This is a genomic window from Lysinibacillus sp. TE18511, assembly GCF_054062295.1.
Map to the genome: position 1 here is coordinate 1 of NZ_JBSSFD010000032.1, position 56,230 is coordinate 56,230.

General features: G+C 36.4%; 51 protein-coding genes. 41 read left to right on the top strand and 10 right to left on the bottom strand.

What is annotated here, in order from left to right; genetic code table 11:
• Positions 1-521: 521 nt before the first annotated feature.
• From ACVWXS_RS18945 to dnaA, 7 genes are all read right to left on the bottom strand, one after another.
• Positions 522-1,604, bottom strand: a complete 1,083-nt coding sequence (locus ACVWXS_RS18945; protein WP_368637191.1) for an HD-GYP domain-containing protein — start codon at positions 1,602-1,604, stop codon at positions 522-524.
• A 144-nt stretch (positions 1,605-1,748) separates the two neighbouring features.
• On the bottom strand, positions 1,749-4,226 hold the full coding sequence (gyrA, locus tag ACVWXS_RS18950; RefSeq protein WP_374964367.1) for a DNA gyrase subunit A: 2,478 nt from the start codon (positions 4,224-4,226) through the stop codon (positions 1,749-1,751).
• Positions 4,227-4,251: 25 nt separating this feature from the next.
• Positions 4,252-6,186, bottom strand: a complete 1,935-nt coding sequence (gene gyrB / locus ACVWXS_RS18955) for a DNA topoisomerase (ATP-hydrolyzing) subunit B (RefSeq protein ID WP_368637193.1) — start codon at positions 6,184-6,186, stop codon at positions 4,252-4,254.
• Between the two features lie 92 nt (positions 6,187-6,278).
• A complete protein-coding gene (gene recF, locus ACVWXS_RS18960; RefSeq protein WP_368637194.1) occupies positions 6,279-7,394 on the bottom strand; it encodes a DNA replication/repair protein RecF in 1,116 nt (371 codons plus the stop codon).
• Positions 7,395-7,397: 3 nt separating this feature from the next.
• A complete protein-coding gene (yaaA, locus tag ACVWXS_RS18965) occupies positions 7,398-7,622 on the bottom strand; it encodes a S4 domain-containing protein YaaA (protein ID WP_374964372.1) in 225 nt (74 codons plus the stop codon).
• Between the two features lie 167 nt (positions 7,623-7,789).
• Complete coding sequence (gene dnaN, locus ACVWXS_RS18970) at positions 7,790-8,926, bottom strand: DNA polymerase III subunit beta (RefSeq protein WP_223553674.1); 1,137 nt, start codon at positions 8,924-8,926, stop codon at positions 7,790-7,792.
• A 169-nt stretch (positions 8,927-9,095) separates the two neighbouring features.
• The gene (dnaA, locus tag ACVWXS_RS18975) at positions 9,096-10,445 is read right to left on the bottom strand and encodes a chromosomal replication initiator protein DnaA (protein ID WP_456959670.1); all 1,350 of its coding nucleotides are present in this window, start codon (positions 10,443-10,445) and stop codon (positions 9,096-9,098) included.
• Positions 10,446-11,128: 683 nt separating this feature from the next.
• On the opposite strand from dnaA, the gene rpmH reads away from it, so the two are divergent.
• The 11 genes from rpmH to ACVWXS_RS19030 all read left to right on the top strand — a co-directional run bounded on the left by rpmH (position 11,129) and on the right by ACVWXS_RS19030 (position 21,974).
• Entirely contained in the window at positions 11,129-11,263 is a 135-nt protein-coding gene (gene rpmH, locus ACVWXS_RS18980; protein WP_004233310.1) for a 50S ribosomal protein L34, read from the top strand.
• Positions 11,264-11,363: 100 nt separating this feature from the next.
• Positions 11,364-11,708 (top strand): ribonuclease P protein component, encoded by a 345-nt coding sequence (gene rnpA / locus ACVWXS_RS18985; RefSeq protein ID WP_368637197.1) that lies wholly within the window; start codon positions 11,364-11,366, stop codon positions 11,706-11,708.
• 281 nt (positions 11,709-11,989) lie between these two features.
• Positions 11,990-12,760, top strand: a complete 771-nt coding sequence (gene yidC / locus ACVWXS_RS18990; RefSeq protein WP_068985821.1) for a membrane protein insertase YidC — start codon at positions 11,990-11,992, stop codon at positions 12,758-12,760.
• The gene (gene jag / locus ACVWXS_RS18995; protein ID WP_423474816.1) at positions 12,757-13,566 is read left to right on the top strand and encodes an RNA-binding cell elongation regulator Jag/EloR; all 810 of its coding nucleotides are present in this window, start codon (positions 12,757-12,759) and stop codon (positions 13,564-13,566) included. Before yidC ends, jag begins: the two co-directional genes overlap by 4 nt.
• Before the next feature lie 475 nt (positions 13,567-14,041).
• The gene (mnmE, locus tag ACVWXS_RS19000; RefSeq protein WP_368637199.1) at positions 14,042-15,427 is read left to right on the top strand and encodes a tRNA uridine-5-carboxymethylaminomethyl(34) synthesis GTPase MnmE; all 1,386 of its coding nucleotides are present in this window, start codon (positions 14,042-14,044) and stop codon (positions 15,425-15,427) included.
• A 28-nt stretch (positions 15,428-15,455) separates the two neighbouring features.
• A complete protein-coding gene (gene mnmG / locus ACVWXS_RS19005) occupies positions 15,456-17,351 on the top strand; it encodes a tRNA uridine-5-carboxymethylaminomethyl(34) synthesis enzyme MnmG (protein ID WP_456959672.1) in 1,896 nt (631 codons plus the stop codon).
• A 161-nt stretch (positions 17,352-17,512) separates the two neighbouring features.
• The gene (rsmG, locus tag ACVWXS_RS19010) at positions 17,513-18,229 is read left to right on the top strand and encodes a 16S rRNA (guanine(527)-N(7))-methyltransferase RsmG (protein ID WP_456959673.1); all 717 of its coding nucleotides are present in this window, start codon (positions 17,513-17,515) and stop codon (positions 18,227-18,229) included.
• Between the two features lie 179 nt (positions 18,230-18,408).
• Positions 18,409-19,308, top strand: a complete 900-nt coding sequence (noc, locus tag ACVWXS_RS19015) for a nucleoid occlusion protein (RefSeq protein ID WP_374964385.1) — start codon at positions 18,409-18,411, stop codon at positions 19,306-19,308.
• A 268-nt stretch (positions 19,309-19,576) separates the two neighbouring features.
• Positions 19,577-20,338, top strand: a complete 762-nt coding sequence (locus tag ACVWXS_RS19020) for a ParA family protein (RefSeq protein ID WP_368637203.1) — start codon at positions 19,577-19,579, stop codon at positions 20,336-20,338.
• Positions 20,331-21,179: a ParB/RepB/Spo0J family partition protein gene (locus tag ACVWXS_RS19025; RefSeq protein WP_368637204.1), complete on the top strand. Its 849-nt coding sequence runs from the start codon at positions 20,331-20,333 to the stop codon at positions 21,177-21,179. The genes ACVWXS_RS19020 and ACVWXS_RS19025 overlap by 8 nt, the downstream gene beginning before the upstream one ends.
• 78 nt (positions 21,180-21,257) lie before the next feature.
• Positions 21,258-21,974 (top strand): DUF554 domain-containing protein, encoded by a 717-nt coding sequence (locus ACVWXS_RS19030; RefSeq protein ID WP_456959676.1) that lies wholly within the window; start codon positions 21,258-21,260, stop codon positions 21,972-21,974.
• Here the strand turns inward: ACVWXS_RS19030 and yyaC are convergent.
• A complete protein-coding gene (yyaC, locus tag ACVWXS_RS19035) occupies positions 21,891-22,523 on the bottom strand; it encodes a spore protease YyaC (RefSeq protein WP_368637206.1) in 633 nt (210 codons plus the stop codon). The genes ACVWXS_RS19030 and yyaC overlap by 84 nt on opposite strands.
• Before the next feature lie 93 nt (positions 22,524-22,616).
• Here yyaC and ACVWXS_RS19040 point away from each other — a divergent pair, with 93 nt between their 5' ends.
• The 5 genes from ACVWXS_RS19040 to ACVWXS_RS19060 all read left to right on the top strand — a co-directional run bounded on the left by ACVWXS_RS19040 (position 22,617) and on the right by ACVWXS_RS19060 (position 26,487).
• Positions 22,617-23,501 (top strand): mechanosensitive ion channel family protein, encoded by an 885-nt coding sequence (locus tag ACVWXS_RS19040; RefSeq protein ID WP_456959678.1) that lies wholly within the window; start codon positions 22,617-22,619, stop codon positions 23,499-23,501.
• Between the two features lies 1 nt (position 23,502).
• Positions 23,503-23,703, top strand: a complete 201-nt coding sequence (locus ACVWXS_RS19045; protein ID WP_368637332.1) for a DUF951 domain-containing protein — start codon at positions 23,503-23,505, stop codon at positions 23,701-23,703.
• Positions 23,704-23,788: 85 nt separating this feature from the next.
• Positions 23,789-24,130, top strand: coding sequence for a hypothetical protein (locus ACVWXS_RS19050; RefSeq protein ID WP_456959680.1), 342 nt, complete (start codon positions 23,789-23,791; stop codon positions 24,128-24,130).
• 128 nt (positions 24,131-24,258) lie between these two features.
• The gene (gene ychF, locus ACVWXS_RS19055) at positions 24,259-25,359 is read left to right on the top strand and encodes a redox-regulated ATPase YchF (RefSeq protein ID WP_068985809.1); all 1,101 of its coding nucleotides are present in this window, start codon (positions 24,259-24,261) and stop codon (positions 25,357-25,359) included.
• Positions 25,360-25,446: 87 nt separating this feature from the next.
• A complete protein-coding gene (locus tag ACVWXS_RS19060) occupies positions 25,447-26,487 on the top strand; it encodes an acyl-CoA dehydrogenase (RefSeq protein ID WP_456959682.1) in 1,041 nt (346 codons plus the stop codon).
• 81 nt (positions 26,488-26,568) lie between these two features.
• Here ACVWXS_RS19060 and ACVWXS_RS19065 read toward each other — a convergent pair whose 3' ends face one another.
• Complete coding sequence (locus ACVWXS_RS19065) at positions 26,569-27,129, bottom strand: DUF3267 domain-containing protein (protein ID WP_368637209.1); 561 nt, start codon at positions 27,127-27,129, stop codon at positions 26,569-26,571.
• 173 nt (positions 27,130-27,302) lie between these two features.
• On the opposite strand from ACVWXS_RS19065, the gene rpsF reads away from it, so the two are divergent.
• The 23 genes from rpsF to ACVWXS_RS19180 all read left to right on the top strand — a co-directional run bounded on the left by rpsF (position 27,303) and on the right by ACVWXS_RS19180 (position 52,566).
• Positions 27,303-27,590 carry a 30S ribosomal protein S6 gene (gene rpsF / locus ACVWXS_RS19070; protein ID WP_068985806.1) on the top strand — a complete coding sequence of 96 codons (288 nt, stop codon included), beginning with the start codon at positions 27,303-27,305 and terminating at the stop codon, positions 27,588-27,590.
• Positions 27,591-27,634: 44 nt separating this feature from the next.
• On the top strand, positions 27,635-28,204 hold the full coding sequence (ssb, locus tag ACVWXS_RS19075; protein WP_368637210.1) for a single-stranded DNA-binding protein: 570 nt from the start codon (positions 27,635-27,637) through the stop codon (positions 28,202-28,204).
• Between the two features lie 38 nt (positions 28,205-28,242).
• The gene (gene rpsR / locus ACVWXS_RS19080; RefSeq protein WP_049662616.1) at positions 28,243-28,479 is read left to right on the top strand and encodes a 30S ribosomal protein S18; all 237 of its coding nucleotides are present in this window, start codon (positions 28,243-28,245) and stop codon (positions 28,477-28,479) included.
• 843 nt (positions 28,480-29,322) lie between these two features.
• The gene (locus tag ACVWXS_RS19085) at positions 29,323-30,264 is read left to right on the top strand and encodes a YybS family protein (protein WP_368637211.1); all 942 of its coding nucleotides are present in this window, start codon (positions 29,323-29,325) and stop codon (positions 30,262-30,264) included.
• Between the two features lie 12 nt (positions 30,265-30,276).
• Positions 30,277-32,250, top strand: coding sequence for a DHH family phosphoesterase (locus tag ACVWXS_RS19090; protein WP_456959684.1), 1,974 nt, complete (start codon positions 30,277-30,279; stop codon positions 32,248-32,250).
• Positions 32,247-32,693, top strand: a complete 447-nt coding sequence (gene rplI / locus ACVWXS_RS19095) for a 50S ribosomal protein L9 (protein ID WP_374964400.1) — start codon at positions 32,247-32,249, stop codon at positions 32,691-32,693. Before ACVWXS_RS19090 ends, rplI begins: the two co-directional genes overlap by 4 nt.
• A 13-nt stretch (positions 32,694-32,706) precedes the next feature.
• Positions 32,707-34,068, top strand: coding sequence for a replicative DNA helicase (gene dnaB, locus ACVWXS_RS19100; protein WP_456959686.1), 1,362 nt, complete (start codon positions 32,707-32,709; stop codon positions 34,066-34,068).
• Between the two features lie 291 nt (positions 34,069-34,359).
• The gene (locus ACVWXS_RS19105; protein WP_368637215.1) at positions 34,360-35,649 is read left to right on the top strand and encodes an adenylosuccinate synthase; all 1,290 of its coding nucleotides are present in this window, start codon (positions 34,360-34,362) and stop codon (positions 35,647-35,649) included.
• Between the two features lie 320 nt (positions 35,650-35,969).
• Complete coding sequence (locus ACVWXS_RS19110) at positions 35,970-37,430, top strand: peptidoglycan DD-metalloendopeptidase family protein (protein ID WP_456959687.1); 1,461 nt, start codon at positions 35,970-35,972, stop codon at positions 37,428-37,430.
• 577 nt (positions 37,431-38,007) lie between these two features.
• Positions 38,008-38,721 carry a response regulator YycF gene (gene yycF, locus ACVWXS_RS19115; protein ID WP_456959688.1) on the top strand — a complete coding sequence of 238 codons (714 nt, stop codon included), beginning with the start codon at positions 38,008-38,010 and terminating at the stop codon, positions 38,719-38,721.
• A gap of 6 nt (positions 38,722-38,727) precedes the next feature.
• Positions 38,728-40,593 carry a cell wall metabolism sensor histidine kinase WalK gene (walK, locus tag ACVWXS_RS19120; RefSeq protein ID WP_456959690.1) on the top strand — a complete coding sequence of 622 codons (1,866 nt, stop codon included), beginning with the start codon at positions 38,728-38,730 and terminating at the stop codon, positions 40,591-40,593.
• Positions 40,590-41,912 (top strand): YycH family regulatory protein, encoded by a 1,323-nt coding sequence (locus ACVWXS_RS19125; protein WP_456959691.1) that lies wholly within the window; start codon positions 40,590-40,592, stop codon positions 41,910-41,912. The genes walK and ACVWXS_RS19125 overlap by 4 nt, the downstream gene beginning before the upstream one ends.
• Entirely contained in the window at positions 41,899-42,723 is an 825-nt protein-coding gene (locus ACVWXS_RS19130; RefSeq protein WP_368637221.1) for a two-component system regulatory protein YycI, read from the top strand. Before ACVWXS_RS19125 ends, ACVWXS_RS19130 begins: the two co-directional genes overlap by 14 nt.
• Positions 42,723-43,511 (top strand): MBL fold metallo-hydrolase, encoded by a 789-nt coding sequence (locus ACVWXS_RS19135; RefSeq protein WP_368637222.1) that lies wholly within the window; start codon positions 42,723-42,725, stop codon positions 43,509-43,511. The genes ACVWXS_RS19130 and ACVWXS_RS19135 overlap by 1 nt, the downstream gene beginning before the upstream one ends.
• A gap of 168 nt (positions 43,512-43,679) precedes the next feature.
• Positions 43,680-44,972: a S1C family serine protease gene (locus ACVWXS_RS19140; protein WP_368637223.1), complete on the top strand. Its 1,293-nt coding sequence runs from the start codon at positions 43,680-43,682 to the stop codon at positions 44,970-44,972.
• Positions 44,973-45,230: 258 nt separating this feature from the next.
• The gene (locus ACVWXS_RS19145; RefSeq protein WP_368637224.1) at positions 45,231-45,395 is read left to right on the top strand and encodes a CxxH/CxxC protein; all 165 of its coding nucleotides are present in this window, start codon (positions 45,231-45,233) and stop codon (positions 45,393-45,395) included.
• Positions 45,396-45,485: 90 nt separating this feature from the next.
• Complete coding sequence (gene rlmH, locus ACVWXS_RS19150; RefSeq protein WP_456959694.1) at positions 45,486-45,965, top strand: 23S rRNA (pseudouridine(1915)-N(3))-methyltransferase RlmH; 480 nt, start codon at positions 45,486-45,488, stop codon at positions 45,963-45,965.
• Between the two features lie 129 nt (positions 45,966-46,094).
• Entirely contained in the window at positions 46,095-48,113 is a 2,019-nt protein-coding gene (locus ACVWXS_RS19155) for a GAF domain-containing sensor histidine kinase (protein ID WP_456959695.1), read from the top strand.
• Positions 48,114-48,447: 334 nt separating this feature from the next.
• Positions 48,448-49,407 (top strand): GGDEF domain-containing protein, encoded by a 960-nt coding sequence (locus ACVWXS_RS19160; RefSeq protein ID WP_456959696.1) that lies wholly within the window; start codon positions 48,448-48,450, stop codon positions 49,405-49,407.
• 488 nt (positions 49,408-49,895) lie between these two features.
• A complete protein-coding gene (locus tag ACVWXS_RS19165) occupies positions 49,896-50,522 on the top strand; it encodes a hypothetical protein (protein ID WP_456959697.1) in 627 nt (208 codons plus the stop codon).
• Positions 50,523-50,547: 25 nt separating this feature from the next.
• Positions 50,548-50,802: a zinc ribbon domain-containing protein gene (locus ACVWXS_RS19170; RefSeq protein WP_456959699.1), complete on the top strand. Its 255-nt coding sequence runs from the start codon at positions 50,548-50,550 to the stop codon at positions 50,800-50,802.
• Positions 50,803-51,015: 213 nt separating this feature from the next.
• A complete protein-coding gene (gene dinD / locus ACVWXS_RS19175) occupies positions 51,016-51,795 on the top strand; it encodes a DNA damage-inducible protein D (protein WP_456959704.1) in 780 nt (259 codons plus the stop codon).
• 96 nt (positions 51,796-51,891) lie between these two features.
• Positions 51,892-52,566, top strand: a complete 675-nt coding sequence (locus tag ACVWXS_RS19180) for an SLATT domain-containing protein (RefSeq protein ID WP_456959701.1) — start codon at positions 51,892-51,894, stop codon at positions 52,564-52,566.
• Positions 52,567-52,670: 104 nt separating this feature from the next.
• Here the strand turns inward: ACVWXS_RS19180 and ACVWXS_RS19185 are convergent, their stop codons facing one another.
• Positions 52,671-54,137 (bottom strand): amidase, encoded by a 1,467-nt coding sequence (locus ACVWXS_RS19185; RefSeq protein ID WP_374964414.1) that lies wholly within the window; start codon positions 54,135-54,137, stop codon positions 52,671-52,673.
• Between the two features lie 132 nt (positions 54,138-54,269).
• Here ACVWXS_RS19185 and ACVWXS_RS19190 point away from each other — a divergent pair, with 132 nt between their 5' ends.
• Positions 54,270-55,001: a response regulator transcription factor gene (locus tag ACVWXS_RS19190; protein ID WP_456959702.1), complete on the top strand. Its 732-nt coding sequence runs from the start codon at positions 54,270-54,272 to the stop codon at positions 54,999-55,001.
• Between the two features lie 479 nt (positions 55,002-55,480).
• A complete protein-coding gene (locus ACVWXS_RS19195) occupies positions 55,481-56,095 on the top strand; it encodes a hypothetical protein (RefSeq protein ID WP_402986921.1) in 615 nt (204 codons plus the stop codon).
• Positions 56,096-56,230: the final 135 nt, after the last annotated feature.

Genomic DNA, 56,230 nt, shown 5'->3' on the forward strand with positions numbered 1-56,230 from the left:
TCGTCCTGAGCCAGGATCAAACTCTCCATAAAAAGAAATTTGATTAGCTCAAATTGTTTTGCTGGCATCATGTTTGATGTCCAAAATTTTGTTTCATTCACTAACTCAAGGTTAGCTACTAAAAACTTTATTGATTACGTTTTGCTTGTTCAGTTTTCAAGGTTCATTACTTTATTTTAAGCATCACCTCTTGGCGACTTACTTATAATATCAAGAATCTAAAACTATGTCAACACTTTCTCAATAAAATAATTCAATAGTTTATATATAGCTATTATTCTCCTATTACATCACTATGTTTAAAGGTTTTAAATAATATTGATTGATTGATTAATTAATTCTAAAGAGGTGTTTTTCTTTATTTGAATTGTTTTTTTGGATAAAAATTCTCTTGTATTCATCTCGTTATATTTCGAGATATTACTGATGCTTTTGTTTTCACCTCATAAACCTTACCTTTGTCGACAGAAATAAAAATAAAAAAAGGCAAACGCCATTGTTAATGGGTTGCCTTTCGTCTATTATAAGTTCGTTATAATACGTGAAATATAGAAGGTACGATTTTTACTTAAATCAAATATCTCCCCTGAAAGACTTAATTTGATAAGTGGTCGAGTTGGTGCAAATTTATTTACAAACATTACTTCGCCATGTTCAAGATTAGATAGTTCAACTATTGTACCTATTGGGAGATCAGCAACAATATCTATAAGTGCACGAACTACTTTAATATCAAACTTTCCAAATTCAGCTTCATTAATCATCTCTATAACTTTAAAAGAAGATTGCTTTGTTCTATAAACTCGCTCGCATGTCATTGCATGGAATACATCTGCAACAGCGATAATTTGTGCGAAAGTAGAGATATTAGCAATTTTTTCACCCTTCGGATAGCCACTACCGTTTAAACGCTCATGGTGCTGGAAAATAGCCTCTTTCATTGTATCCTTTAAGATTGTTAAATCTTTGACCATATGATAGCTATAAATCGGATGCTTATAAATTTCATCAAACTCCTGCTCTGTTAAGGTTGTTTTTTTATCACGGATACGTGGATGAACTTTTGCCATCCCACAATCAGCTAATAAACCTCCAATTGCAACTTGAATTGTAATTCCTCTGTCATAGCCTAATTTTTGTGCAATCACTGCAGAAATCAATGCTGTTGCTACACAATGATGGTACAAATAGTCTTTTGGATTTGAATACTCATTTAAATCAAAAATTATTGTACGATCTTCTAAAACCATTTCTAATAATGGCAAGATAATTTTACGTGCTTTCGCAATATCTACCTTTGCTCCAGCTTCCCAGTTTTTAAATTCCTTTTTGAATTGCTCAACAGAATTGTCATAGACCCTTTTAAAAGTTGGAATAACCTCTGGTGGAACAACTATTTCTGTTTCTATTGTCTCTGCTTGAACCTCTCTACCATCTTTATAAACAGGGACTCTTGAAATATTAAAAGCAAAAAAAACTTGTAAATGGTCATAGGAAATTATCGTATTTTTAAAAATTATTGGATATTGTGTATTAGCAAAAATATCTTCAGAAATCACTTTACCAACACGTAATTCTGGAATTGGAACATATATTGTTTCCACCCGATTAACACCTCTTCACTATTTCACTGCTTAAACATAAAGTTAATTTCATTTTATCACGAATTCAAAATAATTACTTATTTTTCATAATTTATGCTAAAAAAAACCGATGAACGGCACAATAGCTGTCGTCATCGGCTTTTATTATTCTTCTACTTGATCTTCTACTTCATCATTTTCTTCATTTGATTCTTCTTCTTTTTCAACCTTCGCTACAGTTGCAACAAGCTCATCATCGCCTAAACGGATTAAACGAACTCCCTGTGTACTACGTCCAATTAAAGAGATATCATCCACATCCATACGGATTAGCATGCCGTTAATTGTAATAAGCATTAAATCTTCTGAACCATCAACAGTTTTTACAGCTACCATTGGGCCATTTTTATCAGTGATTTGAATTGTTTTTAATCCTACACCACCACGGCTCTGTAAACGATATTCTTCTTCAGAAGTACGTTTACCGTAACCTTTTTCTGTAACAACTAAAATTTCCTGTCCTGGTTCAATGATTTCCATACCAACTACTTCGTCACCATCACGTAGTTTGATACCTCGTACACCACCCGCAGTACGTCCCATTGAACGAATATCATCCTCTTGGAAACGTACGAGCATGCCATCACGAGTACCGATAATCACTTGCTTTTCGCCATCTGTTAAACGAACAGAAATAAGATCATCATCTTCTCGTAAACTTATAGCTATTAAGCCGTTTGTACGGATATTAGCAAATTGAGAAACTGGAGTACGCTTTGTAATACCTGTTTTAGTAGTAAAGATGAAGTATGCATCTTCTTCAAATGAATCAACACGAATCATCGCTGTTACTTTCTCACCTTTTTCAATATTGAGTAAGTTAACAATCGGTAATCCTTTCGCTGTACGACCAAATTCCGGAATCTCGTAACCTTTTGCTCTAAATACTTTTCCTTTTGAAGTGAAAAATAAAATTGTATCGTGTGTGGATGTATTCATAAGGTGCTCTACGAAATCATCTTCATTAGTGCCCATACCTTGTACACCACGACCACCACGTTTTTGACTGCGATATGTATTCGCAGCTAAACGTTTGATATAACCATTGTGCGTTAAAGTTACAACCGAGTTTTCGACTGGGATTAAATCCTCGTCCTCAATCATTTCTAAACCGCCAGAAGTAATTTCAGTACGTCGTTTATCATTAAAGCGTTCTTTTAGTTCTAATATTTCAGTACGAATAATATCAACAATTTTAGCTTCATCTGCTAAAATCTCTTTTAATTCCGCAATTAGGACTTGAAGCTCTTGGTACTCTGCTTCAATTTTTTCACGCTCTAATCCACTTAAACGAACTAAACGCATATCTAAAATTGCTTGTGCTTGACGTTCAGATAAATTGAATCGCTCCATCAATTGTGGCTTCGCCTCATCACCACTACGAGAACCACGGATAATAGCAATAATTTCGTCGATATGATCGAGTGCAATACGTAAGCCCTCTAAAATATGTGCACGATCTTCCGCTTTTCTTAAGTCAAATTCCGTACGACGACGGATAATCACTTTTTGATGTTCTAAATAATGATGCAACATTTCTTTTAAGCCCATTACTTTAGGCTGACCATTTACTAATGACAGCATATTAATACCGAAGCTAGACTGCATTGCTGTTTGTTTATATAAGTTATTTAAAACTACATTAGCATTTGCATCTTTACGAACTTCAATGACTACTCGCATACCACGTCGGTCAGATTCATCACGCAAGTTTGTAATACCATCAATTTTTTTATCGCGTACAAGCTCTGCTATTTTTTCAATAAGCTTAGCTTTATTCACTTGGTATGGTAATTCATGGACAAGAATTGTTTCTTTACCATTTGATTTCTGTTCAATCTCTACTTTTGCGCGAATAATGATAGAGCCACGACCTGTTTCGTAGGCACGGCGGATACCGCTACGACCTAAAATTAATCCACCAGTTGGGAAATCAGGTCCTGGGATAATTTCCATCAATTCTTCCGTTGTAATAGCAGGGTTTTCAGAAAGTGCTATCACTGCATCTATCGTTTCTCCCAGTTGATGTGGCGGGATATTTGTCGCCATACCAACTGCAATCCCTGCCGCTCCATTTACTAATAAGTTTGGATAGCGACTTGGAAGGACAATAGGTTCCTTTTCTGAGCCATCATAGTTATTTGTATAGTCAATTGTGTCTTTATTGATATCACGAAGCATCTCCATTGCAATACGAGACATACGTGATTCTGTATAACGCATTGCTGCAGCTCCGTCGCCATCAACAGATCCAAAGTTACCATGACCATCGACAAGCATGTAACGATAGCTGAAATCTTGCGCCATACGTACCATTGCATCATAGATAGATGAGTCACCATGTGGATGGTATTTACCCATTACGTCCCCAACAATACGTGCTGATTTTTTATACGCTTTATCTGCTGTATTTCCTAGCTCTTGCATTCCATATAAAATACGACGATGTACAGGCTTTAACCCGTCTCGTACATCTGGTAATGCACGAGAAACGATTACACTCATCGCATAATCGAGGAAAGATGTTTCAATTTCTTCTGTTATATTAACTCCTTTAACACCGGAGCGTTCTTGTTCTGACAAAGTGTAGACCTCCTCTCAAGAGAAATTAAATATCTAAATTAGCGTATACAGCATTTTCTTCGATAAATTGACGACGAGGTTCAACTTCATCGCCCATTAAACGTTCAAATGCTTGATTTGCTTTAATTGCATCATCTAATTCTACTTGTAACAATGTGCGGTGCTCAGGGTCCATTGTAGTTTCCCAAAGCTGCTCTGCATTCATTTCTCCAAGACCTTTGTATCGTTGAACATTTGGTTTTGGCATTTTCGGTAGCCGTTCTAAAATTTCTTGAAGAGTAATATCATCATAGCAATACTCAACATGCTTACCTTGCTTTACTTGATAAAGAGGTGGCTGTGCAATATAAACATACCCTGCCTCTATGAGAGGTCGAAGGAAACGGAAGAAGAATGTTAACAGTAATGTTCGGATGTGCGCACCATCAACATCGGCGTCTGTCATAATAACGATTTTATGGTAACGAGCCTTTTCTAAAGTAAACTCTTCCCCAATACCTGTACCAAATGCTGTAATCATTGCACGAATTTCTGTATTGGATAAAATTTTATCTAAACGTGCTTTTTCAACGTTAAGGATTTTACCACGTAACGGTAAGATTGCTTGGAAGTGTCGGTCACGTCCAGATTTTGCTGACCCACCGGCAGAGTCACCCTCAACGATATAAATTTCACATTCTGATGGATTTGTTGATGAACAGTCAGCTAATTTCCCCGGTAAACTTGATACTTCAAGTGCATTTTTGCGGCGTGTAAATTCACGTGCTTTTTTAGCAGCGACACGTGCACGAGCAGCCATTAAACCTTTTTCTACAACCTTACGAGCAACAGTAGGATTTTCTAACATAAAACGTTCAAAACCATCTGAGAATAAGGAGTTAGTAATTTGGCTAACTTCAGAGTTACCAAGCTTTGTTTTTGTTTGTCCTTCAAATTGTGGATCAGGGTGCTTAACTGAAACAATAGCTGTTAACCCTTCACGAACATCCTCACCAGTAAGATTTGCATCTGACTCTTTTAATTGCCCATTTTTTCGCGCGTAATCATTAATAACACGTGTCAGAGCTGTTTTAAAACCAGACTCATGTGTACCACCTTCATACGTATTAATGTTATTAGCAAATGAAAAAATATTTGACGAGAATCCAGCATTATATTGCATAGCAATTTCAACTGAAATTCCATCCTTTTCTCCAAGAACGTCAATTGGTTCATGGATTGGCTCTTTAGATTGATTCAAATGCTCTACATACGAACGAATACCACCTTCATAGTGATACGTTGTAGAACGTTCTTCATCTTCGCGTTCATCAGCAATTGTAATCCTGATACCACGATTCAAATAAGCTAATTCACGAATACGATGTGCTAAAATATCGTATTCATAAACTGTAGTCTCTTTAAATATTTCAGGGTCAGCTTTAAAACGTGTAGTTGTTCCATTACGATCTGAGTCACCAATAATTGTTAGCTCTTGAACAGTTTTTCCACGTTCAAATTTAATCTCATGTATATGACCCTCACGATGAACTTGAACGATAGTCTCAATTGATAGAGCATTTACAACAGATGCCCCTACACCATGTAGACCACCAGATACTTTGTATCCTCCACCGCCGAACTTACCGCCAGCATGTAGCACTGTCATAATAACTTCAACAGCAGGCTTACCCATTTTTTCTTGAGTGCTTACTGGAATACCACGACCATTATCTTCTACACGAATCCAATTGTCTTTTTCTATCGTTACTGTTATATCTGTACAAAATCCGGCAAGTGCTTCATCAATACTATTATCAACAATTTCCCATACTAAATGGTGTAGCCCTTTAGAGCTTGTTGAACCGATATACATCCCCGGTCTTTTACGTACCGCTTCTAAACCTTCTAATACCTGTATCTGATCGGCTTCATAAGCTTGATTTTGTAAACCTTCGTTCTCTATAGCCACGGCTTTCATCTACTCCTTCATAACATCATTGTGTGTAAATGAATGAACAGTCAACCGAGCTGACTATTACCATTCTTTTGTAATCTAAAAAACTCCCCGGGCTAACTTTCTTCAATCGCTCCTTGTTTCACGTGAAACAGTTGTGCATGCTCCATCGTTTCATGATGAATTCCATCAACACTTGTAGTCGTTACAAAAGTTTGAACTTCACCTTGAATGGTATTTAATAAATGCGATTGACGATAATCGTCGAGTTCCGACAATACATCATCTAAAAGTAGTATGGGTGTTTCATTTGTTTCTTGTTTAATTAACTCGATTTCAGCAAGTTTTAATGAAAGAGCGGTTGTACGTTGCTGTCCTTGGGAACCGTATGTCTGAACATCATAGCCATTCACCAAAAACTGCAAATCGTCTCGATGTGGACCAACTAGTGTTACACCTCGGTCAAATTCACGCTCCTTAGCTTCTATAAGCTTTTTATGCAAGAAGCCTTCAATTTCACTAGAAGTATGTTCTTTATCAACACCAGCTACAGTGCGGTATTTAATAACCAATGTTTCCTTCCCTTGTGAAATTCCTGCGTGAATTGGCTCTGCCCACTCCTGCAATAAATCCATAAATTGAAATCTTTTTCGAATAATTTGGGTAGCTGCGTGAATATATTGTTCATTATAAACCTCGTACATCACGTCATCTGGCATTGCCTTACCTTGATTCATTTTTAAAAAATGATTACGTTGTTTTAAAATTTTTTGAAAGGTTAATAAATCATGTAAATAGACAGGCGAAATTTGCCCAATCTCCATATCAATAAAACGTCGTCGTATTTGCGGACTCCCTTTTACAACGTTTAAGTCCTCGGGTGCAAACATCACGACATTCATTTGGCCAATATAATGACTGAGGCGACTTTGTTCTATATGGTTTATCTTACCTTTTTTACCTTTTTTAGTAATCGTAAGCTCAATCGGTAAAATACCATGCCTTTTTTGAACGGCCCCTTCTATTTTACCATAGTCTGAATCCCAACGTATTAATTCTTTATCGTTCGTCGTGCGGTGGGATTTAGCCATCGCTAATACGTAAATAGATTCCATAACATTTGTTTTTCCTTGAGCATTTTCACCAATAAAAACATTTATTTTGGGAGAGAAGTTTAAAGCTAAGGCATCATAATTACGGTAATTTGTAAGTTTTAATTGCTCTATATGCATAATCTACTGTCCAGCGGTACCAACGATACGGAATCGACCACATCCGGGAATATTTACAATGTCACCGTCACGTAATTTACGACCGCGGCGATCATCCACTTCTCCATTTACATATACATCATTTTCGTGTAAAAACCATTTTGCCATGCCACCAGAGCTAATAGCATCGGTCATTTTTAAAAGCTGTCCTAAAGTGACAAACTCTACATCAATTTCAACGTCCTTCATAGCTGTGTTTCCCTCCAAATACAGATTGTCTATCTCTCTATCATACCTAAAAATTCGTCATAAGTAAAAAAAGATAGCCGCAATTAGCGACTATCCGAATGTTTTCCAAAGCAATTAAAACCTAAAAGCACGGAGTTTTATTTTCTCCAACGAAAATAGATTAAATATTAGTAAGTACGTACAGGTAAAATCAATTGTAAAATAGCATCATCATGAACAGAGCGTAAAATAAACGGTCTCATTGCACCTGTGAATTGAATGACCACATCTTGACCATCTATTGCTTTTAGTGCTTCCATCATGTATTTCGCACTGAAAGAAATCTTTAAGTTCTCCCCTTCTAATGACTCGACAGGAATTTCCTCTTGTACTTTACCTATTTCTGGAGAATTAGAAGAAACTTCAACAGCTTGATTATCTAAAATCTCGAAACGTACAACATTATTACGATCGCCACGAGCAACAAGAGATGCACGATCGATTGCTTGTAATAATGATTTACCATTTATCGTTAAATTTGTTTGATATTCTTCAGGAATCAAACGTGTTGTATCTGGGTAATTCCCTTCAAGTAAACGAGAGAAGAATAATACTTCTCCAGTTTTAAATAATACTTGCTGACTTGTTATAACAATTTGCACAAGATTCGTTGAATCCTCTAAAACTTTATTTAACTCATTTAAACTTTTACCAGGAATTACAACACTATGTTCAACTTCAGGTAAACTATCTAGTTGAACTTTACGTCTTGCCAAACGGTGGCTATCTGTTGCAACACAGATTAATGTTTCATTTTTTATTTGCCAGTTTACACCTGTCAACACTGGTCTACTTTCTGAAGTAGCAACAGCGAATACTGTTTCACGGATAATTGACTTTAATAGATCTGCAGGAATAGTAAATTTTTGATCCTCTGTTAATTCGGGTAATAAAGGATATTCAGCAGCATCTGAGCCAATTAAGTGGAATTCAGATTTACCTGAACGGATATGAGTTTGGAAACCTGGTGTTACTTGAATTTCAACCTCATTTGTTGGTAACTTACGTACAATCTCATTGAACATACGGGCTTGTACAACAATCGATCCTGTTTCAGTAATATGAATTATTTGTTGACCATCTTCTTCAACTGGAATAAATGTTTGAATTGTAATATCAGCATCACTACCTGTTAAGCGAATGCCCTCATTTGTTACATCGATTTTAATCCCCGTTAAAATTGGAATAGTTGTTTTAGAACTTACAGCTTTCATGACATCATTTAAACCCTCTAATAAACGGTCACGTAAAATATCAAATTTCATTCGTTTTCCCTCACATATTTATATTATTTATTTATATAAAATAAAAAAGATATAGTAATAGGTCCTGTGGATTTGTGGATAAGTGTATTTAAGTGAATAAAATCAGTCTATCCACATGTAGATAGACTGTGTATAAGTTTGTGATTAAACGATTGTGTTGTCCACAGAATTATTTCCCTAGCATGCTTCGAATTTGTTTAATATCTTGTTGCAGCTGAACGTCATTTTTCAACATAGAAGATATTTTTTCGTGAGCATGGATAACAGTAGTATGGTCACGTCCACCAAATTCTTCGCCAATTTTCGGCAGCGAAAAATCTGTTAATTCGCGGGATAAAAACATCGCGACTTGACGTGGAAAGGCAATTAACTTTGTACGTTTTTTCGCGGCAAAGTCCTCTAAACGAATACTAAAATGCTCTCCTACTGCATTTTGAATGTCTAATATAGTGACAGTTCGTGGCTTCGAATTAGGGATAATATCTTTTAATGCTTCAGCAGCCAAAGTTGCATTAATATCCTTGTTAACAAGTGATGAGTAGGCAACGACGCGAATAAGCGCACCTTCAAGCTCCCGAATATTGGAGTCAATCTGGTTCGCAATATAGAGCATAACTTCATTTGGCACTTCTAGACCATCAGCCTTTGCTTTTTTTCGAAGAATGGCGATACGAGTTTCCAAATCAGGTGGTGCAATATCTGTAATTAGTCCCCATTCGAATCGAGAGCGTAAACGATCTTCCAATGTCGGGATTTCCTTAGGAGGACGGTCACTGGAAATAACAATTTGTTTCGATTCTTCATGCAATGTATTAAAAGTGTGGAAAAATTCTTCCTGAGTTGATTCTTTCCCAGCTAGAAATTGAATATCATCAATTAGCAGTACATCTACATTGCGGTATTTATTGCGAAAATCAAGTGCCTTATTATCTCGAATTGAGTTAATAAATTCATTAGTAAATTTTTCAGATGATAAATATACAACTTTTGCATTTGGATTATGTTCTAAAACATAATGACCAATCGCGTGCATTAAGTGTGTTTTGCCAAGCCCTACTCCCCCATAGATAAAAAATGGGTTATAAGCCTTTGCAGGCGCTTCTGCGACAGCTAGCGATGCAGCGTGAGCAAAGCGGTTACCAGAGCCAATAACAAACGTATCAAAAGTATACTTCGGGTTTAACATCCCTGGTGAAATATCATGATGATCGTTATTTTTTGCTTGGATAATCGGCGCTGGCAGATCGAAATCGTCCGAATCCTGGTTTTTTTGAACAACAAACTTAATAAGCAAGTCTTCGCCTGTAAGCTCCGTTAATATACCTGTAATCAAATGAATATAATGATTTTCAAGCCAGTCTCGAGCAAACGAATTTGGCGCAGCAATGGTCACAGTAGAACCACTTCCATTGTAAGAAAGTAGTTTAGTAGACTTTAGCCACGTTTCGAAGCTTGGTTTAGAAATTTTTTGTTCAACTTGAGCCAGGACATTATTCCATAGTTCTTCTAAATGTTCCAAGCTGCTAATCTCCTTTACAGTTCAATACAAGTACAGCAATAAAAAAGCGCATTTATAGTAATGGTAAACACGTTCATTTTACAACTCGTCCACAAACTCACAAGTTGTGGATAAAAGTTAACCAAAGGCTGTGATAAAAATTATCCACAGCATATCAACAGTTGTGGATAAAATAAATGTTCATTTCAGTTTTCAACAAAGTGAAGCACAGATATCGTATCAGAAAAACAAAGTCATTTCAATAGTTTGTGAAACTTATCCACATACTTTTGATTTATACACTTTAGAGTTGTCCACAGTATCTGCTTATGTGAAAAAGCTGTAGATAAATGTTGTGGATAAAAAATAATGCAAAAAATACTATACACAACTCTGTGTAAAAAAAACAAGTACTCTGTGGATAATTAATTTAAGTAAAAAAGATAAATATTAAAGTCTGTTCTTAAATAAAAATTAGGTTCATACGAAAGTGCATAGAGAGAATGGATAGTGTTAGATCTGAGACCGTATAGGAATACCTGCGCTTAAGTACATATATTGGCGAAGAGCGGTAAAAGATATACATAGACTCGCTTAAAGAAAGAAATTTATGAAATTCATTGACAAAATAACTAGTTACTTTATATAATGTTCAGGTCTGTATGTTGAAAAACTCAACTTTCATTCAGGAGGTGTCTATATAAATGAAACGTACTTACCAACCAAAAAAACGTAAGCACAGTAAAGTTCACGGTTTCCGCGCACGTATGAGCACGAAAAACGGCCGTAAAGTTCTTGCTGCACGTCGTCGTAAAGGAAGAAAAGTATTATCAGCATAAAATAAGTCCACTGAGACACATCAGTGGTCTTTTTTTTCTTTATTTTTGGTAAACCTAGAAATGAGGATCAAAAGATAATTATTAGTAGCAGGTGAAAGAAATGAAAAAACGCCAACGAGTGAAAAAAAACGATGATTTTCAAAAGGTGTTTAAAAAGGGTAAATCTTTCGCTAATCGTCAGTTTGTCGTTTATTTATTTGAAAAAGAGGGACAAACAGAATTTCGTGTAGGTTTATCGGTTAGTAAAAAGCTTGGGAATGCGGTAACACGCAACCAGATCAAACGCTATATTAGGCAGAGCATTCATGAATTAAAGGATGAGCTAAAGCCAAATATGGACTATGTTATTATCGCCAGACAACCGGCGGCCACTATGGATTTTCATGAAGTGAAACAAAGCTTACAGCATGTTCTACGAATCGCGAAAGTATTGAAGAAAGCGTGATACGGAGGACAGCCAAAGTGGTGAGAAGCATTTATTTTAGAAGTATGTTTTAAAGTAGCAGAAAATACACATAGGGGTATTTTCTGCTACTGTTTCATAAGGATATATGTAAAATTAGTAACATCTCAAGTACATTGTTAGAATAATTAGTAGAGTGAAACGTTATATGCATGATAAAATAACTGATAACTTTATTCAGTGGCAGGAAACTTTCAATGAATAAAGAAGAAGAATGCATATAGTTTTAGAAAAAGTGAATAGTATTTGTAGGGGGAAGAAGGTTGAAGAAACAACTTTGGGTAATTTTGTCGCTAGCATCAGTAGCATTACTACTATCTGGTTGTACAGAATTTAGTGAACCAATCTCCAAAGACAGCACAGGCTTCTGGAATGAATTCATTGTTTGGCCTTTAGTATCAGTGATAAAATACTTCGCTGATTTGCTTGGTTCATACGCATGGGGGATCATTGTTGTAACGATTATCATTCGTTTAGCAATTCTGCCATTGATGATTAAACAAACAAAGAACGCTAAAAAAATGCAAGAAGTTCAGCCGAAATTGAAGGAATTGCAGAAGAAGTACGCTTCTAAGGATGCACAGACACAGCAACAGTATCAGCAAGAAATGATGAAGCTTATGAGTGAGTCAGGTGTTAACCCACTTGCTGGATGTTTACCTGTAATCATTCAAATGCCAATTTTAATTGGTTTCTATCATGCGATTAGTCGTATGAATGCTACATCTACTTTTGATTTAGGGAATTTCCTTATCTTCCCATTGGCAGATCCTGCACCGGCATTAGCAATTACTGCTGGTATCATGCAATTTATAGTTTTACGTACGGGTCCAGCGATGGATAACCCTCAAATGAAAATAATGATGTACATTATGCCAATTATGATTATTTCTTTTGGTATAGCATTACCAGCAGCATTATCACTATACTGGGTAATCGGAAACATTATCTCGATTATGCAAAACCTGTATATTTATAAACCTTGGGAAAAAGATAAAACACAACCTGCTCAAAATGGAGGGGCTAAAAAGTGAAACAACTTACGCAAATAGGCGCAACAACACAAGAAGCGATCTCATTGGCGTTACAGAAACTTGGCAAAACCCGTGAACAAGTAGATGTTGAAGTTTTACAAGAAGGTAAAAAAGGATTTTTAGGTTTTGGAGCACGATCTGCAGAAGTTCGTGTAACAGTAAAGGAAGTACATGTTCGACCAACGATTGAGGCAGAAAAAGCTGAACAGCAAAATATGGCTCAATTTGACGAACCAGCAGTAAAAGATGGTGTTGAAACAATAAGTTCACAAGTTTCTGAACAACCAAGTGATCTCGAAGCTGTTCAACAAGTCGTAGAGGATCAAAAAGAGGAAGAAGAAGCCTCAGTAAACCCGATTGAAGATGCAAAGGCTTATTTAGTAAATATTGCTGAACAATTGGGTATTCATGATCTTGAAATTGAAACGACACGTGAAGGGAAATATGTTATATTTCAACTGAAAAGCGAGAAAGCTGCACTGCTTATAGGGAAACGTGGTCAAACATTAAATTCCTTGCAGCAATTAACACAGCTTGTGTTAAATAAAAGTGCCAAGCAGTTCTTAATGGTGAAATTAGACGTAGAAAACTATCGTGAGCGTCGTCAAGTGGCTTTGGAGTTACTGGCAGACCGCATGGCGGATAAAGCACTGTGCTTAAATCAGCGTGTGACATTTGAACCTATGCAGTCGTACGAAAGAAAAATTATTCATAATCAATTGGCAAACCGCTTTGATATTGAAACATATTCAGAAGGAACGGAGCCTAATCGTTATTTAGTAATTGAACCTGTAAAGAACGATTAAACTTCGCTAAAAACATACAGACATAACTAAAGTCATTTTATCGTCATGATAAAATGACTTTTTTAAGTTGTTGAAAAACAAGATGGTCAAGGGAATCTTTGTGAATGTTGTGGTGCTTCAGATGAGGGTGATTTCCGTTCCAGTGTGGGCGAGCGTCGAGCCGCTTCCTCCGCTAAAGGAACGAAGGCTAAGTGCGTCACGTCCTGTGACAATGCCTTCGTGACCAATATCGTGTTGGCCTCAGGGTCCCACCCTTAATTACATTGGCAAAATAGTTTTTCTATGATCTAGAAAGAATGTTCAAGCATTTGCAATTCTTGTCGAAATACGTGCTATAATGTAGAGCTTTCTTATTATCCACAATTGGAAATTATCCTTACTTTAGATTTTGCAGAAAATATGTTAGTCTAAGGTGTTAGTAAGTGTTGGTCGGTTTTATTTATCCACATGTGGATAACGTTAAGGAGGTCATTAAATGGAGTTCGATACAATTGCTGCGATATCCACACCTATGGGTGAAGGAGCTATTGCTATTGTTCGTTTAAGTGGGGACGAAGCAGTAGCGATTGCAGATAAAATATTCAGATCGCCTGGTGGTAAAAGTTTAACAACGAAGGCTTCACATACAATTCATTATGGACATTTGGTCGATCCAAAAACAAATGAGGTTGTAGAGGAAGTAATGCTGTCATTAATGCGCGGACCTAAAACATTCACTCGTGAGGATGTAATAGAAATTAACTGTCACGGGGGACTAGTTTCGGTAAACCGTGTATTAAAGCTAGCATTAACAAATGGAGCAAGACTCGCAGAGCCAGGTGAATTTACAAAACGCGCATTCTTAAATGGACGTATCGATTTATCACAGGCTGAAGCAGTTATGGATTTAATAAGAGCAAAAACTGATAGAGCGATGAATGTAGCATTGGGACAAATGGATGGCAAATTATCACGTTTAATTGGTGACTTACGCCAAGCATTACTAGAGACATTAGCGCAAGTAGAGGTTAATATAGATTATCCGGAGTATGATGATGTAGAAGAGATGACGGTACCAGTATTAGTAGAAAAATGTACATGGGTACGAAATGAAATTATTAAACTTTTGCAAACATCATCTCAGGGGAAAATATTACGAGAGGGTCTATCAACTGTTATTTTAGGTCGCCCAAATGTCGGGAAATCTTCTCTTTTAAATAGTTTAGTACAGGAGAATAAGGCCATTGTGACAGATATTGCAGGTACAACTCGTGATATTATAGAAGAGTACGTGAATGTACGTGGTGTTCCGCTTCGTTTAGTCGATACAGCTGGTATTCGAGAGACAGAGGATATCGTCGAACGAATTGGTGTTGAACGTTCGCGTGAGGCTTTGCGTGGCGCAGATTTAATTTTATTTGTTTTAAACTACGCAGAAGAATTGACTGCTGAGGATGAGCGTCTATTCGAAACAATTGAGGCGATGGATTACATCGTTATTATTAATAAAACAGATCTACCGCAAAAAATTGATTTAGCACGTGTCAAAGAGCTAGCGGGTAACCATCGCATTGTGACAACATCTCTTTTACAAGAAGAGGGGATCACAGAGCTAGAGGAAGCGATTGCTGCGTTATTCTTTGAAGGACAAATTGAAGCGGGCGATTTAACATATGTTTCAAATGCAAGACATATTGCATTACTTCATCAAGCACAAGCAACGGTCGAGGATGCATTAGCTGGAGCACAAGCTGGTGTACCTGTTGATATGGTGCAAATAGATGTCACTAGAACTTGGGAAATACTTGGTGAAATTATCGGCGACACAGTACAAGAAAGCCTAATCAATCAGTTATTTTCACAGTTCTGCTTAGGAAAATAATTTTACTAAAGAAAGGAAGATACGAGCTATGCCAACAAATTATGAGGCAGGCACGTTTGATGTTATCGTAATTGGCGCAGGTCACGCAGGATCTGAAGCTGCACATGCTGCTGCCAAAATGGGTGCTAACACACTGATGTTAACAATCAATTTAGATATGATTGCATTTATGCCATGCAATCCTTCCATTGGTGGTCCTGCCAAAGGAATCGTAGTACGAGAACTGGACGCATTAGGTGGCGTCATGGGGAAAGTTATTGATAAAACGCATATTCAAATGCGTATGTTAAATACAGGGAAAGGTCCTGCTGTGCGTGCATTACGTGCACAAGCGGACAAAGTTTTATACCAACAAGAAATGAAACGCATCTTGGAGGAAACTGAAAACTTGACAATTCAGCAAGGAATGGTTGAAGAGCTAATAATTGTAGACGGGGAAGTAAAAGGTGTTATTACACAAATTGGTGCTATATACCGCGCTAAAACAGTTGTTATCACAACAGGTACATTCCTTCGTGGTGAAATCATTATTGGTGACGTAAAGTATTCAAGTGGGCCTAATAACCAACAACCGTCAATTCGTTTAGCTGATAACTTAAAAGAGCTTGGTTTTGACCTTGTGCGTTTTAAAACAGGTACTCCACCACGAGTGAATAATCGTACAATTGATTATGATAAAACAGAGATTCAACCAGGAGATGATGTTCCACGTGCATTCAGCTTTGAAACAACTGAATTCATTATGGATCAGCTACCTTGCTGGTTAACTTATACAAGCCTAGAAACGCATGAAATTATTGAGGCAAACCTACATCTTTCACCGATGTACTCAGGGATGATTAAAGGTACGGGTCCACGTTATTGCCCTTCTATTGAAGACAAGGTTGTGCGATTTAACGATAAACCGCGCCACCAAATTTTCTTAGAGCCAGAAGGTCGCAATACACGTGAAGTATATGTACAAGGTTTATCAACTAGCTTACCAGAGCATGTACAAACACGTTTACTAAAATCAATTCCTGGTTTAGAAAAAGCAGAAATGATGCGTGCTGGCTATGCAATTGAGTACGATGCAATCGTGCCAACACAATTGTGGCCAACTTTAGAAACAAAACGTATTAAAGGTTTATATACAGCTGGTCAAATCAACGGAACTTCTGGTTACGAGGAAGCGGCTGCTCAAGGCTTAATGGCTGGGATAAATGCTGCTGCTAATGTGCTTGGTAAACAAGAATTAATCTTAAGTCGTTCAGATGCTTATATTGGCGTATTAATTGATGATCTAGTAACAAAGGGAACAAATGAACCGTATCGCTTACTAACATCTCGTGCAGAATATCGTTTACTACTTCGTCATGATAACGCTGATTTACGTTTGGTAGAGCTAGGTTATAATGTGGGAATGATTTCTGAAGGAAGATATGCAACATTCAATGAGAAAAAAGAGCTGATTGAAAACGAAATTGCACGTCTCCGTGAAGTTATTATTAAACCAAATGAAGCAACACAAGCTGCTATTCGCTCTGTAGGTGGTAGTGAGCTAAAAGATGGTATCCGTGGAGTGGATTTATTAAAACGTACAGAAATGCATTATGAATTAGTTTCTTCGTTAATTCCAGCAGACATAGAGTTTTCGGATGAAGTGAAGGAACAAATTGAAATTCAGCTTAAATATGAAGGTTATATTGAAAAAGCATTGCAACAAGTTGAAAGGCTTCATAAAATGGAGAATAAAAAAATCCCAGAAAATATTGATTATGACGCTATTTCAGGTTTAGCAACAGAAGCTCGACAAAAATTAAAACAAGTTACACCACTTTCCATTGCCCAAGCATCGCGAATCTCTGGTGTAAATCCAGCAGATATTTCAATATTACTCGTTTATATGGAGCAAGGTAAAATCGCACGTGTCAGCGGTGAATAATAAAGATTCGTAAAGTGAATAAGGGGCGGGCATACCATTGTGCCCGCTTCCTATTTTTAAGGCTTTCCTATTTTACATAGTTGATTTGGAAATGTGAGTAGTTACATACTTACAAGTCAATAATAGAGATAGTAAAGCTATATAGATAAAGGAGACTTTACATGAATGAACAACAATTTTTTGAGGCGCTAAAGGAGAAGGGCATCGAACTTTCTGAAAAACAGATGGCTCAATTCAAAAAATACTTTGAGTTACTTGTTGAGTGGAATGAAAAGATGAACTTAACTGCTATTACCGATTTAGAAGGTGTTTATTTAAAACACTTTTATGATTCGATTAGTGCTTCTTTCTATTTTGATTTTTCCAAAGTAATAACAGTTTGTGATGTTGGAGCAGGAGCTGGTTTCCCAAGTATTCCAATTAAAATCTGCTTCCCGCATTTACACGTAACAATTGTTGATTCTTTAAATAAAAGAATTACATTTTTAAATCATTTAAGTGATGAGTTGCAATTAGAGAACATGCATTTTGTACATGCGCGAGCAGAGGAATTTGCTCAAAATGCGAAATATCGTGAGCAGTTTGACGTTGTAACAGCCCGTGCAGTAGCCCGTTTATCGGTTTTATCAGAGTTATGCGTACCATTAGCAAAACAAGGTGGCTATTTTGTTGCTTTAAAAGCAGCAGCAGGCGCAGAAGAATTAAAAGATGCAGAAAAGGCATTAGTTACATTAGGGGTTACACTAAAAGAAGAATTTTCTTTCCAGCTACCTGTTGAAGAAAGTGACCGTGTTTTATATATCTTTGATAAAATAAAAGGAACACCAAAAAAATATCCGCGTAAACCAGGTGTACCAAATAAATCACCGATTCAATAATTAGTGTTTCATGTGAAACTTCTCAAAGTAGAAAATAATTTTTCTATTTTGAGCATACATACTAGTTATGGATGGTTCACGCAAATGACATCTATGAACTATATACATTTTAGGAAATATAATAAATAATAATAGAATGACACAGAGCAAGATAGTTACTTAAAGGTGGTGCCACTTGGATGAAAAGTCCTTTTTCACGTTTTTTTGGAGGCGGAAATAAAACAGAGCCTATTGTGAAAAATGAAGTAGAACAAGCAGAGGCGGTTCATGCAGCAGAAGAAGTTATAAAGCTGCCTATTGATCAAATTGTGCCTAACCGTTTTCAGCCACGTACTATTTTTGATGATGAAAAAATCGAAGAATTATCAAGAACCATTCATACGCATGGTGTGATTCAGCCAATTGTTGTACGTAAAACAGCGGAAAATCAATATGAAATCATTGCTGGTGAGCGTCGTTATCGAGCAATGAAAAAGCTACAATGGACAGAAGTTCCGGCTATTATAAGAAATTTAACTGATAAGGAAACAGCTTCTATCGCGTTAATCGAGAACCTGCAGCGTGAAGAGTTAACTGCAATTGAAGAAGCTGTGGCCTACCAAAAATTATTAGAGCTTCATGAGCTAACACAAGAAGCACTAGCCCAACGACTTGGAAAAGGACAATCCACGGTAGCCAATAAATTACGTTTATTAAAGCTGCCTGAAGAAGTGCAGCGAGCTATTTTAACGCGTGAAATTTCTGAACGACATGCACGTGCATTAATTGCGATAAAAGATCAGCCATTACAGCTAGAAATTTTACAACAAACGATAGAAAATGATTGGAATGTTCGTCAGTTAGAAGAGCAAATTTATGCTTTATTACATCCTGTGGCGGCAGATCAAGAAGAAGCAACGCCGAAGAAAGCAAAGCCTAAACGTAAGGCGATTAGTAAAGATGTGCGTATTGCTTTGAATACTATTAAACAATCATTATCTATGGTAACGAAGAGTGGTATAACAGTTAAGACTGAAGAAGAAGATACAGAGGAATATTATCAAATTACAGTGAAGATACCTAAAAAGAAAAAATCTTGAGTACAAGAATTAAAGTTATTTTAGGAAAGTAATTTATTGAGTTTTTTAGAGACATCTCAGAAATATTTCTGAGATGTCTCCTTTTTTTGTATATATTCTTAATATTTTATACAACTCTTTTCTGTTTTTTTGATAGAATGAAAGTAAGATAGCGGTATTTAACTTCTTGCAGCGGGTGTCCAAACATCCGCCGGAGGCATAATTGATCAGTGATTTTACAATTGATTTGTCAAAGTGAACTTTGATAAATGAAAGCAGGTGCTTTTAAATGGGTAGAATTATAGCGATCGCCAATCAAAAGGGTGGCGTAGGAAAAACAACGACATCAGTCAATTTGAGCGCTTGTTTAGCGTTTTTAGGGAAGAAAGTGCTCTTAATCGATACTGATCCACAAGGAAATACAACAAGTGGACTTGGTGTTAATAAAGGAGAACTTAATGGCTGTATTTATGATGTGTTAATTGATGATGAAAACGTTGAAAATGTCATTAAAGAAACAAATGTCGAAAACTTATCGATTGTTCCAGCAACCATTTCACTAGCAGGAGCAGAAATTGAATTAGTTTCGACAATTTCAAGAGAAGTACGGTTAAAGCATGCACTTCAAGATGTAAAAGAAGACTATGATTATATTATTATTGATTGTCCACCTTCATTAGGGCTACTAACAATTAATGCTTTGACTGCATCAGATGCACTTATTATCCCTGTACAATGCGAATATTACGCATTAGAGGGACTAAGCCAGTTGTTATCAACCGTCCGTTTAGTGCAGAAGCATTTAAATCAGCAATTATATATTGATGGCGTATTATTGACGATGCTTGATGCACGAACAAACCTAGGCTTACAAGTTATTGATGAAGTAAAAAAATATTTCCAAGATAAAGTATACAAAACAATTATTCCTCGTAATGTACGATTAAGTGAGGCACCAAGTCATGGACAGCCAATTATCATTTATGACGCAAGATCGAGAGGTGCAGAAGTTTATTTAGAGATGGCGAGGGAAGTGATTAAAAATGGCTAAAGGTTTAGGAAGAGGCATAGGTGCATTATTTCCTGGAGAGTCTTTAGAGCAAAGTGGGCAAGTGGAAGAAATACAATTAGAGTTTATCGTCGCAAACCCATTCCAGCCTCGTAAAATTTTCGATGAAGAAACTTTACAAGAATTAGCTGACTCAATACAGGAACATGGTATTTTACAGCCAATTGCTGTACGTAAAAAAGGACGAAAATATGAAATCGTCGCTGGGGAACGCCGATATAGAGCAACTCAATTAGCAGGTTTAGAGGTTATTCCAGCTATTATAAAAGAGCTATCAGATACGCAAATGATGGAGTTAGCAATTTTAGAAAATCTACAGCGTGAAGATTTGACTGTTATCGAAGAGGCGGAGGCATATCAAAGCCTAATGGAAAACTTACATCTAACACAGGAAGAGCTATCCAAACGATTAGGGAAGAGTAGACCACATATTGCCAATCATGTTCGTTTACTAGCATTACCAGAGGATGTTCGTGCGTTCATGAACGATGGCGCACTATCGATGGGACAAGGACGAGCATTACTTGGATTAAAAAATAAAAGAAGAATATCAGAAGTAGCCAATAAAGTCATTAAACAAGGTTTAAATGTCCGTCAAGTTGAAATGTTGGTACAAAATTTAAATGAAGAAGTTTCACGTGAAACAAATCAATCGAAGAAAAAGGATATATTTGTTGCAGCAAAGGAAACACAATTACGCGATTATTTTGGAACAAATGTCCAAATTAAAAAAGCTAACAATAAAGGGAAGATTGAAATTGAATTTTACTCTGAAGATGATTTAGAACGTATTTTAGAAATACTAAATTTACAGGAAGAGTAAGAGAAATATCGATCACGTAATCAGAGCGCCGAGCTAAAAGGCGCTCTCTATTTTTCTAGAGAGGAGGAAGGATAGGCTATGGTATTACTAGGGACATTAATTAATGCTTTACTCATTATAGCGGGTGCATTAGTAGGGCGAATTTTCAAAAATATTCCTGAATCAATGAAATCTACTGTATTATCGATTATCGGTTTAGCAGTTGCACTTTTAGGGATTAAAATGGGCTTTGAAAGTGATAATTTTATTATTTTGGTGATAAGTTTAGTAGTAGGTACAGTAATTGGTGAATGGTTAGATTTAGATAAGCAAATGAATAGACTTGGACAATGGGTAGAATCTTTATTCAGCAAAAAGCGTACTGATAATAATCAAATTAATATTGCAGAGGGCTTTGTAACAGCCTCACTAATATTCGTAGTGGGCTCTATGGCTGTAATAGGTGCACTCGATAGTGGTCTGAGCAATGATCATAATGTGCTTATTACGAAAGGAATTATCGATGGATTTACATCGATAATTTTAGCATCTACATTAGGAATTGGCGTGTTGCTGTCCTCTATACCTGTATTTGTATATCAGGGATTGATTGCACTCTTTGCAGGTGCCATTAGCTCTTTTATACCAGATAGGGCATTACAAATGTTTATTACAGAAATGACTGCTGTAGGCGGTGTTATGATTTTTGCCATCGGTTTAAATATAGCGGGCTTAACTAAGATCAAGGCTGCTAACTTGTTGCCAGGTATCGTTGTTGTCGGTGTTATGGTTGCTATCCTCTATACTTTTCAGTGAGTACCGATGTACAGCGAGTAATAGAGCTCTTGAAAGCTTTTCAGCCATTGCATAGGAAATATGCAGTCTTGTATTTTGTAAAACAAGCATTTCCATAAAGCCTCCAATATTGACTATCCCCTTAACAGAAATGTCACCAATTGGGGGTAATTGTTTTTTTACAGCTTTTCCTGGAAAAATAGGTCCATTTTGCACAGAAATATGTCCTACATTTTGTTCACTTCCAAGACATGCATCAATCGCAATAATGAAAGGTTTTATAGTATGATTGTGTAGCTGTTGCATAGTAGTGTCTAAATTAAGAGCATGCAAAGGATCTTCTAAAGAACCTACTACTTCATATGGAAAGCTAACAGACTTTTTTAGGAAGCTTCCTGTTAATGGGCCGAGTGTATCACCTGTACAACGGTCACTTCCAATACAACAGAAAATAAGGCGTTCATGATGAAAGGGTATATGTTCTAAAAATAATGTACTTAACTGCCAAACGGCATTTTTACTTTCATGATGAAGAGTATAAGGGAGAAATAATTTTGGTATAGTATTCATAAAAAAACTCACTTTCCTTTTTATTTGTAAGAAGCGCTCGATTTTTATGCAGTATACGCAAATTTTTAGCAAGTTATTCAAGAGGTGGTATTAATGGATTGGTTTAACGAAAAGATATTGAAGAGATTTTGGGATACGGTGATGTCAGAGGAGTTTTGGGAAAATATAATAAATGCTTCAATTAAAATTACGCTTATTTTGATAGCATCGTGGCTAGCCGTACGATTAGGTAAAAAATTTATTAAAAAAGTGTTTTTAATACGAATGAGTTCACCGTTAAACCACTCAGAACGTCGACAAAAGACAATTGCCAGACTATTACAAAGTGTCATCTCCTATGCTGTTTATTTTTCAGCAATCATTGCTATTCTTTCTATCTTACATATTAAGGTAGCGGGGTTATTAGCTGGAGCAGGGATTGTCGGTTTAGCAGTCGGTTTTGGTGCACAAAGCTTAGTTAAGGATGTCATTACGGGGTTCTTTATTATTTTTGAAGATCAATTTGGTGTAGGTGATTATATAAAAATAAATGCAGCAGAAGGAACTGTTGTAGAAATCGGTTTACGAACAACAAAGATTAATGGTGCTACTGGAGAGCAGTTTATTATTCCAAATGGTGCGATTGGTGAGGTTATCAATTATTCTATAAATAATTCTAAAATTTTTATAGATTTACAAATGATGACGGATGCAGACTTTGAAAAAGCAGAAGCCATTATTAAAAAGTATTTAGCAACTCTACCAGATATTCACAAAGAGCTTGTATCAGTACCAGTCTTTTTAGGTGTACAAAGTGTTAAGGGTACAGAGGTAACTATTCGTATAGTCGCAGAAACATTGGCACAGCAACAATACGGAGTGGCGCGTGCAATTCGTCGTGATGTTACTAGACTCTTTGAAGAACATAATATTCCAATGGCTCATCCGAAAATGATGTTGTACGGTGTTAATGGGAAAGAAGAGGGGAGAAGTGAATAATATGGAAGATAAAAAGTTCAGTCTCAATGATATTGTTGAAATGAAAAAGCAACATCCATGTGGCACAAATAAGTGGAAAATTATTCGTATGGGGGCAGATGTACGTATTAAATGTGAAGGCTGTCAGCATAGTGTGATGATTCCACGCCGTGAATTTGAGAAAAAAATGAAAAAGATATTAAATTCCTCTAGTGAAGACTAACTTTCATCTTCATTCAGCAAATGTTTTGTAACGAAAGTGAAACATCAGTTACAGAAGATTCCCATCTCAGAAGGTGGTGAGATGAATGCACATGTGGTTCCTTTTCAGTGGGTGTTCAAACACCTGTACCTGTCGCTACGCTTTCGGACAAAAGACACTTGCTGAAATAGGGGAACTCAGTCTAAGAACGCCACGTCCTGTGGCAATTTATCTGTGCAAAAGCGAAGCGACAGCAACAAGGTTTTATCTGTGCGAAAGCGAAGCGACAGCAACAAGGTTTTATCTGTGCGAAAGCGAAGCGACAGCAACAAGGTTTTATCTGTGCGAAAGCAACAACACACGACTAAGTGACCAACATCACGTTGGCCCAAAGCCTCCGGACGCAATTACGCCAAGGCGAAATGGATGTGTATTAGACTTTTTATGAGTGAATCAATATAATAGATAGGGTTATACAGTGATTAATCAGTGGGGATTTTCTGCATCCTCATAGTATCCGTTAGTACGGGAGATAAGAGCAAATTTGAACCGATTATAGAAAGGTTGTGTCCATTTATGGCATTAACAGCTGGAATCGTTGGTTTACCTAACGTTGGAAAATCAACATTATTTAACGCAATTACAAAAGCGGGCGCATTAGCTGCAAACTATCCATTCGCAACAATCGATCCGAACGTAGGTATTGTTGAAGTACCAGATGCACGTTTAGATAAATTAACAGAATTAGTAACACCTAAAAAAACAGTACCAACAGCATTTGAGTTTACAGATATTGCTGGGATCGTAAAAGGCGCTTCAAAGGGTGAAGGGTTGGGGAACAAATTCCTTGCTCACATTCGTGAAGTAGATGCAATTTGCCAAGTTGTACGTTGTTTTGTTGATGAAAATATTACGCACGTATCAGGTGGAGTAGATCCAATTGACGATATTGAAGTCATTAATTTAGAGCTTGCACTTGCTGATTTAGAATCTGTTGATAAGCGATTACAACGTGTTGGCAAAATGGCAAAGCAAAAAGACAAAGAAGCAATGATTGAAGAACCAATTCTTGTAAAAGTTAAAGAACAATTAGAAAACGGTCGACCAGCGCGTGCTGCAGAGCTTTCAGAAGACGAGCTAAAGGTTATTAAAGGACTTCATCTTTTAACAATTAAACCTATGCTTTATGTGGCGAATGTTTCAGAAGATGAAGTTGCTGACGCAGATAATAACGAATATGTGCAAAAGGTACGTGAGTATGCAGCTGCTGAAGGAGCTCAAGTTATCACAATTTGTGCAAAAATTGAGGAAGAAATTTCTGAGCTTGATGATGAAGAAAAAGCAATGTTCTTAGAAGAACTAGGCATTAAAGAATCTGGTTTAGACCAATTAATCCGTACTTCATATGATTTACTAGGGCTAGCAACTTATTTCACTGCTGGGGTACAAGAAGTACGTGCATGGACGTTCCGTAAAGGCATGAAGGCACCACAATGTGCTGGAGTCATTCATACAGACTTTGAACGTGGATTTATTCGTGCAGAAACAGTTGCTTTCGATGATTTAGTTGAAGCTGGATCTCAACCTGCTGCTAAAGAAGCTGGTAAAGTACGTCTTGAAGGTAAAGAATATGTTGTTCAAGATGGCGATATTATGTTATTCCGTTTCAATGTATAAAAAATGTGCAGGGCAATCATAGGAAGATTGCCCTTTTTTTGTCTATATAGTTATCTGAATTTTCAATCCATAGGGGGTAGTTACAGTATGAACATAGTACAAATAAAAGAACGTGGTTTAGAAATTGAAGAGCTAGGTAGATTGCCAGAAGATGTGTTAGAGGTCATTTATGAGCACCAATTGTTTAAGTTATTCACAGCAAAGGAATTAGGGGGTAAGGATTTAGATTTACTAGAGGGTATGAAAGTATTTCAACAAATGTCTGCACTCGATGGGAATTTTGGCTGGCTTGTCACAATCGGTACAGGTGGTAATGCATTTATTCCAACATTAAACCAAGATGCTTGTGAAAAAATCTATTCACCAAGAAATGCAGTAATAGCAGGCAGTGGTTATCCTACAGGAACAGCAAAAAAAATGGATGGAGGCTATAGTGTTACAGGGCAGTGGAAATATTGTAGTGGCGCAGATTATGCTACAACTTTTACAATGAATTGCTTTGTCGAGCATGACGGTGTTAGGACGGATGAAATAATTAGTTGCTCAGTGGAGCGTGATCAGGTAGAGGTTCTTAACGATTGGCGGGCAATGGGCTTAAAAGCAACGGCTAGTCATACAATTCGTGTGCAAAATACTTGGGTACCACAAGAGGCGACATTTCAATTAGGCACAATTAAAAACAAGTATGAAAGTGCAGTACATAGTTTTCCATTTGGTGCATTTGCGGAAGCTTCTTTTTTAAGCGTTTGTCTTGGGATAACAGAAAATTTCTTAGAAGAGACGTCTATTTTAGTGAAGCAAAGAAATCATGATCCAAACCGTACTGAACGTATGGGTGCATTACAATTTTTATTGATGCAGCAACAGAAGCACTTTAGACAGCTTGAAGAGCAATTTTATTCAATATTGAATGGATACTGGCAAAAACATCAAGAAGGTCATAAGCTAGCTGAGGAAGAACTACAACAATTTTCACGACTGAGTAAAGATATTGCTGCAGCTTGTGTAGATATTGCCAATAACTTAATACGCAGACTTGGTATGGATGCAATTACGGAAACATCTTCGATCAATCGTATTTGGAGAAATTTATATACAGCTGCACAGCATGGTTTTTTAACCCCATAAATTTATGTAAAAAAATAGAATCTGCTAGGTCCCAAGCAGATTCTATATGGAAAACGTATTAAAAGTGTTCTCTAATCTAAGTTATTTCTTTTTCTCAGGCATATATACATAAAGCTTAGGAAATTGAGGGTCATCCTGTATTAACGCGTTTTTTGGATATTTGCGTAATTCTTTATACATGGCAAAATCACCGACTGCTCCAGCTATTAAAAAAGCACCCACTACTACTAAAACAGTACTGTTAAAGTAGAAACCGGCAATTGTCGGAAGGACGCCAGTTGTCCAGAATGGAAGTAATAAAGCTTTTTTCATTGTATGGTTTGGTAATGGTTGTTCAGTTGTTGCGTACGCTACGCCAAGCTCTAAATTAAGACCATATTTTAAAGATTTAAAGGGCACGCCTCCAAAGACCATAAAACCAATTAAATGAAAGGCTTCATGCAATATAATGAAAACAATATACAGGATGGCAAAAAGTATGACCCCACTAATCATACTCCAAAATGAAAAATCAAAATCTTTAAAGCAAATATATTGAATCGCTACAAATAATATGACAAGTCCACTTGTGACAACAATATTGTCCATCATCAGTTTTTTTATATCCAACTCTATTACGATTGGTTCTGTATCTAGTGGCATGAAGATTCTCCTTTTATAAATCAATTATTTATATTATATAGAATGAATTCTTTGTTTGCGACTTGAAAGAAAAGTGCCTATATGTTACAATTCATTGATGTGAGTAATAGTTATTACTTGCTCCTTGCTCCCTGTATACAGGAGAGCCTAAGTCCATAAGGAGGTGTAAACAGATGAGAAAATACGAATTAATGTACATCGTACGTCCGAACATTGAAGACGAAGCGAAGAAAGCTTTAGTTGAACGTTTCAACGAAATCTTAACTTCTAACGGTGCAGAAGTCATCGAATCAAAAGAGTGGGGCAAACGCCGCTTAGCTTATGAAATTCAAGACTTCCGCGAAGGTTTCTACCAAATCGTGAAAGTAAACGCTACTTCAGATGCAATTAACGAATATACACGTCTTGCTAACATTAGCGAAGATATCATTCGTCACATTGCGGTTCGCCAAGAAGCGTAATCATTTATTTTTAACAAAATGCTGAAAAGGAGGTTGCATTTCTGATGATAAACCGTGTCGTATTAGTTGGAAGACTAACAAAAGATCCTGAGCTGCGCTATACGCCTAATGGTGTTGCGTCTACAAGATTTACAGTTGCTGTGAATCGAACATTCTCAAACCAACAAGGTGATCGCGAAGCTGATTTCATTAGCTGTGTTGCTTGGCGCAAACAGGCTGAAAACCTTGCGAACTTCATGCGAAAAGGAAGTTTAATTGGAGTGGAAGGCCGCATTCAAACAGGCAGTTATGAAGGACAAGATGGTAAGCGAGTATACACAACAGATGTAGTGGCAGATAGCGTACAGTTTTTAGAACCTCGTAATGGTGGTGGTGCTCCTGCATCTCCTCAATACGGTGGACAGACTTACGGTAATAATCAACCGTCATATGGCGGTGGTCAACCACAACAACAGTTTGGTGGTGCTATGCCAGGGCAGGGTTCATTTGGCGGCGAAGCTTATCAGCAAAATCAACCACCTATGAATCAGCCGAATTATACACGTGTAGATGAGGATCCATTTGCTAATAGCAAAGGACCGATAGAAGTATCTGAGGATGATTTACCGTTCTAATACTTCTAAAATAAAAAATGATAAGGAGGAGACACACTATGGCACCACGTCGCGGAGGCCGCAAACGCCGTAAAGTTTGCTACTTCACTGCTAATAACATTACGAATATCGACTATAAAGATGTGGATTTATTAAAAAAATTCATCTCTGAGCGCGGTAAAATCTTACCACGTCGCGTAACTGGCACTAGCGCTAAGTACCAACGTAAATTAACTTCAGCTATCAAAGTATCTCGTATCATGGGATTACTTCCATTCGTTGCAGAAGATAAATAAGATAGATATAAAGCACAACAAAGGTTGATAAAATCTTGTTGTGCTTTTTTTATAGTAAAGTTCGTCTAGTTAGATTTGATACAATAATAACTTTTACCTGAGGGAAAGCGATATGTTAACCGTTTGGTCGGAGAATTTGGAATAACATAATCTCAATCGATATCAGGTGTATTGATTAGGAAAAAATAGGTTTATTATTGAGCGATAAAAGGATCTTTTTGTTGCTATTTTGCTAATATATTCCCATTTTCAACTGATTGTAGCGTAGGGCTACTCGACTCCCGCGGGAAAGCGAGACAGACGAGACCCTGCACGGAGCGAATGTTTTCTGTGCGAAAGTGCAACGATCGCAACAACAAAGCGGCTCGTCGCTCGCTCGCAGCGGAAATCAGAGCCTGTTAATTAATCAGAGTGGATAAAAATGGTTAATCAATACACCTGACTCTATATATTACCATTTGCCATTATCATAAGAATTGATTACACTTTTAAAGGCATGAAAAACGGAAGAATGAAATGTGAGATTGAAAAACAAAATACCATCCTATTACAGAAATGTATGGATGAAATAAACAATCGACTAAGTGAGTAGATTAAAAAATTTATTAACAAAACGGCTTATAATCATTTTGGTTAAAAGCCTTTTTTCATGTGATGAATTGTAATATTAAGTGTTCTTTCGGTAAAAAATCTCCTATATAGCTATGTTTTTTACACTTTAGCCAATGGTTTTACAAAATTAATGACAAAGCATACAGTTGTTGTTAGCGTTTTTTGTTCAATAACGTGAAAAAATGGTACAATAAAGGTCAGTAAGTTTGACTGAAAAAAGGAAGGTTTTCAATGCCGAATAATCAAACAAAGGCGCTTGTACAAGGCTCAATGATGGTCGCAATCTTTACGATTCTAATGCTTATTTCTGCATACGTACCAATCATTTTTATAGTAGGTCTAATATTTGCCCCACTACCGATTGCTTGGTATAGCGCAAATTACAAGCGTTCCTCATCAATACTCGTAGCAGTAGTAGGCTGTACCTTAACCACTTTAACGAGTGGTATAACTATGTTACCATTTGCCTTTATTTTGGCATTAATTGGTGTCGTAATAGGAAATGCAATTTATCTAAAGAAGAGCAAACTTTACCTATTCATGTCATCTGGGATTGCTTTTCTTCTATCAATGACAATAGTCTATGTAGCTTATGTACAATTTGCTGGTATCAACATAATTGACATGAGTTTAGAGATTTTACGCGAAAATTATGAGCAATCAAATGAACTTGCAAAAAATGTGACAGGTCAAGTAGTATTTCAGCCAGAGATAATTGAGGCAATGTTAAAAACTATCGAGCTGACAATGCCTGCAACAGTAACAATCTCTGCATTTTTCGCAGCATTTATTATCATAACGTTAAATTTACCTGTATTAAAACGTCTTGGTTTAGACGTACCGAAATTTGCACCGTTCCAAAATATGCGTCTACCACGATCTATACTCTGGTATTACATGATTGTGTTATGCATTAATTTATTTATGCGTCCAGAATTTGGGTCTACTTTAGATATTATTGTTTTAAATGTTTCTTATGTTTTATGGATGTTATTAATCCTGCAGGGAATTTCCTTTATACATTATTTCATTTCTAAAAAGGAAATGCCGAATGGTGTTAAATGGGTAGCTACTTTGTTAGCCTTACCATTAGCATCCTTTATGATATTGCTAGGTATTGTAGATTTAGGTTTCGATTTACGTTCACTTGTGAAGGGGAAAACTAAAGAATAAGGGGCTGATGTAATGGGGACTTTTAGAAAACGACCAATCCGCTATCCGCTTTTTGTTCTTTCCATTTTTGGCATTGTGACGTTCGTGCTTCTATGTATTTGGAATATCGGAGTAGGTATCGGTTATGGAGTAGGGTTTGTTCTATTAATGGCCTATACGTGGAAGGTAGAACAAATTACCTTTGAAGAAACGGAAAAGCATATTGAATCCATCTCCTTCCGCATGAAAAAAGTTGGGGAAGAGGCATTGCTGGAAATGCCAATTGGGATTTTACTTGTTAATGAGCAGTATGAAATAGAATGGTCGAATCCATATATGCAGAGTGTTTTAAATATGGAAAATTTAGTAGGTGAGGGAATCGTTAATATATCTGATGACATCTACGTGCTAATGAAGACCGAGGAGACCAACGAAGATACGATTACGCTTCGTGATCGTAAATATCGAGTTTATTATAAAAAAGAAGAGAATTTGCTATATTTCTTTGATATTACTGAGCAGATAGCTATTGAAAAACAATATTATGCAGATCGTACAGTCATTGCGATTTTATTTGTTGATAACTATGACGAAATTACACAAGCGATGGATGATCAGCCACGTAGTTTAACGAATACGATGGTGACATCAATTGTTAATGATTGGGCAGCTGAGCAAGGGATATTTGTGAAACGAATATCATCTGATCGTTTTTTAGCTGTATTAAACGAATCCATTTTAATGGAGCTTGAAAAGAAAAAATTTGCTATTTTAGATACCATTCGAGAAAAAACAGCACAAAAAAATACGTCATTAACATTAAGTATTGGTGTTGGCGCAGGATCTTCTTCATTAGTAGAACTTGGTGAATTAGCACAGTCAAGTCTAGATCTAGTTTTAGGCCGTGGTGGTGATCAGGTTGCCATCAAGCAACCTACTGGAAAGTTAAAATTCTATGGTGGGAAAACGAATCCCGTTGAGAAACGTACGCGCGTTAGAGCACGTGTTATTTCTCATGCACTACGTGATTTAATTCAAGATAGTGACCAAGTGTTTATCATGGGACATAAAAACCCTGATATGGACTCTATTGGTGCCTCTGTTGGTGTACGTAAGATGGCACAAATGAATGATGTAAAGGGCTATGTCATTATAAATTTTGATGAATTAAACGGCAGTGTAACGCGTTTAATGAATGAAATTGAGAATAAATCGGATTTCTATGAAAATTTCCTAACACCAGAGGAAGCTGCGACAAAAATGACAGAAAAGTCATTGCTCGTTATTGTCGATACACATAAACCGAATTTAGTCATCGATTCACACCTATTGAAGCTCGCTGAAAAAGTTGTAGTGATTGATCACCATCGTAGAAGTGAGGATTTTATAGAAAATCCAACGCTTGTTTATATGGAACCATACGCGTCGTCCACGGCTGAACTTGTGACAGAGTTACTCGAGTATCAACCAAAACGTGCAAAGATTAATATGCTAGAGGCTACTGCATTACTGGCGGGAATTATTGTAGATACGAAGAGTTTTACACTGCGTACAGGAGCTCGTACTTTTGAAGCAGCATCTTATTTACGGACAAATGGTGCAGATACAGTGTTAGTACAGCGATTACTAAAAGAAGATGTCGATACGTATATTGAACGTTCTAAAATAGTGCAGACTGTTAATTTCGTGAAGCCAGGTATTGCCATTGCTGTAGGTGAGGAAGCAAAAATATATGATTCTGTACTAATTGCGCAAACAGCAGACATTTTACTAACCATGAAGGATGTTGGTGCTTCCTTTGTCATAGCGCATCGTTCAGATGGCAAAATCGGCATAAGTGCAAGATCACTTGGCGAGGTAAACGTACAGCTTATTATGGAAAAGCTTGGTGGCGGTGGGCATTTAACGAATGCAGCTTGCCAAATCGAAGCAAATTCCATTGCTGGAGTAAAAAAATATTTAGAAGAGGCCATAAATGAGGTACTCGAAGGGAGTTCTGAATCATGAAAGTAGTATTTTTGAAAGATGTTAAAGGAAAAGGAAAAAAAGGAGAAGTTAAAAATGTAGCAGATGGCTATGCACAAAACTTCTTAATTAAAAATGGCTACGCTGCAGAAGCAAATGCTCAATCATTAAGTCAATTAGATGGTCAAAAGAAATTAGAGGCTAAAAACGCTGCTGCAGAATTAGCTGAAGCAAAAGCATTAAAAGAAAAATTAGAGGCGTTAACAGTAGAAGTAAAAGCAAAATCAGGTGAAGGTGGTCGCCTATTTGGTTCTGTATCTACAAAGCAAATTGCAGATGCGCTTCAAAAAACGCATGGCATTAAAATTGATAAACGTAAAATGACTTTAATTGATGGAATTCGTGCGCTAGGCTTTACAAATGTACCTGTAAAACTACATCATGAAGTATCAGCAACATTAAAAGTTCATGTAACGGAAGAATAAGGGGCGGCAATCCATGAACGAACCGATGATGGACCGCGTCCCACCGCATAACCGGGAAGCGGAGCAATCGGTTATCGGTGCAATTTTTCTTGATCCTCAAGCGTTAATCACTGCATCTGAAATTTTACTAGCAGATGATTTTTATCAGAATGCACATAAGAAAATTTTTGAAACGATGCTACGTTTAAGTGATCAAGGAAAAGCGATAGATGTTGTAACAGTTACTGAAGAATTATCAGCTAAAAAAGAAATTGAGGATGTTGGCGGGCTATCGTATTTACTAGAGCTCGCCAATGCTGTCCCTACAGCTGCTAACGTCGCACACTATGCGAAAATTGTCGAAGAAAAGGCCTTATTACGTCGTTTAATTCGTGTAGCTACTAAAATAGTAGAAGATGGCTATACTCGTGAAGATGAGGTAGAGGCATTACTTGGTGAAGCAGAGAAGAAAATGATGGAGGTAGCCAGTCGTAAAAATGCGGGTGACTTTAAGCATGTTAAAGACGTATTGGTGGAAACCTTTGATAACATTGAGCAGCTTCAATCACAAAAAGGTGATGTTACAGGTATTCCGACAGGCTTCCGTGACTTAGACCATATAACAGCTGGCTTCCAGCGTAACGATTTAATTATTGTTGCGGCACGTCCATCTGTAGGGAAAACAGCCTTTGCATTGAATGTCGCACAAAGTGTTGCCGTTCAAGCGCGGGAAAATGTTGCGATCTTCTCCTTAGAGATGGGTGCTGAGCAGCTAGTTATGCGTATGCTTTGTGCAGAGGGAAATATAGATGCACAAGTTTTACGTACTGGTGCTTTAACAACGGAAGATTGGGGTAAACTAACTATGGCAATGGGGAGTTTATCGAATTCCGGAATTTTTATTGATGATACACCGGGTGTACGTATCAATGAAATTCGCGCAAAATGTCGACGTTTAGCACAAGAGCATGGCCTCGGTATGATTTTGATTGACTATTTACAACTTATTCAAGGTAGTGGTAAAGCAGGGGAGAACCGTCAGCAAGAGGTATCTGAGATTTCACGTTCTTTAAAACATTTAGCGCGTGAATTAAAGGTTCCAGTCATTGCATTATCACAGCTATCTCGTGGCGTTGAGCAACGTCAAGATAAGCGACCAATGATGAGTGACTTACGTGAATCGGGAAGTATTGAGCAAGATGCTGATATTGTTGCCTTCTTATATCGTGATGATTATTACGATAAAGAGTCCGAGAGTAAAAATATGATTGAAATTATTATTGCTAAACAGCGTAACGGTCCAACAGGTACGGTTACACTTGCGTTTAAAAAAGAATTCAATAAATTCATTAATGTGGATTGGTCGCAAATGCCGCCACCACCTCCACGTGATTAAATAATTATTTGGCTCATCACCAATAGTTGGAGATGACATTTGTTAAAACGTATGCTATTTATCTCCATTCAAAGAGAAACTTAGCGTCAGCAATTATGCCAAGGCGGAATTAATCTGAATGTTAGATAATATTCATATCATTCTGTCATTAAACACGAACGTTGAATCATATCATTTGATTTTACGTTCGTGTTTTAACTATTTTTTTGTTGACTAGGCGTTTCTATCATTGTTACAATAATTAACGGCTTGAAAATTGTGATACAAACGTATCTAACGGAGGTGCTGATTATGACATCAGTTGTAGTTGTAGGAACACAGTGGGGAGACGAAGGGAAAGGTAAAATTACAGATTTCCTTTCACAAAAAGCCGAAGCAATCGCTCGTTTTGCAGGTGGCGATAATGCAGGACATACAATTAAATTTGATGGGGAGACTTATAAGCTACATTTAATTCCATCAGGTATTTTTTATAAAGAAAAAACTTCAGTAATCGGTAATGGATTGGTTGTTAATCCGAAGTCATTAGTAACTGAGCTTAGAGGCTTACAAGAGCGTGGTATTGATACGGATAATCTACGTATTTCTAACCGTGCACATGTTATTTTACCTTATCATATCAAACAAGATATTGCTGATGAGGAAAGCCGTGGCGATAAAAAAATTGGTACGACTTGTAAAGGGATTGGACCTTGCTATCAGGATAAAGTAGCACGTATCGGTATCCGTATGGCTGATTTATTAGACAAAGAAGTATTTGAAGAAAAATTACGTCATAATTTAGCAATTAAAAATAAATTATTCGAGAAATTCTATGAAGTTGAAGGTGTCACATTCGAAGAAATTTTCGAGGAATATTACGGCTATGGACAAGAAATCGCAAAATATGTAACAGACACATCTAAAATCTTAAATGATGTACTTGATGAGGGCGGCAAAGTGTTATTTGAAGGTGCACAAGGTATTTTACTTGATGTCGATCAAGGTACGTATCCATTTGTAACATCTTCGAATCCTGTTGCCGGAGGTGTAGCGATCGGTGCTGGCGTTGGTCCATCACGCGTTACAAGTGTTATTGGTGTATCTAAAGCCTATACATCTCGTGTTGGTGATGGTCCGTTCCCAACTGAATTATTTGATGAAGTGGGTCAACAAATTCGTGAAGTAGGTCGTGAATATGGTACGACAACAGGTCGCCCACGTCGCGTAGGATGGTTCGATACAGTAGTAGTACGTCATTCACGTCGCGTAAGTGGTATTACACATCTTGCACTTAATTCTATTGACGTTTTATCTGGTTTAGAGACAGTGAAAATCTGTACAGCGTATAAATATAAAGATGAAACAATTACGGAGTATCCTGCAAATCTTCATATTATTGAACAATGTGTGCCAATTTATGAAGAGCTTCCAGGCTGGTCAGAAGATGTTACAGGTTGCAAAACATTAGAAGAGCTACCTGAGAATGCACGACGCTATGTAGAACGTGTTAGTGAATTAACAGGTATTCAAATTGCTACTTTCTCTGTTGGTCCTGCACGTGAACAAACGAACGTTTTAGTAGACGTTTGGGAAGCATAATAAATGAAAAACACAAAAGGGTGTGCCGTATGCGGTACACCCTTTTATGTTTGTGAAAGAAACCATATTCTGTGATAGCGCCTACGTTTTACCCTGATTAGCGCAACCCACATAAGCCAATACTTATATGAAAATATGATTATTAAAAAAACTACAAAAAATAGGGATTATGTAACAATTAGTAGATAAATAATACATTTACATTACAAAAAGATGAAAATATTCAAACCGTATTTTCTTTATGATACAGTATAGTGGTGCAAAAAAGCCTTGTAGGTAATTAATCCTACAATAGGTTAAAGTTGGAAGGAGCTTTATTGATGAGTTCATCTTGGTTTAGAAAAGAAAAAAACAATAGATTCACTTACAATTTTTCTTCAATAAAAAAGGTATCCATTATTACAGTTTTAATGACAAGTTTAACGTTTAATGTAGGTTTTGCAAAAGAAAATCATCAAGAAGATTTACATAAAATTTATCACGTTTACGTGGGAAATAAATATATTGGTGCGGTCTCTAATGAGAAAGCGATCCAAGAAATCATTGCATCCAAGGAAAAAGAGGCAAAACAACAATACAAAGAGTTAACGATCGATGTTAACTCATCTGTTAAAATAATCCCAGAGCAAGTGTTTAGTAATGAAACAAAAGATGCGGAAACTTTGGCTAAGATTGAGCAATCTTTAGTAGCTCAGTCTCCAGCTTTTACATTATTTGTAGATAATAAGCCTGTTGTTTATTTAAAAGATGCAAAAGCCTATGAAGATACTATTCGTATGCTAAAGCTACAATATGTTTCACAGCAAGAGTTAAATAGTTTAGATACTAACCAGCAATCTACGAATATACCACCGTTACAAACTGGTGAAACACGCCTTTTAGATATTTCTTTTAAACAGGGAATTTCAGGTGCAGCACAAAAAGTAGCCCCGAATGCTATTGTAACACCTGAGGAAGCTGTGAAATATTTAATGACAGGCGCTCTTGAGCAAGAAACATATAAAATTCAATCAGGTGATGTTCTAGGCTCGGTTGCTAAAAAACATGATTTAACAACAGCTGAGCTAGTAGCGTTAAATCCTGGTATCACGGTTGATACAGTTTTACAAATCGGACAAGCATTAAACGTAACAGTCGCTAAACCATTTGTAACACTTGAAGTAAAACAGGAAAAGAAAGTTACTGATCAAATTCCATTTAAAAAAATAATCGAAGAAGATCCGACGATGTATAAAGGTGAGAAAGTAATTAAACAACAAGGTGTTAATGGAAAGAAAGAAACTACTTATTTGTTAACGTCTGAAAATGGGAATCGTACATCCAAAGTTGCGTCAGAAGAAAAAATCGTACAGCAACCTGTTGACCAAATTGAAGTTGTTGGTACGAAAGTAATTTCATCTCGTGGCACGGGTGAATTTTCTTGGCCTGCTGTAGGTGGCTCTATTTCAAGTCAGATGGGTGAACGTTGGGGAGATTTCCATCGTGGTATTGATATTGCCCGTCCAAGTAACTACAATATTTTAGCTTCTGATAATGGCGTTGTTGCCGCAGCTGGCGTATCAGGTACCTATGGTAATCGTATCGTGATTAATCATAATAATGGTTATACGACACTTTACGGACACTTATCTTCAATTAATGTTAAAGTCGGGCAGGTAGTAGAAAAAGGTTCTGTTATAGGTATTATGGGTTCTACTGGAAATTCAACAGGTACACATCTACACTTTGAAGTTGAAAAGAATGGTTCGTTAGTAAATCCATTATCATATGTAGGTCGTTAATCCATTCGGATAGAAGGCAGCCAAAAAGGGGCTGTCTTTTTGTATAGTTCTTTTATAATTCCAAGTTATTTCCCGAGAAATATTTGTCGAAATGTAGTTCAATACAATATCGTCTAATGTCTTTAGATTTAGAATAATGCATAGAAGTTAAAAGCATGGTAGAGTTAAGAGTAGTGACTTTAACTTCTTTCAGCAGATAATTTTTGTACCGAAAGCGTAGCGTCAGGTACAGATAATTTTTGTACCGAAAGCGTAGCGTCAGGTACAGAAGTCTCCCATCTCTATAGGTAGTGAGATGAATGCGGGTTAAAGTTATTTTTCAGTGGGTGTCCTAACATCCGTTGAAATAGAGGAACTCAGGTTAAGAACTTCACAGCCTGTGGAAACGCCTGAGTGACCAACATTGTGTTGTCGCTGTTGCTGCGCTTTCGCACAGACAAAACCATTTTGCTGTTGCTATGTTAGCACTGCACTTTCTCTGTTGGACTAAAGCATCCAGCGGATAAATACATTTTGTTTAAGAATAGATCATTACACTTCGTTTAAGAATAGATAAATAGCGAAAGGGAGAAAAAAGATGGACAAAACAATTTTAGTTGTTGACGATGAAAAACCAATCGCAGATATTTTACAGTTTAATTTAATTAAAGAAGGCTACAAAGTTATTTGTGCTTATGATGGAGATGAAGCACTAGCGAAGGTTGAAGAAGAACAACCAGATTTAATGCTTTTAGATATAATGTTACCAAAGCGTGATGGGATGGAAGTTTGTAGAGAAATACGAAAAAAATATGATTTTCCTATCATTATGCTAACAGCAAAAGGCTCTGAGATTGATAAAGTATTAGGATTAGAAATGGGCGCAGACGATTATGTGACAAAGCCATTTAGTACACGTGAGCTTATTGCACGTGTAAAGGCAAATATGCGTCGCTTACAAGTGGTAGCCCCTGCTGCCGAAGAGGTTGAAGAAGCGTCCAATGAAATTGTGGTAGGGTCGCTTGTTATTCAGCCTGATGCCTACTTAGTATTGAAACGTGATGAGTCAATTGAATTAACCCATAGGGAGTTTGAGTTATTACATTACTTAGGTAAGCATATTGGACAAGTAATGACGCGTGAGCATTTACTACAAACTGTGTGGGGCTATGACTATTTTGGCGATGTACGAACAGTTGATGTAACAATTCGTCGTTTACGTGAAAAAATAGAGGATAACCCAAGTCACCCAGCTTGGATTGTAACACGCCGTGGTGTAGGGTATTATTTACGAAATCCTGAACAGGAGTAAATAGGAATGCAGAAAGTAAGCTTCTTTAAATCCATTCATGTCAAGCTAGTACTAATTTATATTTTGTTAATCCTGCTAGCTTTGCAAATAATAGGTATTTATTTTGCGCGCGAATTAGAGGACAATTTAAAAACCAATTTCCGAGATTCCATTTTTCAACGTGTCGATTTGATGGAATATAGCATTCGCGAAGAAATCTTAAAAGAACGCGATGAAACTATGCCATCTCTTGAAGAAAGCTTGAAAACAATTGTAATGGAGTTTTCCGAGGGGTTGAAGGATGTTTCTAATGAAGACATTTTAGAAATCCGCGTTATCGATACTAGACAACGTATTCGCGCCACATCTGAGATAGACAATCAAAATTTGATTGGACAGCGCTCGAATAATGATCTCGTACGACGTGCCATCTCTGCAGAAACGTTATTTGAAAACATCAAACTTGATAGTAATACAGGAAACCGAGTGTGGGTGTTAGCTTCGCCAATTCGAGATGGTGCAGGTCCTGATGATGAAATCGTTGGGGTACTCTATATTGAAGCTAATATTGAATCTGTTTTCGAACAGGTGAATGACATTAACCGTATTTTCCTCGGTGGTACGGCCGTGTCCTTGGTGGTTACTATCTTTTTAGGAATTTTAGTGGCACGAACAATTACACAGCCAATTGCAGATATGCGTAAGCAGGCTCAGGCGATGGCAAAAGGAAACTATTCACGAAAAGTACGAGTTTATGGTACAGATGAGATAGGTCAACTTGCTATAACCTTTAATCATTTGACGAATCGCTTGCAGGAGGCGCAATCTACTACAGAGGCAGAACGGCGAAAGCTCGATTCGGTCCTTAGTAATATGACGGATGGTGTTATTGCAACCGATCGAAAAGGGCGCATCATTCTTATTAATGATCCCGCACTCGAGCTGCTGCATATTACAAGAGATATAACAGTAGGTCGTCCGATTGCATCTGTTTTAGGCATTGACCAAGAGTATAGTTTTGAAGATTTAATTCATATGAATGATGCGGTGAATTTAGATTTCAGTACAGCAGACGCGCCGTATATTTTACGTGCGAATTTCTCTGTTATTCAAAAAGAAACTGGTTTTATTAATGGTTTAATTACTGTACTGCACGATATTACAGAGCAGGAAAAGATAGAGATGGACCGCCGAGAATTTGTATCAAATGTGTCCCATGAATTACGGACACCATTAACGACGATGCGTAGTTATTTAGAGGCATTAGCAGACGGTGCATGGAAAGATGAAAACATTGCTCCAACATTTTTGAATGTCACACAAACAGAGACAGAGCGTATGATCCGCTTAGTGAATGACTTGTTGCAGTTATCACGAATGGACAGTACAGATTATGAGTTGAATAAAGACATTGTTCTATTCCATTCCTTCTTTAACCGAATTATCGATCGCTTTGAAATGTCTAAGTCAGACAAAGTGATGTTTGAACGGTTATTCCCAGAGGCATCTTATTATGTAGAAATTGATACGGATAAGGTGACACAGGTTATCGATAATATCATTTCTAATGCTATTAAATATTCACCAGATGGAGGCAATATTCGCTTTGGCTTTACTGTGCAAGGGAATATGTTAAAGGTCATGATTTCTGATGATGGTATGGGAATTCCTAAGGAAAATGTGGGACGTATTTTTGATCGTTTTTATCGTGTGGATCGTGCTCGTGCTCGTTCTATGGGCGGCACAGGTCTAGGGCTAGCTATTGCCAGGGAAATGATTGAAGCTCATGGTGGTAAAATATGGGCTGAAAGTGAAGAAGGGCAAGGAACAACGGTTTTCTTCACATTACCACTTGATTTAGATGATTTTGACGAGGCAGGTGAGTGGGAATGAAATATATAGAACCAGTTAAATCAGTTGTATTATTCCTACTCGTTATGTTAAGTGTGGTTTTAACCTTTTTGAATTGGACATACACGCCAGATTATAAAGTGATTGAAAAAACTGAGGAAAAAGAAATCCAAATTGGACCACAAAAAAAAATGGAAGATGTAATTCGTCCTTATAAGGCTATTTACCGTTTTGATAAGGAATTTACCGGAACTGTATCTAATGCTGCAATGGAAGATATTATGAAGTCATTTGTGGGCTGGAATATTGATCTAGTGCGCGATAACAATAACCTTACGGCCAGCTCTGTAAACGAGATGATTCGTTCTAATAATTGTATGTCTATCTTTTTTGCTGGCGAAATTCCTTACTCCGCCTTTAGCTCAATTTTTCAGTTTGCCGACAAGGAGCTACCTGAAACAACCTTTAATCGTATGGTTATAGATTGGAGTAATTATAATAACAAAGAATTACAAGTATTTTTCATAAGTAGCAATAATCAAACATTGATGCGTTCGCATGTCAGTCTACAAAATGCTAATCAATTTGTACGAAATGTTATTGAACCAGCGAAAACATACGACACTTTTAAAGAAGTGGAGCGTGATGGTTTTACTTCACTTTATATTGATAACGATAAAGTTGAATCAACAAAATATACGTATTTTATCAATGAGAAATCACCTGATGTTTTTAAAGATGTGTTATTTACAGAACCAAATGTTGTTCAGCGCACGGATGAAAGTCCACACTCTGTAAAATATCAAGATGGTACGTCACTGATGACGGTTGATAAGAATTTGAAATCATTGATTTTTGTTTATCCAACTGCAGAAAGTAGTATAAAAATAGAACCTTCTAAGCTCTTGACGGATAGCTTTGAATTTATCAATGAACATGGAGGTTTTACAGCTGATTATCGCTATGTATCAACAAGTACAAATAATAACCAATTAGATTATCAGCTATATTTACATGGATTACCAGTTTATAGTGATCAAGCTATAAATCGAATTACAACTATTTGGGGAGATAATCGTATTTTCCGCTACAAACGTCCGTACTATTCTTTAAGTACAGACATTCCATCCGAAAAGGAGATTAAAGAACTGCCATCAGGATCGGAAATCGTTGAAAAGATTCAAAAGCTTAATAACACTGTATTATCAGATATAGATGATATTGTTGTGGGTTACTATTTAACGCAAGATAAAAGTAAACAAAATATGACATTAGAACCGTGCTGGTTTGCGATAAGTAACGGTGTATGGACGAATCTGACGCCTGAAACATTAGGAGGTGTCAAAAATGGATTGGAATAGAACAAAATCTATTTTTATATTCGTTTTTTTAATCTTAAATATCTTTTTGTATTATTTTTATTTAAATCGCTATAATGAAGCGCAGAGCGTGGAGATACCTGGTGAAAAAACAATAGAAGCCCGTTTAAAAGAGGATAATATTACGTATGGATCACTTCCTAATAGTAATGAATTTGTTGTTTATATTACGGGCAAAGTGCATAAATTTACACTTACTGAATTTACTAAGAGCAATCAGCAAGCAAATATTATAGGTGAGGATGATACACTTGTACATGTTGATATTCTAAACCCTGTGAAATTACGAAATGATGATGAGACAAGTATTACAGAGTTTGTCCGTGCAAACGTAAAAGATGGGGATTCTTATGCATTATGGAAGGTAGATCGTGAGCAAAGAACCGCAATATTCTTCCAGAAAAAAGGTAATCGAATGTTCTATTACAATGAGAGTGCTTTATTAAAAGTACAATGGAATATGGACAACGAAGTTACAATGTATGAACAAACGATGCTTGATAATATTGAAGAAATGGAGAAACAGGAAACTGTCATACCACCACTTCAAATTATCCAGACACTTTATAATAAATCGCTACTAAAGCCAGATTCGCATATTACGCAAATGAAGTTAGGTTACTCGACAATGGGGTATTTAACGCAAAAGCAAGTGTTAGTACCGACATGGGAAGTACAAGTGAAATTAGATGGAGAAACAGAAGAATATTTTGTCAATGCTAGTGAAGGTAATGTTATTGAAATCCAAGAAAACAAGCAAGAGGGCGAAGAAGAAGACTGGGGAGTTGAATAATGCGGTTTAGTGTTTTAGCAAGTGGCAGTACAGGCAATTCGATTTATGTAGAGAATGAGGATCATGCATTTATTGTCGATGCCGGTCTCAGTGGTAAAAAGATGGAGCAACTATTTACAAAAATCGACCGCAATATGAAACAGCTAAGTGGCATTTTCGTTACACATGAGCACAGTGATCATATTAAAGGAATAGGTGTATTGGCTCGAAAATATAATGTACCCATTTATGCAAACGCCAAAACGTGGCAGGCGATGGACGGGCTTGTTGGTGATATTCCGTTAGAGCAACGTTTTGAATTTGAAATGGATACAGTCAAGCATTTCGGCTCATTAGCTATTGAATCCTTTGCCGTATCACATGATGCAGCAGATCCAATGTTCTATAGCTTTCATGAAAATGGGCGTAAGCTTGTAGTTATAACGGATACAGGTTATGTAAGCGACCGTATGAAAGGCATCATTCGAGGTGCTGATTCCTTTGTATTTGAGAGTAACCATGATGTCAATATGCTGCAAATGGGACGTTATCCGTGGTCTATAAAACGTCGTATTTTAAGTGATGTAGGGCACGTTTCAAATGAGGATGCAGCCATTGCAATGAGTGAGGTAGTATTTGAAAAACCAACGAATATTTATTTATCACATTTGAGTAAGGACAATAACATGAAAGAGCTTGCGCGCATGAGTGTTACACAAACATTGCAATCTTGCGGCATTATTGTCGGAGAGTATTTAAATTTATTTGATACAGAAGCAGAGGAACCGACGAAATTAGTCACGGTTTAAACAATAAAAAATGAATCTTTAATGAGGCTGTTCAATAGCATTTTATAGCAAATGCTTTGAACAGCTATTTTTATATCCATTTTATTTATTTTTCATCTGATTTTAATGTTTGAACCGTAATATAAGGGTAACAACTAACAAATACTAATAATTGAAAGGATGAGGAGAATGAGCAATTTTCAAGATGATGATAAAAACAGTGATTTTCTAAAAGACGATAAAATAGAGAAATCACCTCTTCAGGAGCGACTCGAACGAGAGGAGCGAGAGATGCAAGAAAAGCGTCATAAAAAGAAAAGCGGTGGCGGAGGTAAAGGTGGCTATTTATTTACCGGTTTTATCGGTGTCATCATAGGCGCTTTACTTGTTTGGCTCATGTTACCTGGACTTGTCAATCAAATGCCAGGTACAAGCGGCACAGGTAAAAATGAAACAAACATCAATCAAGTTGCAACGGAAGTAACAACCGATGTAACGAAAGCGGTAGATAAGACTTCAGCTGCTGTTGTAGGGATTACTAATATTCAAGAAGTGACAAGTGGTGGATTCTGGAACCCACCAACTACAACTAGCCAGCCTGCTGGAAGCGGTTCAGGTGTTATTTATAAAATACAAGGTAACACAGCCTTTATCGTGACAAATAACCATGTTATTGAAGGTGCAAAACAGTTAGAGGTAACAATGCCAGATGGATCGAAAGAAGAAGCACAATTAGTTGGACGCGATCCTTGGACAGATTTAGCTGTTATTTCAATCAGTTCTAAAAATGTTAAAACAGTTGCGAAATTCGGTAACTCAGATGTACTAAAACAAGGTGAAACAGTCATCGCAATTGGTAACCCACTTGGCTTAGAGTTCTATGGCTCTGTTACAACAGGTGTTGTTTCTGGTAAGGACCGTTCTGTACCAGTTGACATAAATGGTGATGGTACAGTGGATTGGCAACAAGAAGTATTACAAACAGACGCAGCAATCAACCCTGGTAATAGTGGTGGAGCACTTGTTAACCTTGCTGGTGATTTAGTCGGCATAAACTCCATGAAAATTGCTGAATCCTCTGTTGAGGGTCTAGGCTTCTCAATTCCAATTAACTCAGCAATTCCAATTATCGAGGAATTAGAGAAAAATGGTGAAATGAACCGTCCAACAATGGGTATTTCATTCGTAGACTTAACGGATGTTCCGTCATTCTACCAACAAGAAACTTTAAAATTGCCAAAAGACATCACAACAGGTGTTGTTATAACAGATGTTGTGAATGATTCACCAGCGTCAAAAGCAGGCGCGCAACAGTACGATGTTATTGTTGAAATGGATGGTAAAAAAATCGAAACAGCAATCGATTTACGCAAACATTTATATAACAACAAAAAAGTTGGTGATAAATTAACGATGAAAGTATATCGCCAAGGTAAATTGGTGGAGCTATCACTAACATTAACAAATAGCAATACATTATAAATGAACAATCAGTGGGGATTATAGAATTCCCACTGATTTTTTGATGTTGAAAAAATATTCGAAAGCAGTTGAATGAATGATTTAGAAAATATTGTGGATAACTAGAAAATTGTGAATAATAACATTACACCAGCGAATAGCGATAGAAAGCCTATTCTTCCATACTGGCTTGTCCTTTGTTACAATAGACTGTGGATAACACAGACTCAATTGTGAATAAGTTTGTGGAAATTTTGAAAAATAAGAAGAGGTGTAATAATGGAAAAATACAGCTGTGAAAACCATATAGATCACGCTTTAGACATGTTTGTGGCAGAACAAAAAGAGTTCCCAATTATGGATAAAGTCGAAGAGGATAAAAAGTTATCCACAAAATGTAGCTACTGTGAACAACCTGCAGAATATATTGTATCAAGTAAATAACTTTACACAATATATAGGAACGCTATGTGGATATGTTGATAACTTTTGTGGATAATTTGTTTGTAAATGAATTGTAAAGGTGGATAACGTGTGAATATAACGATTGTATCAGTCGGAAAACTAAAAGAAAAGTACTTAAAAATGGGCATAGACGAATACGTAAAACGTCTCGGTGGTTACGCAAAAATGGATCTAATCGAGGTACCAGATGAAAAAGCACCCGAGCAACTAAGCGATGCCGAAATGGAAATCGTTAAGAAAAAAGAGGGTGAACGTATTCTATCTAAAATCGGCCCAGATACATACGTTATCGCCCTAGCCATTAATGGCAAAATGAAAACCTCTGAACAAATGGCAGCAGATCTCGAATCTCTCATGACCTATGGCAAAAGCAAAATTGCCTTCGTCATCGGCGGCTCCCTTGGCTTACATGATGATGTGTTGGAGCGAGCAGATGAGCAGCAATCCTTTGGAAAGATGACCTTACCACATCAGCTGATGAAGCTTGTGTTGGTGGAGCAGATTTATAGGAGTTTTAGGATTATGAAAGGAGAACCGTACCATAAGTAGGTGCGGTTTTCTATGTAAAACAAGGGTAAGAAAAGAATACAGGAGAAAATCGAAAATGGCAGGTTGGTCTTGATTTTCACTGATATTATCATGTTTATTTTATTATGTCTATAATTGGAGGCTATGTGAATGTTAAGTGATCAGGCGAGATATTCTAGGCTCGCGAATATAACAAAAATAATAAATACAAAATTAGAACTACGTGAAGTATTGCAGCGTGTAACAATGGCGATATCAGAGGAGATTGTTCAATGCAACGCTGTTGGAATTTTTTTACCCCAGGAAGATGGAACATTTAGAGGGTTTGCAGGAAAACCAGAGACTATAAATGGCGTAGCACTCGATACTCAGGTAATTGATCCTGAAATAGACATACTGGCAAAAGAAGTTATTGAAACCAAAAAAACCATCTATATCCCTGATACCTCAAAGGATCATCGGCTGGATACGAGACCAGTTTATGCGTTCAAAATTAAGTCCTTATTAGTACTGCCTATCTCATTTGGGCAAGAGTTATTCGGTCTGGTTTTTTTATTTGATTATGGAGCTCCAAAGAACTTAACAGATTCAGAAATTCAAAGTGTTGAAGCTTATGTAAATATGGCTGCCGTCGCAATTCAAAACGCAAATAATTTAACACAAAAGGAAACCCTTATTGCCGAGAAGCAGCTGTTACTAAATGTTACCCGTGATTTATCAATGTGTTCCTCGATACAGGAGAGTTTTGATAAATGTTTTTTTTACTTAGGACAGATTTTAGAGAGTAAAAACATGGCTGTCCACCTTTTAGACCCGCTAGACAAAACAACGATTAAAACAACGAAGTTAAGCAAGGACTGTGAATGGACAGAAGCGGATTGGATGGAGAAAAGCTATGAAGCCAAGATCCACGAGGTTATTCAAACAAAAAATATAGATAGTAAGAGTCTACTGATGATTCCATTGGTTTCAATGGGAGAAGTATTAGGGGTAATCGTTGGTGGCAAAGAGGAAAAAGCTCACAATTACGATAATTCCCAAATTCAACTGGCTAAATCTATCGTTGATGCCACAGCTCCTACGTTTTCAAACTTGTTATATATGGATCAACTTGAAAGCATGGTGGAAGAGCGAACGAGAGAACTAGCTGCCGCTAATGAAAAAGTTACAAGTGTGATTGAAAGTATTACGGATGGATTCTTTACTTTGAATAATAAATGGGAATTTACGTACGTAAATAAGCATCAATATTTTCCACAAAGAAAAACAGCAAAAGATGTATTAGGCAAGAATATATGGGGGGTTTTCCCGAGTAGCGTTGACACAGTTATGTATAAGGAGTTTCATCGTGCAATGTCAGAGCGAACTACAGTTCATTTCGAATTTCTTTCTACCTCTGATGAATATTGGCACGAAGTTATTGCATACCCGTATGATAATGGTATTTGTTGTATTTTTAAAAACATAACGGAAAAAAAGCAATATGAGAAAGAATTGAAAAGGTTATCCAACATAGATTTAATAGGGCAAATGGCAGCAGGTATCAGCCATGAGATTAGAAATCCAATGACAACAGTACGAGGATTTTTGCAGTTATTAAAAGAAGAGAACATCTATGAGAAACATAATAAGTACTTTAATTTAATGATTGAAGAACTTGACCGTGCCAATTCTATTATTATTGAATTTCTCTCTATGGGTAATACAAGGAAATCGGATTTGCAGATGTTAGATTTAAATTCAATTATCCACGATATTATTCCTTTAATAAAGATTGATGCGTATAATCAAAATAAATATATTCAAGTCGATACAAATGACATTCCGGAATTACTTTTAAATCGTAATGAGATACGGCAATTATTAATAAACCTATACCGTAATGGCTTAGAAGCGATGAGCACAGGGAAAGTTCTAACCATTAGCACCTACAAGGAAGGTCAAAATTGTGTGGTACTTGCAGTGCGGGATCAAGGAAAAGGTATCGGGCCTGAAGTATTAGAGAAACTAGGTACTCCATTTTACACGACCAAAGATAATGGAACTGGATTGGGGTTAGGCGTATGTTATGCCATTGCTGCCCGTCATAATGCAAAAATAGAAATTCAAACAGGATCGGAAGGCACTATCTTTTTTGTTAAATTTAATTATGAAAATAATGAACAATAACCTCATTTAGATTAGTTACGGAGAACCGTACCATAGGTAGGTGCGGTTTTAAAAAATAACCGCCAAGAACGTTGAAGCAATAACGACTTGGTGGTTTTTTGCTGTTTTTTAATAAAACTAGCATCAATACAAAGAATCTACAACAGGTACATTCCAATTAATTATTTGAAGATGGGTTGTGTCATAAACTAATATTCATAAAATACTTGATGAATATGTTATATTAAAATAACGAGAAATTTCATGTACAAAGTAGTATCTGTAATTAAATAGCTTACAATTTATTAGGCCTAATGAACCGATATTTTAAATATACTTGAGCGGAGGAGCATCAATGACAAACTGGACATATTTTGCGCTTGGTTTTATAACGGGAATCATTATTCTCTTTACCTGTATGAAATGTATAAAGGCAAAAAAGACAACGAATTTTAAAGATAATGGTAGTATTTTGAAATTAGTAGAGATGTCTAAGGATATTATTTATTATTATGAATTAAAGCCAGAATATAAGCATTGCTACACTACACCTTCAGTCGATTATTTTTTAGGTGAGGGGACGCTAGATATATTAAAAAGTGACCCAAATATGCCATTTAAACTGGTTCATCCAGATGATCTACATATTATGAATCAAAAAGTAATGGACGGGGCAGATTATAGTAAAGGAATTATTCAACGCCTTCGTGGTACGAACGGGATTTATAGATGGTTTGAAGAATTTACGACGCCAATCTATAAAAATGGAGACTTAGTTGCGATACAAGGCGTGATGCGTAATATTGATGAAAAGGTAAAGTTAGAGCAGGATTTGAAATATCAAATTACGCATGACTCTTTAACGAACCTTTACAATCGCGGTTATTTTGAAGAGAAGATGAATAAGTATAACAAAGAAGTTAATACATCAATTAGCATTATGTTATGTGATTTAGACGAATTAAAATATATTAATGATAATTTTGGTCATAAGCAAGGAGATGAATTGATTTGTGCAACAGCGGAAATTTTAGTGAATTATTTTCCGCAAGAAGCAGTTGTAGCACGAATTGGCGGTGATGAGTTTGTGATTATTCAAGCGGGAATTACCGATGTTCAAATATGTACAAATTATGAGGGGCTACAGTCAGCGATTGACATATATAGTATAAATCATGAGATGCGAATCAATATTTCAATTGGTTATGCTGTTAGTGAGCAATCTATCAACAAAATGGAACAGTTATTTGTTGAAGCAGATCAAAAAATGTACGAACAAAAAAGGGCAAAAAAACAAATAGTTATACGAAGTTAATTTTAAGATAACATCATTTTTCGCTAAATGCACTTTCTCGTTCTTTAATTGTATCAATGATCCCTGCACGTTATTAATTTAATGTTACATACTATAGGCATGCATTTTTTGTTGTCCCTTTTGCAAAAGAACCAAATAGCATAATAAAATTAGGAGTAAGCTATTGTTTAAAGTCTCAATGAGTTGCTTTTGAAGTTGCTCACTTAGCATGCCTATCACCGGCTTTTTTATTTTATAAACGTAGATGAAAAAACCGCACTTACAATAGTTACGGAGAACCGTATCATAAGTAGGTGCGGTTTAATTTTATCAACAGAAGCTAACCATTCAGATAGCATAAGTAACATAATTAGTATTTGTAAAAATGAAGAGGTTGAATTTATTTCGTTATCAGACTTAAATTGTGCTGAGAACCTCAGATAGATTCATTACGGGTTAAATGTGATGATGTATATACATAAAATAAATTTGATAAATGAGGGATAATCATGTCAGTTGTGAACCTGTTAGCTTCTCAGCTAAGTCGAAATGATGAAGTGCCAAATATTGAGCTGGCACATAAATTAGCTAATGAAGAAAATTATGCGGGCATAGAAGAAATAATTGAAAACCTAACTTGCAAAGATAAAAAGATTCAATACGATTGTATTAAAGTAGCGTACGAAATTGGACAAGTTAAACCAGAACTCATAAGTACGTATGTCCTGACTTTTATAGAGTTGCTAAAAAGCCGTAATAATCGTTTGGTCTGGGGTGGAATGACGGCATTAGCAACGATTGCTGAGGAAGCATCAGAAACCATTATGGCTCATCTTGACATATTAAAAAGCGCTATGAAAGTTGGTTCGGTTATTACAGTTGATAAAGGTGTCCTAACTCTTGCGAAGCTAGCAGCCGTCAGTAAGGAAAACAATGATGTGATTTTTCCAATATTACTCCATCACCTTGAGAATTGCAGACCAAAGGAAATTCCTCAGCATTCGGAAAGTACGCTCTTAGCCGTAACAGATGAAAATAAAGAGGAATTATTGAATGTGTTACGAAAAAGAGAAAAATACCTAACAGCACCACAATTAAAAAGAGTCAAAAAGATTTATAAAACATTAGAAGCTTAATAAAAGTACATTTTGAGGTAATAGTATGAAAGAATTTAAAAAATGCCAAAGCTGTGCCATGCCATTAAAAAAAAATGAAGATCGTGGTACAGAGAAAAATTTAAATAAAAGTTGCATGTACTGTAAGCATTGTTATCAAGAAGGGGAATTCACGCAAAAGGACATTTCTGTAGATGAAATGAAACGATTTGTAAAAGATAAATGCATCGAAATGGGTTTTCCGAAGTTTTTGGCAGGGATGTTTGTAAAAAACCTTCATAAATTAGAGAGGTGGAAATGAGCATTACAATTAAAGCAATATTTAAGGCAAATCTCATTTTGATATATTACGGTGAACCGTACCAAAGTAGGTGCGGTTTTCTGTTCGATGTCATTAATATTGTAAAATAGATGAATAATTTCTCTTTTAGTAAACAGCGTTGTATGTAAATTTATACTATGCTGTTTTATAATATATTTATAGGAATATAAAGGAGGATTATTTAAGAGTAACATTGAAAAATATGGTGAATCCACTTTTGAACAATATAAAAATATAAATGAATATGAGCAAGAGTTTTGGTACGCAAGAGATATGCAACAAATCTTGCAATATAAAGAATGGCGAAATTTTTTAAAGGTAATTGAAAAAGCAAAGATAGCTTGCGAATCGAGTAATCAAAATGTTTTAGACCATTTTGTTGGCGTCAACAAAATGGTTCAACTCGGTTCTGGTGCAGAACGTGAAATAGAGGATATAGTACTTTCAAGATATGCTTGTTACTTAGTTGTACAAAATGCAGATCTCTCTAAAGAAGTTGTAGCATTAGGTCAAACCTATTTTGCAGTTCAAACAAGAAAGCAAGAGCTTCAGGAAGAGTTTGATTCATTAAGTGAAGATAAGAAACGTTTAGCAATTCGAAATGAATTAAAAGAACATAATAAATCTTTAGCTGAAGCTGCGCAAAATGTTGGTGTTGAAACGCCTGTTGATTATGCTATATTTCAAAATTATGGATATAAAGGTTTGTATGGTGGTTTAGGGCAAAAAGAAATTCATACTAAAAGAGGTTTGAAAAAGAGTCAGAAGATTTTAGATTATATGGGAAGTACTGAGTTTGCAGCCAATTTATTCCGAGCAACTCAAACAGATGAAAAGTTACGAAGAGAAAATATTTCTTCAAAATTAGAAGCAAATAAAACACATTTTGATGTAGGTGCAAAAGTTAGGAAAACAATTGAAGAATTAGGCGGAACAATGCCGGAGGATTTACCTACGCCTTCAAAAAGTTAAGCAGATTGAGAAGCAACAATTTAAAGAACTGGATAATAAGTAGGGGCATGAGCATAGATAAAATTTTTAAATTAAGATTTAGAAAGGGCACTTTTAATGGATATTAGAAATATTCAAGATATGAGGGAGCTTTTATTAGATTTAGAGCGACGAGTAAAAATCGTTAGAAGTGCAAGAATAGAAGCTGCAAAGAGATATAGAAGCCAAGATGCCTATTATAAATTTATAACTATTTTTTACTCAATAGTTATAACGACTCTTTCAGTTAGATATGCTGTTACAGAATCTATAGGTATAAAAAGTGTAAAGACTATATTCACCAATTTGCCATTAACTCTGTTGGCTAGTTCTGTATTCATTACTTTATTTACTATGTATGTTTCAAATAAAAACTATGGTGAAAAAGTTTCTAAATTTCAATCTAATTATATGGAGCTTACGCGTTTACATTTAGATATTCAACGTTACATAATTGAAATGAAGTTGAATAAAACTGCCTTCGAAAGAGATAAAGAAAAACATGATGAATTTGGAGATAGATACTCAGCTTTATTAGCTCAATCAGAAAATCATGATGATATTGACTATCATAAGGCTATAGTTAGAGAAGGCATAGACTCTACTGATTCGGAAAATAGTAAACAAAAAATAGAAAAGGCAGAACTGTATATTAAAAAATACAATTCTAATAATAATATTAGAAGAAAATTAGCATTATTTTCAGGAGTATTTATGTTGTTTCTAATAGAGGGAATAAAATACTTTTTGTAAAACGCACTTAGCTACATTATGGTGAACCGCACCATAAGTAAATGTCGTACATATCCGTAAACTAGCAAAAAGTAGGTACAAGAAAAAATCTTGCACCTACTTTTTTATGTTGTCGCAATTTCTGCAACTTCTGCACCCACATGTACGGGTGGTTTACGATCTTTCCATGGCGCAGATTCTTCTAATTGTTTCCCAAGCTGTAGAAGAGTTAACTCATCTGCGAAGCGTCCTGTAAATTGCAGCCCGATTGGTAAGCCAGATGCACTCATCGCAAGTGGCAATGATAACGACGGTTGACCTGTTGCGTTAAACAAATTGGTAAACGGCGCGTATGTGAAAATTTGCTCTGTCCATTCAATTGCCGAGATATTTGGATTATCCGCATTTAGCTCACCAATTTTCGCTGGTAATGTGCCGATTGTTGGGCTTAAAAGCACATCATAATCTTCAAAGAATGTCGCTACTTGACGTGATACAAGTGCATTCGTATTAATAGCTTCTAAAAGTGCGCTAGCTTTTAAGTTTTTGCCGTATTCATAGCATTGCCAAATGGCTGCCTCAATATTATCGCGTGAAGGTGTTTTACCTGTTAATTCTGCTGCTCCCACAATCATTTTATAAATATTCGCTGTCCAAATATTTACCGTTGCGCGTGAAAATGGTGCTTCGTCGTAAACTGGTCGAGCTTCGACTACTTCATGCCCTAACTCTTCTAATAATTTTACGGCCTTATGTACGGCCTCGATACATTCCGGATCAACGAATGCACCCGAATTTGTTTCTGTTGTCCAGGCGATCTTCAGTGGACGTACCTTTTGCTGAATCGCTTTACTGTAAGGCATTTCTGGGCTTTGAATAATCGAATAGCATCCTAAGTCTGGCCCAGCTACTTGGTCCAGTAATGTAGCGGTATCACGAATGGTTTTTGTCTGCGCAAATTCAATTGCTAGCCCATTTAATGCCTCACTATTATAAGGCCCCATTGGCACGCGACCACGTGAAGGCTTTAAGCCAACGATACCACTGCATGATGCAGGAATACGAATGGATCCACCTCCATCATTACCATGCGCGATTGGGACGATACCACTTGCGACAGCAGCGGCTGCACCGCCACTTGAACCACCAGGGCTATGGTCTAGATTCCAAGGGTTACGTGTTGGACCATAAATGACAGCCTCCGTTGCGGCATTATAGCCGAACTCTGGTGTTGTGGTTGTACCGCTTAATACAAAACCAGCGTTTTTAAAACGTTTCATTAATTCACTATCGACGGACATTACAGCATTTTCTGCAACACGACTGCCCATACTATGTGGCACACCTTCCGCATGGAGTACAACTTCTTTAATTAAAAATGGGACACCTGCAAATGGTTGATTATCATTTAAAGTTGAAATCGCTTTGTCAGCCTGTTCCTCTAACACGCTGGCAACGGCATTAATCGAAGGATTAACCTTTTCGATACCTTGTAGCGCTAATTTTGTAAGTTCGTGTGGTGTCACTTGCTTTGTTTTTACTAACTCCGCTAATCCAATACCGTCATATGATGCATATTCCTGTAAATTCATTTGATCACCTCATGATAGTTTTGACTTACAAATTCATCTTAAATTGAAATGAAAAAAATTGATATTACCCAAAAGGATAATTTGTCTTGAGCGAGAATATATGAACTTAGTAGAGAAAAGGAGGAATTGATATTGTATGAGCAAAAAGAGGTGGAGTATTTATTAGAAGCAACGTTTAAGATTTCGAATATGAATATACAACAAACAAGTGAGGACTTTAAATTGAATATGTTGCAAGTATTGAGTGAATGTTTTCAATATGAGCATACGGTATTTTGGGAAGTGGCAGATGGAGAGTTAAATGAACAGCCTGTTTGTTTCAATGTAGAGACATATACGGTAGAAAACTATCTGCACGAATATAAATATTATGATCCTTTACACCCAGTGAATATGCAAAACCAACCCGATATTCAATTAATGCTACGAAATGAAGTAATATCGAAGGAGAAAAAGCGGTATTATGTTGAGCGCTTTTTACAATTCAATGATTTTATAGATGAAATGGTAATGTATCTGTACAATCAGCAAAAGCCAACAGCAGCTATTGGCTTTTTGCGAAAAGAAGGGGAAAGACCATTTACAGAGCAGGATAGTCAAAAGCTATCTTATGTAAAGCGGATGATTGAAAATGTTTATTTATTACATCAATATGTGCAGCCAGGCGAGTCATTGCAAATTACACAACGTGAAAAAGAGCTGTTAATGTATTTATGTAAGGGATTTAAAAATGTAGAAATCGCCAGTTATTTATATGTCAGTGAAAATACAGTAAAGAAGCATCTGCAAAATTTGTATCGAAAATTTAAAGTAACTTCCCGAACGCAGCTTGTATTAAAATATGCAGAAAGCTTACGAGCATAAAAAAGATGTTGGCAATCGATAACAACCGAGAATGAGGTTTTAGGAACATGAGAATTCCATTGTTTTATTAATGATAATCATCTAGGTTTTGATCGAATTTTTATTTAATTGCTTACTTGTTGAAGTCCAAAATTTGAAATTAAATCTTTAAATTTCATATAGCAGAGAATCAAATTTGTGTATGTTGAGTACAGATGTTTAAACAAAGGAATTAAGAAGGAAAATAATTTTGGGGATGCTCGTATTGCTCAAAGTGTCGTAATACGAAAATATTTAATAAAACCTCACTTTTAGTGGTCACTTCAAACCTTGCCACTGCAGTGAGGTTTTTATCGGTATAAAAAGCCCTTATTTTTAGATGAAACATCAAATATTGTTAAACTTTGGTATAATAAATGGGACTGTGAGGTTATATAGATTTGAAATAACATTCGCGGTGATAGTCTGTAGAGTTATATTTTTTATGGGAGGGTTAAATGATGAAAAAGACAGAAACGATGGATAAGTATTTAAATTCTTATGGAAAAAAAATTAGTAGTTCTGAGATTTGTCATGTTGTAGATTTAATTTTCAAGATTAATTTAGATAAGGTACCTATTTTACCTAAAGCGAAGGAAGAGGCAGATGGGGTTTCTTCATCAACAGGAAATGAACTTGTATCTAAAGAAGTAATAGATTACTATCTAAATCAATACGACGGGGAAATAACAGGCGCAGAAATTCGCAAAATAATAAATAAAATTTTTGGTGTTAATTTAGACGGAATATCTTCATTAGAAGGATCCGGAATTTCTTTATATTCAAAAGGTCAGTGGATCGTTCAACATGAAAAAGACTTATTTGTAGTACATACTGGAGCAAGAGATATTGATGTGAAGATCTTTCCTACAAATTATTTCACTGAACAAACTGGGCTAGTAGAATTACCAATTGACTTACAACATTCACTAACGAGTATAGGGTATTACTTCGATGAGAATATCAATAGTTACTATTTCTTAAACCCCACAGGTGAAGCTGTTCCAAATGAGTTCAAAGTAAAAACAATGGGAGCTATACTTGGAGTCATTAAAAATTCATTCTCAAATGTATAAAGAAGCTAGTAGATAGGTAAGCTATTAGTTGGAGATAGAGAGTAAGCCCGTAATCAAATAACGCATATAAACAACCAGGCACCTCCGGTACGATGATAAATGTATCAAATTAGAGGAGGTGCTTCTTTATGTCAA

Excerpts from the sequence above, each read along its gene's own strand:
- gyrB (WP_368637193.1), bottom strand. The coding sequence starts at position 6,186 with ATGAAAGCCGTGGCTATAGAGAACGAAGGTTTACAAAATCAAGCTTAT.
- recF (WP_368637194.1), bottom strand. The coding sequence starts at position 7,394 with ATGCATATAGAGCAATTAAAACTTACAAATTACCGTAATTATGATGCC.
- yaaA (WP_374964372.1), bottom strand. The coding sequence starts at position 7,622 with ATGAAGGACGTTGAAATTGATGTAGAGTTTGTCACTTTAGGACAGCTT.
- dnaN (WP_223553674.1), bottom strand. The coding sequence starts at position 8,926 with ATGAAATTTGATATTTTACGTGACCGTTTATTAGAGGGTTTAAATGAT.
- rpmH (WP_004233310.1), top strand. The coding sequence starts at position 11,129 with ATGAAACGTACTTACCAACCAAAAAAACGTAAGCACAGTAAAGTTCAC.
- rnpA (WP_368637197.1), top strand. The coding sequence starts at position 11,364 with ATGAAAAAACGCCAACGAGTGAAAAAAAACGATGATTTTCAAAAGGTG.
- mnmE (WP_368637199.1), top strand. The coding sequence starts at position 14,042 with ATGGAGTTCGATACAATTGCTGCGATATCCACACCTATGGGTGAAGGA.
- mnmG (WP_456959672.1), top strand. The coding sequence starts at position 15,456 with ATGCCAACAAATTATGAGGCAGGCACGTTTGATGTTATCGTAATTGGC.
- rsmG (WP_456959673.1), top strand. The coding sequence starts at position 17,513 with ATGAATGAACAACAATTTTTTGAGGCGCTAAAGGAGAAGGGCATCGAA.
- noc (WP_374964385.1), top strand. The coding sequence starts at position 18,409 with ATGAAAAGTCCTTTTTCACGTTTTTTTGGAGGCGGAAATAAAACAGAG.
- ACVWXS_RS19020 (WP_368637203.1), top strand. The coding sequence starts at position 19,577 with ATGGGTAGAATTATAGCGATCGCCAATCAAAAGGGTGGCGTAGGAAAA.
- ACVWXS_RS19025 (WP_368637204.1), top strand. The coding sequence starts at position 20,331 with ATGGCTAAAGGTTTAGGAAGAGGCATAGGTGCATTATTTCCTGGAGAG.
- ACVWXS_RS19030 (WP_456959676.1), top strand. The coding sequence starts at position 21,258 with ATGGTATTACTAGGGACATTAATTAATGCTTTACTCATTATAGCGGGT.
- yyaC (WP_368637206.1), bottom strand. The coding sequence starts at position 22,523 with ATGAATACTATACCAAAATTATTTCTCCCTTATACTCTTCATCATGAA.
- ACVWXS_RS19040 (WP_456959678.1), top strand. The coding sequence starts at position 22,617 with ATGGATTGGTTTAACGAAAAGATATTGAAGAGATTTTGGGATACGGTG.
- ACVWXS_RS19045 (WP_368637332.1), top strand. The coding sequence starts at position 23,503 with ATGGAAGATAAAAAGTTCAGTCTCAATGATATTGTTGAAATGAAAAAG.
- ACVWXS_RS19050 (WP_456959680.1), top strand. The coding sequence starts at position 23,789 with ATGCACATGTGGTTCCTTTTCAGTGGGTGTTCAAACACCTGTACCTGT.
- ychF (WP_068985809.1), top strand. The coding sequence starts at position 24,259 with ATGGCATTAACAGCTGGAATCGTTGGTTTACCTAACGTTGGAAAATCA.
- ACVWXS_RS19060 (WP_456959682.1), top strand. The coding sequence starts at position 25,447 with ATGAACATAGTACAAATAAAAGAACGTGGTTTAGAAATTGAAGAGCTA.
- ACVWXS_RS19065 (WP_368637209.1), bottom strand. The coding sequence starts at position 27,129 with ATGCCACTAGATACAGAACCAATCGTAATAGAGTTGGATATAAAAAAA.
- rpsF (WP_068985806.1), top strand. The coding sequence starts at position 27,303 with ATGAGAAAATACGAATTAATGTACATCGTACGTCCGAACATTGAAGAC.
- ssb (WP_368637210.1), top strand. The coding sequence starts at position 27,635 with ATGATAAACCGTGTCGTATTAGTTGGAAGACTAACAAAAGATCCTGAG.
- rpsR (WP_049662616.1), top strand. The coding sequence starts at position 28,243 with ATGGCACCACGTCGCGGAGGCCGCAAACGCCGTAAAGTTTGCTACTTC.
- ACVWXS_RS19085 (WP_368637211.1), top strand. The coding sequence starts at position 29,323 with ATGCCGAATAATCAAACAAAGGCGCTTGTACAAGGCTCAATGATGGTC.
- ACVWXS_RS19090 (WP_456959684.1), top strand. The coding sequence starts at position 30,277 with ATGGGGACTTTTAGAAAACGACCAATCCGCTATCCGCTTTTTGTTCTT.
- rplI (WP_374964400.1), top strand. The coding sequence starts at position 32,247 with ATGAAAGTAGTATTTTTGAAAGATGTTAAAGGAAAAGGAAAAAAAGGA.
- dnaB (WP_456959686.1), top strand. The coding sequence starts at position 32,707 with ATGAACGAACCGATGATGGACCGCGTCCCACCGCATAACCGGGAAGCG.
- ACVWXS_RS19105 (WP_368637215.1), top strand. The coding sequence starts at position 34,360 with ATGACATCAGTTGTAGTTGTAGGAACACAGTGGGGAGACGAAGGGAAA.
- ACVWXS_RS19110 (WP_456959687.1), top strand. The coding sequence starts at position 35,970 with ATGAGTTCATCTTGGTTTAGAAAAGAAAAAAACAATAGATTCACTTAC.
- yycF (WP_456959688.1), top strand. The coding sequence starts at position 38,008 with ATGGACAAAACAATTTTAGTTGTTGACGATGAAAAACCAATCGCAGAT.
- walK (WP_456959690.1), top strand. The coding sequence starts at position 38,728 with ATGCAGAAAGTAAGCTTCTTTAAATCCATTCATGTCAAGCTAGTACTA.
- ACVWXS_RS19125 (WP_456959691.1), top strand. The coding sequence starts at position 40,590 with ATGAAATATATAGAACCAGTTAAATCAGTTGTATTATTCCTACTCGTT.
- ACVWXS_RS19130 (WP_368637221.1), top strand. The coding sequence starts at position 41,899 with ATGGATTGGAATAGAACAAAATCTATTTTTATATTCGTTTTTTTAATC.
- ACVWXS_RS19135 (WP_368637222.1), top strand. The coding sequence starts at position 42,723 with ATGCGGTTTAGTGTTTTAGCAAGTGGCAGTACAGGCAATTCGATTTAT.
- ACVWXS_RS19140 (WP_368637223.1), top strand. The coding sequence starts at position 43,680 with ATGAGCAATTTTCAAGATGATGATAAAAACAGTGATTTTCTAAAAGAC.
- ACVWXS_RS19145 (WP_368637224.1), top strand. The coding sequence starts at position 45,231 with ATGGAAAAATACAGCTGTGAAAACCATATAGATCACGCTTTAGACATG.
- ACVWXS_RS19155 (WP_456959695.1), top strand. The coding sequence starts at position 46,095 with ATGTTAAGTGATCAGGCGAGATATTCTAGGCTCGCGAATATAACAAAA.
- ACVWXS_RS19160 (WP_456959696.1), top strand. The coding sequence starts at position 48,448 with ATGACAAACTGGACATATTTTGCGCTTGGTTTTATAACGGGAATCATT.
- ACVWXS_RS19165 (WP_456959697.1), top strand. The coding sequence starts at position 49,896 with ATGTCAGTTGTGAACCTGTTAGCTTCTCAGCTAAGTCGAAATGATGAA.
- ACVWXS_RS19170 (WP_456959699.1), top strand. The coding sequence starts at position 50,548 with ATGAAAGAATTTAAAAAATGCCAAAGCTGTGCCATGCCATTAAAAAAA.
- ACVWXS_RS19180 (WP_456959701.1), top strand. The coding sequence starts at position 51,892 with ATGGATATTAGAAATATTCAAGATATGAGGGAGCTTTTATTAGATTTA.
- ACVWXS_RS19185 (WP_374964414.1), bottom strand. The coding sequence starts at position 54,137 with ATGAATTTACAGGAATATGCATCATATGACGGTATTGGATTAGCGGAG.
- ACVWXS_RS19195 (WP_402986921.1), top strand. The coding sequence starts at position 55,481 with ATGAAAAAGACAGAAACGATGGATAAGTATTTAAATTCTTATGGAAAA.